Origin of the sequence: Pantoea sp. EKM10T (genome assembly GCF_011800685.1) — a bacterium.
Taxonomy (GTDB): domain Bacteria; phylum Pseudomonadota; class Gammaproteobacteria; order Enterobacterales; family Enterobacteriaceae; genus Pantoea; species Pantoea agglomerans.
This window is the reverse complement of the sequence record NZ_JAALEU010000017.1, coordinates 1-46,574: the sequence shown is the minus strand read 5'-3', so window position 1 is coordinate 46,574 and position 46,574 is coordinate 1. Positions and strand designations below refer to the sequence as shown.

The 46,574-nt window shown below is 57.8% G+C and carries 40 protein-coding genes and 1 other annotated feature; of the genes, 21 read left to right on the top strand and 19 right to left on the bottom strand.

Annotation, left to right across the window (positions count from 1 at the left end):
- Window positions 1-149 precede the first annotated feature (149 nt).
- Window positions 150-800 (bottom strand): YtjB family periplasmic protein, encoded by a 651-nt coding sequence (locus tag HFD95_RS21295; protein ID WP_010253606.1) that lies wholly within the window; start codon window positions 798-800, stop codon window positions 150-152.
- A 107-nt stretch (window positions 801-907) separates the two neighbouring features.
- Here HFD95_RS21295 and serB point away from each other — a divergent pair, with 107 nt between their 5' ends.
- From serB to nadR, 3 genes are all read left to right on the top strand, one after another.
- Complete coding sequence (gene serB / locus HFD95_RS21290) at window positions 908-1,885, top strand: phosphoserine phosphatase (protein WP_033770935.1); 978 nt, start codon at window positions 908-910, stop codon at window positions 1,883-1,885.
- Window positions 1,886-1,898: 13 nt separating this feature from the next.
- Complete coding sequence (radA, locus tag HFD95_RS21285) at window positions 1,899-3,281, top strand: DNA repair protein RadA (protein ID WP_167430696.1); 1,383 nt, start codon at window positions 1,899-1,901, stop codon at window positions 3,279-3,281.
- 75 nt (window positions 3,282-3,356) lie between these two features.
- The gene (gene nadR / locus HFD95_RS21280) at window positions 3,357-4,598 is read left to right on the top strand and encodes a multifunctional transcriptional regulator/nicotinamide-nucleotide adenylyltransferase/ribosylnicotinamide kinase NadR (protein WP_010253612.1); all 1,242 of its coding nucleotides are present in this window, start codon (window positions 3,357-3,359) and stop codon (window positions 4,596-4,598) included.
- Between the two features lie 45 nt (window positions 4,599-4,643).
- Here the strand turns inward: nadR and HFD95_RS21275 are convergent, their stop codons facing one another.
- Complete coding sequence (locus tag HFD95_RS21275) at window positions 4,644-5,645, bottom strand: zinc-binding alcohol dehydrogenase family protein (protein ID WP_033787413.1); 1,002 nt, start codon at window positions 5,643-5,645, stop codon at window positions 4,644-4,646.
- A 204-nt stretch (window positions 5,646-5,849) separates the two neighbouring features.
- Here HFD95_RS21275 and HFD95_RS21270 point away from each other — a divergent pair, with 204 nt between their 5' ends.
- On the top strand, window positions 5,850-6,746 hold the full coding sequence (locus tag HFD95_RS21270) for a LysR family transcriptional regulator (protein WP_167430695.1): 897 nt from the start codon (window positions 5,850-5,852) through the stop codon (window positions 6,744-6,746).
- On the opposite strand, the gene HFD95_RS21265 is transcribed toward HFD95_RS21270, so the two are convergent.
- The 4 genes from HFD95_RS21265 to deoR form a co-directional block, all read right to left on the bottom strand.
- Window positions 6,727-7,329, bottom strand: coding sequence for a putative adenosine monophosphate-protein transferase Fic (locus HFD95_RS21265; protein ID WP_167430694.1), 603 nt, complete (start codon window positions 7,327-7,329; stop codon window positions 6,727-6,729). The genes HFD95_RS21270 and HFD95_RS21265 overlap by 20 nt on opposite strands.
- Before the next feature lie 12 nt (window positions 7,330-7,341).
- The gene (locus tag HFD95_RS21260) at window positions 7,342-7,506 is read right to left on the bottom strand and encodes a YhfG family protein (RefSeq protein WP_109652447.1); all 165 of its coding nucleotides are present in this window, start codon (window positions 7,504-7,506) and stop codon (window positions 7,342-7,344) included.
- 64 nt (window positions 7,507-7,570) lie between these two features.
- Complete coding sequence (gene ettA / locus HFD95_RS21255) at window positions 7,571-9,238, bottom strand: energy-dependent translational throttle protein EttA (protein ID WP_031593292.1); 1,668 nt, start codon at window positions 9,236-9,238, stop codon at window positions 7,571-7,573.
- 191 nt (window positions 9,239-9,429) lie between these two features.
- Window positions 9,430-10,194 (bottom strand): DNA-binding transcriptional repressor DeoR, encoded by a 765-nt coding sequence (gene deoR, locus HFD95_RS21250; RefSeq protein ID WP_010253621.1) that lies wholly within the window; start codon window positions 10,192-10,194, stop codon window positions 9,430-9,432.
- Window positions 10,195-10,586: 392 nt separating this feature from the next.
- Here deoR and rbsK point away from each other — a divergent pair, with 392 nt between their 5' ends.
- The 3 genes from rbsK to HFD95_RS21235 are packed head-to-tail and all read left to right on the top strand — an operon-like array spanning window position 10,587 to window position 13,849.
- Window positions 10,587-11,504, top strand: a complete 918-nt coding sequence (gene rbsK / locus HFD95_RS21245; protein WP_033787409.1) for a ribokinase — start codon at window positions 10,587-10,589, stop codon at window positions 11,502-11,504.
- A gap of 9 nt (window positions 11,505-11,513) precedes the next feature.
- A complete protein-coding gene (fucP, locus tag HFD95_RS21240) occupies window positions 11,514-12,839 on the top strand; it encodes an L-fucose:H+ symporter permease (protein WP_010671707.1) in 1,326 nt (441 codons plus the stop codon).
- Window positions 12,836-13,849, top strand: coding sequence for an aldose 1-epimerase family protein (locus tag HFD95_RS21235; protein WP_033756489.1), 1,014 nt, complete (start codon window positions 12,836-12,838; stop codon window positions 13,847-13,849). Before fucP ends, HFD95_RS21235 begins: the two co-directional genes overlap by 4 nt.
- A 7-nt stretch (window positions 13,850-13,856) precedes the next feature.
- Here HFD95_RS21235 and urtE read toward each other — a convergent pair whose 3' ends face one another.
- The 8 genes from urtE to atzF all read right to left on the bottom strand — a co-directional run bounded on the left by urtE (window position 13,857) and on the right by atzF (window position 25,500).
- Window positions 13,857-14,555 carry an urea ABC transporter ATP-binding subunit UrtE gene (urtE, locus tag HFD95_RS21230; RefSeq protein WP_061703615.1) on the bottom strand — a complete coding sequence of 233 codons (699 nt, stop codon included), beginning with the start codon at window positions 14,553-14,555 and terminating at the stop codon, window positions 13,857-13,859.
- 1 nt (window position 14,556) lies between these two features.
- Complete coding sequence (gene urtD / locus HFD95_RS21225; RefSeq protein WP_010671705.1) at window positions 14,557-15,348, bottom strand: urea ABC transporter ATP-binding protein UrtD; 792 nt, start codon at window positions 15,346-15,348, stop codon at window positions 14,557-14,559.
- Window positions 15,345-16,418, bottom strand: coding sequence for an urea ABC transporter permease subunit UrtC (gene urtC / locus HFD95_RS21220; RefSeq protein WP_010671704.1), 1,074 nt, complete (start codon window positions 16,416-16,418; stop codon window positions 15,345-15,347). Before urtC ends, urtD begins: the two co-directional genes overlap by 4 nt.
- Window positions 16,418-17,983 (bottom strand): urea ABC transporter permease subunit UrtB, encoded by a 1,566-nt coding sequence (gene urtB / locus HFD95_RS21215; protein ID WP_167430693.1) that lies wholly within the window; start codon window positions 17,981-17,983, stop codon window positions 16,418-16,420. Before urtB ends, urtC begins: the two co-directional genes overlap by 1 nt.
- Before the next feature lie 92 nt (window positions 17,984-18,075).
- Complete coding sequence (gene urtA / locus HFD95_RS21210; protein ID WP_033756912.1) at window positions 18,076-19,344, bottom strand: urea ABC transporter substrate-binding protein; 1,269 nt, start codon at window positions 19,342-19,344, stop codon at window positions 18,076-18,078.
- 28 nt (window positions 19,345-19,372) lie between these two features.
- The gene (locus tag HFD95_RS21205) at window positions 19,373-20,074 is read right to left on the bottom strand and encodes a GntR family transcriptional regulator (protein ID WP_167430692.1); all 702 of its coding nucleotides are present in this window, start codon (window positions 20,072-20,074) and stop codon (window positions 19,373-19,375) included.
- Between the two features lie 9 nt (window positions 20,075-20,083).
- Window positions 20,084-23,701: an urea carboxylase gene (uca, locus tag HFD95_RS21200; RefSeq protein ID WP_167430691.1), complete on the bottom strand. Its 3,618-nt coding sequence runs from the start codon at window positions 23,699-23,701 to the stop codon at window positions 20,084-20,086.
- A 2-nt stretch (window positions 23,702-23,703) separates the two neighbouring features.
- Window positions 23,704-25,500 (bottom strand): allophanate hydrolase, encoded by a 1,797-nt coding sequence (atzF, locus tag HFD95_RS21195; RefSeq protein WP_167430690.1) that lies wholly within the window; start codon window positions 25,498-25,500, stop codon window positions 23,704-23,706.
- 269 nt (window positions 25,501-25,769) lie between these two features.
- Between atzF and sltY the strand changes: the two genes are divergently transcribed.
- On the top strand, window positions 25,770-27,689 hold the full coding sequence (sltY, locus tag HFD95_RS21190) for a murein transglycosylase (protein WP_167430689.1): 1,920 nt from the start codon (window positions 25,770-25,772) through the stop codon (window positions 27,687-27,689).
- Between the two features lie 45 nt (window positions 27,690-27,734).
- Window positions 27,735-28,052 carry a trp operon repressor gene (gene trpR / locus HFD95_RS21185; protein WP_010671698.1) on the top strand — a complete coding sequence of 106 codons (318 nt, stop codon included), beginning with the start codon at window positions 27,735-27,737 and terminating at the stop codon, window positions 28,050-28,052.
- Here trpR and yjjX read toward each other — a convergent pair whose 3' ends face one another.
- A complete protein-coding gene (yjjX, locus tag HFD95_RS21180; RefSeq protein WP_010253660.1) occupies window positions 28,053-28,571 on the bottom strand; it encodes an inosine/xanthosine triphosphatase in 519 nt (172 codons plus the stop codon).
- Window positions 28,572-28,777: 206 nt separating this feature from the next.
- Between yjjX and gpmB the strand changes: the two genes are divergently transcribed.
- A complete protein-coding gene (gene gpmB / locus HFD95_RS21175) occupies window positions 28,778-29,425 on the top strand; it encodes a 2,3-diphosphoglycerate-dependent phosphoglycerate mutase GpmB (protein ID WP_010253664.1) in 648 nt (215 codons plus the stop codon).
- Between the two features lie 42 nt (window positions 29,426-29,467).
- Here the strand turns inward: gpmB and robA are convergent, their stop codons facing one another.
- The gene (gene robA, locus HFD95_RS21170) at window positions 29,468-30,349 is read right to left on the bottom strand and encodes an MDR efflux pump AcrAB transcriptional activator RobA (RefSeq protein WP_010253667.1); all 882 of its coding nucleotides are present in this window, start codon (window positions 30,347-30,349) and stop codon (window positions 29,468-29,470) included.
- 194 nt (window positions 30,350-30,543) lie between these two features.
- Between robA and creA the strand changes: the two genes are divergently transcribed.
- Window positions 30,544-31,017, top strand: coding sequence for a protein CreA (gene creA / locus HFD95_RS21165; protein ID WP_010253671.1), 474 nt, complete (start codon window positions 30,544-30,546; stop codon window positions 31,015-31,017).
- A 71-nt stretch (window positions 31,018-31,088) separates the two neighbouring features.
- Here the strand turns inward: creA and arcA are convergent, their stop codons facing one another.
- Entirely contained in the window at window positions 31,089-31,805 is a 717-nt protein-coding gene (gene arcA / locus HFD95_RS21160; protein WP_010253677.1) for a two-component system response regulator ArcA, read from the bottom strand.
- A 609-nt stretch (window positions 31,806-32,414) separates the two neighbouring features.
- On the opposite strand from arcA, the gene HFD95_RS21155 reads away from it, so the two are divergent.
- The 5 genes from HFD95_RS21155 (at window position 32,415) to thrC (ending at window position 38,141) form a co-directional block, all read left to right on the top strand.
- On the top strand, window positions 32,415-33,119 hold the full coding sequence (locus tag HFD95_RS21155; RefSeq protein ID WP_010253680.1) for a tRNA/rRNA methyltransferase: 705 nt from the start codon (window positions 32,415-32,417) through the stop codon (window positions 33,117-33,119).
- Window positions 33,120-33,307: 188 nt separating this feature from the next.
- Window positions 33,308-33,376 carry a thr operon leader peptide gene (gene thrL, locus HFD95_RS21150; RefSeq protein ID WP_071591720.1) on the top strand — a complete coding sequence of 23 codons (69 nt, stop codon included), beginning with the start codon at window positions 33,308-33,310 and terminating at the stop codon, window positions 33,374-33,376.
- Window positions 33,315-33,433, top strand: a sequence feature (Thr leader region). (Overlaps the previous gene by 62 nt.)
- Before the next feature lie 26 nt (window positions 33,434-33,459).
- The gene (gene thrA, locus HFD95_RS21145; protein WP_010671695.1) at window positions 33,460-35,922 is read left to right on the top strand and encodes a bifunctional aspartate kinase/homoserine dehydrogenase I; all 2,463 of its coding nucleotides are present in this window, start codon (window positions 33,460-33,462) and stop codon (window positions 35,920-35,922) included.
- A 2-nt stretch (window positions 35,923-35,924) separates the two neighbouring features.
- A complete protein-coding gene (gene thrB, locus HFD95_RS21140) occupies window positions 35,925-36,854 on the top strand; it encodes a homoserine kinase (protein WP_010671694.1) in 930 nt (309 codons plus the stop codon).
- 3 nt (window positions 36,855-36,857) lie between these two features.
- A complete protein-coding gene (thrC, locus tag HFD95_RS21135; RefSeq protein ID WP_033756508.1) occupies window positions 36,858-38,141 on the top strand; it encodes a threonine synthase in 1,284 nt (427 codons plus the stop codon).
- Between the two features lie 61 nt (window positions 38,142-38,202).
- Here thrC and yaaA read toward each other — a convergent pair whose 3' ends face one another.
- A complete protein-coding gene (gene yaaA / locus HFD95_RS21130; RefSeq protein WP_050680513.1) occupies window positions 38,203-38,976 on the bottom strand; it encodes a peroxide stress protein YaaA in 774 nt (257 codons plus the stop codon).
- Window positions 38,977-39,185: 209 nt separating this feature from the next.
- Here yaaA and tal point away from each other — a divergent pair, with 209 nt between their 5' ends.
- The 3 genes from tal (at window position 39,186) to HFD95_RS21115 (ending at window position 42,267) form a co-directional block, all read left to right on the top strand.
- A complete protein-coding gene (gene tal, locus HFD95_RS21125) occupies window positions 39,186-40,139 on the top strand; it encodes a transaldolase (protein WP_013356716.1) in 954 nt (317 codons plus the stop codon).
- Between the two features lie 126 nt (window positions 40,140-40,265).
- Window positions 40,266-40,853, top strand: coding sequence for a molybdopterin adenylyltransferase (mog, locus tag HFD95_RS21120; RefSeq protein WP_010253692.1), 588 nt, complete (start codon window positions 40,266-40,268; stop codon window positions 40,851-40,853).
- 106 nt (window positions 40,854-40,959) lie between these two features.
- Entirely contained in the window at window positions 40,960-42,267 is a 1,308-nt protein-coding gene (locus HFD95_RS21115) for an MFS transporter (protein WP_010671691.1), read from the top strand.
- A gap of 51 nt (window positions 42,268-42,318) precedes the next feature.
- Here HFD95_RS21115 and satP read toward each other — a convergent pair whose 3' ends face one another.
- A complete protein-coding gene (gene satP / locus HFD95_RS21110; protein ID WP_167430688.1) occupies window positions 42,319-42,888 on the bottom strand; it encodes an acetate uptake transporter in 570 nt (189 codons plus the stop codon).
- Window positions 42,889-43,190: 302 nt separating this feature from the next.
- Here satP and dnaK point away from each other — a divergent pair, with 302 nt between their 5' ends.
- The gene (dnaK, locus tag HFD95_RS21105; protein ID WP_010253698.1) at window positions 43,191-45,101 is read left to right on the top strand and encodes a molecular chaperone DnaK; all 1,911 of its coding nucleotides are present in this window, start codon (window positions 43,191-43,193) and stop codon (window positions 45,099-45,101) included.
- A gap of 104 nt (window positions 45,102-45,205) precedes the next feature.
- Window positions 45,206-46,351, top strand: coding sequence for a molecular chaperone DnaJ (gene dnaJ / locus HFD95_RS21100; protein WP_167430687.1), 1,146 nt, complete (start codon window positions 45,206-45,208; stop codon window positions 46,349-46,351).
- Window positions 46,352-46,574: the final 223 nt, after the last annotated feature.

The window sequence follows — 46,574 nt, the reverse complement described above, 5'->3', positions numbered from 1 at the left end:
GAGGTGCGCTGGCCCGCACTGCGGCTCGCTCGCCCGGAAAAAAAGCTGCCACGTTTGACCGTGACAGCCTTTACAAATCTAATCTTAACTGACCAGCATTACCGCTGTGCGGGCCTTTTTTGTTTTATCTTTACAGCAGCGCCGGAACACTACTCTTTCTTCTCGTCGTCCTCATCCCGATCCTCTTTCACCGGGGTGCTGGCGGTGAGCAGGAACGGCGACTGCTGCCAGCGGGTGCGGCGGTGGCGCAGCAGGGTGCGTGAGAGAATAATGCCAATTGCCAGCGCCAGCAGCATCATCAGACGCAGAATATTGGTGGTGTTATCGACCTGATGTGAGTCGGTGACGAGCACGTGGGTATCCAGCGTCACGCGCAAAAAGCCCAGCGGACCCTCGTTTCCGGCCAGCGGCTGCACAATCTGATGGTTGAAATAGCTACCCGCGCGCTGGCCGTCGAGCGCCAGCCGATCGCGGACATTGATGTTTTCACCGCTGTGCGCCACCAGGCTGCCGTCGCCGTCATAGACCGATGCATCCAGAATACGGCTGTTAGCCGTCATCTGATTAAGAATGGCTTCTATCTGAGTCCGGTTATTTTCACTGTTGTCCATCAACGGCTTAAGGCTGAACGCCACCTGGCTGGTCAGCGTATGCGCCAGCTCCTCGACCTGTTCAGAACGCGCCGCCTGATGGCCGAGGCTGAACCAGGATGCGCCCTGCATCAGCACGACCAGCAGCGCCATCGAGATGAGAACGATCACGGTACGATGTAAGCGAAATTTCAGTGCGGTTTTAGCCATTAATCATCCGGGTCATATCACAACAGAAAGCCTGGAGATTATGTTGCCAGAAGCGGCGCAGACAAGGTAGCCTCTTGCGTGGTTTTGTTGTCCCTACAGGAGCTCTGATGCCAAATCGTTTAACCTGGTGCGATCTTCCCGCCGATGTCTCCCTCTGGCCGGGTTTGCCCCTTTCTCTTAGCGGTGATGAAGTGATGCCGCTGGATTATCGCGCTGGCCGTACCGGCTGGCTGCTGTATGGCCGCGGGCTGGATAAGCAGCGGCTGACCGATTACCAGCACCAGCTGGGTGCCGCCATGGTGATCGTCAGCGCCTGGAACGTCGATGAGTATCAGGTGATTCGCCTGGCGGGATCGCTGACGCCGTTTGCCAGCAAGCTGGCGCACGACGCCGGCCTGGATGTTGCGCCGCTGGGCAAAATCCCGCATCTCAAAACGCCAGGCCTGCTGGTGATGGATATGGACTCCACCGCGATTCAGATCGAGTGCATCGACGAGATTGCAAAACTGGCGGGCTGTGGCGAGCAGGTGGCGGAAGTCACGGAACGTGCGATGCGCGGCGAACTCGACTTCACCGCCAGCCTGCGTCAGCGCGTGGCCACGCTGCAGGGCGCGGACGCCAATATTCTGAAACAGGTGCGTGATGCCCTGCCGCTGATGCCAGGCTTAACCACCCTGACGCAGAAGCTGCAGGCGCTGGGCTGGCAGGTTGCCATCGCGTCTGGCGGCTTTACCTACTACGCCGAATACCTGCGCGACAAGCTGCATCTGTCGGCGGTGGTGGCTAATGAACTCGAAATTCGCGACGGCAAACTGACCGGCAACGTGCTGGGACCGATTGTCGACGCACAATACAAAGCCGATACCCTGAAGAAGCTGGCGCAGCGTTTTGACATCGCGCCGGAACAGACGGTGGCGATCGGCGATGGTGCCAATGACCTGCTGATGATCAAAGCCTCAGCGCTGGGCATTGCGTTCCATGCTAAACCTAAGGTGAATGAGCAGACTGCGGTCACCATTCGCCATGCCGATTTAATGGGGGTGTTCTGCATCCTCACCGGCAGCCTGATCCACGAAGAGCGTTAACTGAGGTATTGATTTGGCCAAAGCGGCAAAACGCGCATTTGTCTGTAACGAATGTGGCGCAGATTACCCACGCTGGCAGGGGCAGTGCAGCGCCTGTCACGCCTGGAACACCATTACCGAGGTGCGCATTGCCGCCTCGCCCGCGGCTGCGCGTAACGAGCGCCTGAGTGGTTATGCCGGCAGCGCCGGAACCAGCCGGGTGCAGAAGCTCTCTGAAATCAGCCTGGAGGCATTACCGCGCTTCTCGACCAGCTTCAAAGAGTTTGACCGGGTGCTGGGCGGCGGGGTGGTGCCGGGCAGCGCCATTCTGATTGGCGGCAGCCCCGGCGCAGGCAAATCCACGCTGCTGCTGCAGGTGATGTGCCGGTTGTCAGAGGGGATGAAAACCCTGTATGTCACCGGTGAAGAGTCACTGCAGCAGGTGGCGATGCGCGCCCATCGTCTGGGATTACCCACCGAAAATGTGAATATGCTGTCGGAAACCAGCATTGAGCAGATCTGCCTGATCGCCGAACAGGAGCACCCGCAACTGATGGTGATCGACTCGATCCAGGTGATGCACATGGCGGAGATCCAGTCATCGCCGGGCAGCGTCGCCCAGGTGCGTGAAACCGCCGCTTACCTGACGCGCTTCGCCAAGACGCGCGGCGTGGCGATCATCATGGTTGGTCACGTTACCAAAGATGGCTCCCTGGCCGGACCGAAAGTGCTGGAACACTGTATCGACTGTTCGGTGCTGCTGGATGGCGATGCCGATTCCCGCTTCCGCACCCTGCGCAGTCATAAAAACCGCTTCGGCGCGGTCAATGAACTGGGTGTGTTTGCTATGACCGAGCAGGGCATGCGTGAAGTCAGCAACCCGTCAGCTATTTTCCTGTCGCGCGGCGAAGAGATCACCTCGGGCAGTTCGGTGATGGTGCTGTGGGAGGGAACGCGACCGCTGCTGGTGGAGATTCAGGCGCTGGTCGATCACTCGATGATGGGCAATCCACGCCGCGTGGCAGTGGGTCTGGAGCAGAACCGTCTGGCGATTCTGCTGGCGGTGCTGCACCGGCACGGCGGATTGCAGATGGCCGATCAGGATGTGTTCGTTAACGTGGTCGGCGGCGTCAAAGTCACTGAAACCAGTGCTGACCTGGCGCTGATGCTGTCGATGGTGTCGAGCCTGCGCGATCGTCCGTTGCCGCAGGATCTGGTGATCTTCGGCGAAGTGGGACTGGCGGGCGAAATCCGTCCGGTGCCCAGCGGTCAGGAGCGCATCGCTGAAGCGGCGAAGCATGGCTTCAAACGCGCCATTGTGCCGGCAGGGAATGCACCGAAAAAACCGATTGCCGGGATGCAGGTTTTCAGCGCGAAGAAGCTGGCCGATGCGCTGGCGATTCTGGACGATCTGTAACGCGCCTGCGGCCGCCAGCGAAAAGCCGCTGGCAGGCCGCTCCCACCTTAACCGCATTGATGCAGGAGGCACGACATGTCGTCGTTTGATTATCTGAAAACGGCCATTCGCCAGCAGGGCCACACGCTGCAACAGGTCGCTGATGCCAGCGGCATGACCAAAGGCTATCTGAGCCAGTTGCTCAATGCCAAAATCAAAAGCCCCAGCGCGCAAAAGCTGGAGGCGCTGCACCGTTTTCTGGGTCTGGAGTTTCCGCGCCGCGATAAAACGGTCGGCGTGGTGTTTGGTAAATTCTATCCGCTGCACACCGGCCATATCTATCTGATTCAGCGCGCCTGTAGCCAGGTCGATGAGCTGCATATCATTATGGGCTACGACGAGCCACGTGACCGCGAACTGTTTGAGAACAGCGCGATGTCACAACAGCCCACGGTCAGCGATCGACTGCGCTGGCTGCTGCAGACCTTTAAGTATCAGAAAAATATCCGCATTCACGCCTTTGATGAGGAGGGGATTGAGCCCTATCCACACGGCTGGGATGTCTGGAGTAAGGGCGTCAGCGCGTTTCTCAGCGAGCACGGTATTGCGCCGGACTGCATCTACACCAGCGAAGCGCCCGATGCGGAGATGTATCAGCAGCATCTGGGCATTCAGACCGTACTGGTCGATCCCAGCCGATCCTTTATGAGCATCAGCGGCGCGCAGATCCGTCAGGATCCGTTCCGCTTCTGGGATTATATCCCGACCGAAGTGAAACCTTTCTTTGTGCGCACCGTGGCCATCCTCGGCGGGGAGTCGAGCGGTAAATCGACGCTGGTGAATAAACTCGCCAACATTTTCAATACCACCAGTGCCTGGGAATATGGCCGCGACTATGTCTTCTCCCACCTGGGCGGTGATGAAATGGCGCTGCAATATTCAGATTACGACAAGATCGCGCTGGGCCAGGCGCAGTACATCGATTTCGCGGTTAAATATGCCAATAAAGTGGCGTTTATCGACACCGACTTTGTGACCACGCAGGCGTTTTGTCTGAAGTATGAGGGGCGTGAACATCCGTTTGTGCAGGCACTGATCGATGAATATCGCTTTGATCTGGTGATTCTGCTGGAGAACAACGTGCCGTGGGTTGCCGATGGCTTGCGCAGCCTGGGCAGTTCCGTGGATCGCCGGGAATTTCAGTCGATGCTGGTGACGATGCTGCGGGAAAACAACATCGAATTCCTGCACGTGCAGGAAGATGATTATGACACCCGTTTCCTGCGCTGCATTGAACTGGTGAAAGCGATGCTGGGCGAGAAAAACGCCCAGCCGTAACGCATGCTGTAACCCGGTCTGCCGCGGGGCAGCCGGGTCAGCGCATTAATACACCATCACTACTTTGCCGCGCATGTGGCCTTCCAGTACGCGCTGATGGGCGGCAGTTAACGTCTCAACGCTTAAGCCGTGCAGCGTCTCGCTCAGTGTGGTTTGCAGCTTACCTTCATCCAGCAACGCCGAAACCGCATCCAGAATCTCACCCTGACGCGCCATATCCGGCGTGTTAAACATGCTGCGGGTGTACATCAGCTCGAAGTGCAGGGCGGCACTCTTCAGCTTCAGCTGATCCATCGACAGCGGATGTTCGTTTTCCACGATGGTGCAGATATGACCCTGCGGGGCAATAAGCTTTGCCATGGTTTCCCAGTGACCGTCGGTATCATTCAGGCAGAAGATATAATCGACCTGTTTAATGCCCTGTTTTTCCAGCTCTCCAATCATATCTTTGTAGTTGATCACCAGATCGGCGCCACGATCGCGGCACCACTGCGCGGAATCTTCACGCGAAGCGGTGGCAATGATCTTCACCTTGCTGCGCAGTTTCGCCAGCGGGATCGCCAGCGATCCGACGCCGCCTGCGCCGCCCACGATCAGCAGCGTCTGATCTTCCGTTGCTGACTCAAGGTTCAGTCGCTCAAACAGTCCTTCCCAGGCGGTCAGGGCCGTCAGCGGGATCGCAGCGGACTGCGCCCAGTCCAGGCTCTCTGGCTTGTGACCGGTAATGCGTGAGTCAACCAGCTGCTCGGTGCTGTTACTGCCAGGACGGGTCAGGTCACCCGCATAAAAAACTTTATCGCCTGGCTTAAAGTTGCTGACTTTGCTGCCCACTTCCAGCACCACACCGCTGGCATCCCAGCCGAGGATGCGTGGCTGCTCTAATCCGTTCTTCTTCGCCCCTTTGTGAACCTTGGTATCGACCGGGTTGACCGACGCGGCTTTGACTTCGACCCGCAGGTCATACTCCCCTGGCGCTGGGGTTTCAGGGAAAATTTCAGTGAAGTTTTCAGGACTTTTCGGATTAATTGCGATAGCGCGAATAGACATACATTTTTCCTGTTTAGTCAGGCTGGAAGCCTGGATCTGGTGGTTGCCATTCTGGCCCTGAAGAGTGCTCACACTCCGCAGGGGCTGTGCCACGCTGTCTGTGGCAGACTGGCTGATGATTCGGAACAGGCTTTAAGTGTAGAACCTGATTTTAGCAGTGATAAGATGGACAATCTTTCATAGAGTGTTCGTCTGAGGTGAACAATGGCATTTCGTCAGTGGCAGGATATGGCACTGTTTGCGCTGGTGGCGGAGTGCGGCAGCTTTACCGGCGCGGCAGAACGCGCAGGGCTGCCAAAATCGAGCGTCAGTCAGCGCATCAGCCAGCTGGAGCAGCGGCTGGGGATTCGTCTGCTGAACCGCACCACCCGCCAGCTCAATCTGACCTTTGCCGGTGAGCGCTATCTGCTGCATTGCCAGGAGATGATGCAGGCCAGTGAACGCGCCGATCAGGCGATCGCCAGCCTGCGTGAAAATCCCAGCGGGCGTCTGCGTATCACCAGCCCGGCGGGGATTGGTGCCACGCTGCTGGCGCGCTGTAACGCGGCGTTTTTACGTCTCTATCCCGATGTGACGCTGGATGTCTCGATCTCCGATGAGATGCGTGATCTGGTGCAGGAGGGCTTTGATGTGGCGCTGCGCACCGGTCAGCCGCAGGAGTCCTCGCTGATTGGCCGCCGGATAGGCAACTGCCCGCGACTGCTGGTCGCTTCACAGCGCTATCTTGATCAGCATCCGCCGCTGGTTCATCCACAGCAGCTGTCTGCCCACCGCTGTATTGCGCATCGTGCCTGGAATGAATGGGTGTTGCAGCGCGATGACGAGTTCTACCGCTGGCTGCTGCCGCCAGGCCATCTCACGGACAATTTACTCTATGCGCGCGAATCTGCGCTGGGCGATGCGGGCATTACGCTGCTGCCGCACTTTCTGACCGACGGGGCGATGGCGGATCCCCGGCTGGTGCCGGTACTGCAGGAATGGGAAATCGAGGGGAATGAGCTCTGGCTGGTCTATCCGGGCCGTAAACTGAATTCACCTGCGCTGGCGCGGTTTATTGAGTTCGCGCTGCAGTCACCGGTGTTCAGGGAGTTTTATCGCTGACCGGTACAATGTGGCGCAGGAAGAGTGCCGCCATTTTTTCCGGGCCACTCTGGTAACCTGCGATATTTGCCGCTAACCAGTCGCTGGGGCTCACGCCTTTCCAGCTCACCTGATAGCCTGCGTGAAGAATGATATGTTCGAACAGAATGCGTAATGCCCGACCGTTTCCTTCCCGAAAGGGATGCAGGATATTGAACTCGCAGTAATACCAGGCAACCTGATGACAAAAAGCTTCATGGTCAGCCTGCTCAAGCCATCTTTCACACGCCAGTTTTGCAAATAATTTCTCCGCTTCACGCAGAATAAAAGCGGGCTGGCAAAAGCGGGTCTCTCCTTTGCTGATAGAGATATCACGTATCTGCCCCGCCCAGCTATAAAGCTCGTTAAACAGGCAGTAATGAATGTGACACAGTGACTGAAGGGTAAAAGGAGGATGAGAGAGCTTAATGGTGTGAATGGTCAGCGCGGTAACAGCACGCTCAGCCTGATCCAGAAGGGTTTGTTCGCGGATATCATAGCGATTGATCAGCACATCGGAATCGGGATAACAGTAGTGATCTCGCCAGACAAGATAACGATTCACGTTGGCTTCCTGTTACTGCTTATAGCGACGTCGAACCTGTTCCAGGGTCGATAACTCAGCATCTGCTGAAATACGTATCCCCTCCAGCAGGGAACTTGCGGCAAAGTTTGCGACTTTAGTGGCTTCATAAATCGCTTCAGCTTTTTTAGCCACTGGCCGCTCAGCTTTTTTCTTCATTGCGTTCAGCCCTTAAAACGTCACTGGTGAAGCAGGAGGAGGCCTGAGCCTCCCCCTGACATCGTTACTTCGTCATACGCTTGTACTTGATGCGCTTCGGCTCCAGCGCTTCGGCGCCGAGGGTACGCTTCTTATACTCTTCATATTCGGTAAAGTTACCTTCGAAGAATTCGATGTTGCCCTCATCCTGATAATCCAGAATGTGTGTGGCGATACGGTCCAGGAACCAGCGGTCATGCGAGATCACCATGGCACAACCCGGGAACTCCAGCAGGGCGTTTTCCAGCGCGCGCAGGGTTTCAATGTCCAGGTCGTTGGTTGGTTCATCGAGCAGCAGCATGTTGCCGCCAACCTGCAGCAGCTTCGCGAGGTGCAGACGACCACGCTCACCACCCGACAGTTCGCCTACGCGTTTGCCCTGATCGACGCCTTTAAAGTTAAAGCGGCCGACATAGGCGCGGCTTGGCATCTCGGTGTTACCGATGCGCATGATGTCCTGACCGCCGGAAACTTCTTCCCACACGGTTTTGGCGTTATCCATGCTGTCGCGGAACTGATCCACAGAGGCCAGTTTCACGGTTTCACCCAGTACAATCTCGCCGGAATCAGGTTGTTCCTGACCAGACATCATGCGGAACAGCGTTGATTTACCCGCGCCGTTCGGACCGATAATCCCGACAATCGCACCTTTCGGTACCGAGAACGAGAGATCGTCAATCAGCACACGGTCGCCATAAGACTTACGCAGATTGCTGACTTCCAGCACTTTGTCACCCAGACGGGCACCTGGCGGAATGAACAGTTCGTTGGTTTCGTTACGTTTCTGGTAGTCGGTGTTGTTCAGCTCTTCAAAGCGTGCCAGACGGGCTTTGCCTTTAGACTGCTGGCCTTTTGGCCCTTTGCGTACCCACTCCAGCTCTTTCTCAATCGACTTGCGACGAGCGGCTTCAGAGGAGGCTTCCTGCGCCAGACGCGCATCTTTCTGCTCCAGCCAGGAGGAGTAGTTACCTTCCCACGGAATCCCTTCACCGCGGTCAAGTTCCAGAATCCAGCCTGCAACGTTATCCAGGAAGTAACGGTCATGCGTAATCGCGACGACGGTGCCTTCGAAGTCGTGCAGGAAGCGCTCCAGCCAGGCGACAGATTCGGCGTCCAGGTGGTTCGTTGGTTCGTCCAGCAGCAGCATGTCTGGTTTTTCCAGCAGCAGGCGGCAGAGGGCGACGCGACGACGTTCACCACCGGAAAGGGTGGCAATTTTCGCGTCCCAGTCAGGCAGGCGCAGCGCATCGGCAGCACGTTCCAGCTGGGTATTCAGGTTGTGACCATCGTGAGCCTGGATGATCTCTTCCAGACGGCCCTGTTCCGCGGCCAGTTTGTCGAAGTCTGCATCTTCTTCAGCATAGAGCGCATAGACTTCGTCGAGACGCTTCAGTGCGCCAACGACTTCTGACAGCGCTTCTTCTACCGACTCACGCACGGTGTGTTCAAGGTTAAGCTGCGGTTCCTGCGGCAGGTAGCCAATCTTGAGGCCTGGCTGCGGACGCGCTTCCCCTTCGATATCTTTATCGATGCCGGCCATGATGCGCAGCAGGGTAGATTTACCCGCGCCGTTCAGGCCGAGTACGCCAATTTTTGCGCCAGGGAAGAAGCTGAGCGAGATGTTTTTCAGGATATGTCGCTTCGGCGGAACCACTTTGCCGACGCGATGCATGCTATAGACGAATTGAGCCACGTTGGTTTGAGCCTCTGGGTCTGTTGGTCGTTTGAATGATGTCGAAGTTTAGCCTTTTTCACCGTTTAATCCCAGCCGGGGGGCGGCGAATATTAGCGTGGCGGAGCCGATGCCGGGCATTGCCAGGCATAACTGACTGATTTCCACACTCAATCGCTGACAGAGTCAGGAGAGGATGTCAGAAAGAGGCGTCAGGGCAGGCGCAGCGGGATCGCCTGCTGGGCCAGCCAGTTTTGCAATGCCTGATCGGGCGCGCTGTCACTCACCAGCAGATCAAAGCGCTGCAGTTCGGCGATGCGGGCAGGCAGCACCTTGCCATATTTACTGCTGTCAGCCACCAGCACCGACTTTCGGGCACGCAGCATGGCGTGATGCTTCATCATCAGCTCATTGGTGTTGTAGCAGGTCGCGCCCTGATCTTTGTCGATGCCCGCCGCAGAGATAAAGGCCAGCGTCGGGCAGAGATCGTCAAGGATGGTATGCACGCCAATCGGCGTAAACAGGGCGTTGTCGGCATGAAATTCACCGCCGCTGAGAATCACGTTACAGGCCGGTTTCTCTTTCAGGGTCAGAAAAGTATTCATGGCGCAGCAGATGGCAGTAAACGACAGGGTGTCGGGAATCGCATCCACGATATAGGGCAGGGTGGTGCCGCAGTCAAAAAAGACCGTATCGTTCTCGTTGATCAGGCTGGCGGCCGCCTGTGCCAGTCGCTGCTTTCTGGCGGCATTCTGGCCATGCTGATCGCTGACAAAATAGTGGCTGGCATGACTTTTCGGATCGCTGACGATATAGCCGCCCAGCAGGACCACGCTGGAGCCCGGCTCGGTTAAATCGCGGCGAACGGTCATCTCTGAGACGCCGAGCAGCTGGGCCGCATCTTTCAGATGCAGTTTGTCGGTGCGTTTCAGCGCCTGCGTCAGCTTGTGAATGCGTTCGTCGCGCCGGGTTTCCATGGTCATCTCTCTGTTCCCTATCCTGCAGTGCGGAAGAAAGACGCCGGGATCGACGTCAATACGCTACAAACCTCACAGATTTGAATGAGTTGCGTCTCATCCGCCAGGCTGGCAGTCAATCTTACCCGCATTCCGTGAGGGCCGCAAACCTCCGCCGTGCTGTCAGCGCGTGGTGATATCGGCACGTCACCACAGGCGGTTGTGGCTTTCATACAGCGCGTTCAGTGATGTTAGCTTGTTATAATAATAACACTGAAAATCCCATTTTATGGCGTAATTTGCCTATTCTCACCGCCTCAGGATGTGGTTTTTGTCACATATTTAACCTTTAAGAATTGTTATTGTTACTTTAATAACATTTTAAGTTTAAAAAACATCCGGGAGAAAAGGTCATGACAATTGCGGTCATCGGCTCAAACATGGTCGATCTGATTACCTATACCAACAGCCTGCCGAAAGCGGGCGAAACCCTTGAAGCGCCCGACTTTGCCATTGGCTGCGGCGGTAAAGGGGCCAACCAGGCGGTCGCGGCGGCAAAAATGGGCGGCAACGTGATGATGGTCAGCAAGGTCGGTGACGATCTCTTTGCTCCGAACACCGTTGCAAATCTTCAGCAGCAGGGCGTGGACACGCGCTTCGTCACCACCGCACCGGGCACCTCCAGCGGCGTGGCACCGATTTTTGTCGATGACCAGTCGCAGAACCGCATTCTGATTATCAAAGGTGCTAACCAGCAGCTGAAACCGGCCGATATCGACGACGCGGCAGAGGCGCTGAAAGCCTGCCAGCTGATCATCCTGCAGCTGGAGATCCCACTGGAGACGGTCTATTACGCCATCGATTTTGCCCGCCAGCATCAGATCACAGTGATCCTTAATCCGGCTCCGGCCGTCGCCACGCTTGATATTGATTACGCCTGCAAATGCGACTTCTTTATGCCCAATGAAACCGAGCTGGAGATCCTCACCGGTCTGCCGGTCAGCAGCGATGAAGAGGTGATCCTCGCCGGACAGTCGCTGCTGAAGCGCGGCCTTAAAAATCTGATCATCACCCTGGGCAGCCGGGGATCGGTCTGGATGAGCGGCGACGAGATCCATCGCGTGGATGCCACACCGGTTCAGGCGGTTGACACCAGCGGCGCGGGCGATGCCTTTATCGGCTGCTTTGCGTATCTGCTGGTGGAAACCGGCGATGTGGCCGCCGCCATGACCCAGGCGTCTGCCTATGCCGCCTGCAGCGTCACCGGGCGCGGCACCCAGCGCGCCTATCCCGACGCAGAGAGTTTCCAGCGCTTTCTCAACCGTAACTGAGGGTCTGCCATGCAACAGAAAATTGTTCAGCAATCTGATGGCTATCTGAATAAAACGCCGCTGTTCCAGTTCATTCTGCTGTCGTGCCTCTTTCCGCTCTGGGGCTGTGCGGCGAGTCTTAACGATATCCTGATCACTCAGTTTAAAAGCGTATTTGCCCTGAGCGACTTTGCCAGTGCGCTGGTGCAGAGTGCCTTTTATGGCGGCTATTTTCTGATTGCGATCCCCGCGTCGCTGGTGATCCGCAAGACCAGTTATAAGATGGCGATTATGATCGGCCTGGCGCTCTACATTGCCGGCTGTATCGCCTTCTATCCCGCCTCGCACATGGCGACCTACACCATGTTCCTGGCGGCGATATTTGCCATCGCCATCGGCCTGAGTTTCCTGGAAACCGCTGCCAACACCTACAGCTCGATGATTGGCCATCGTGATCACGCCACGCTCCGGCTCAACGTCAGCCAGACCTTCTATCCGATCGGTGCACTGATGGGGATCGTGCTGGGTAAATATCTGGTGTTCCAGGACGGCGACAGCCTGGAGAGTCAGATGGCGACCATGACGGCAGAGCAGGCACATGCGTTCCGCCTGACGATGCTGGAACACACGCTGGAGCCCTACAAATATCTGGTGATGGTGCTGGTGGTGGTGATGCTGCTGTTTATGTTCACCCGCTATCCGCGCTGTAAACCCGAAAGCAGCGAGAGGTCGCGCCCCTCGCTGGGCGAGACCTTCCGCTATCTGGCTGGCAACCGACACTTTAAACGCGGAATTGTGACTCAGTTCCTCTATGTCGGCATGCAGGTGGCCGTCTGGTCGTTTACCATTCGTCTGGCGCTGACGCTGGGGGCGACTAATGAACGTCACGCCTCGAACTTTATGATCTACAGCTTCATCTGCTTCTTTATCGGCAAGTTCGTGGCGAACTTCCTGATGACCCGTTTCCGCGCCGAGAAGGTGCTGATTGCCTATTCGGTGCTGGGCGTGCTGACGCTGGCTTATGTGATGCTGGTGCCGAACTTTACCGCCGTCTACGCCGCCGTTTTTGTCAGCGTGCTGTTTGGTCCCTGCTGGGCAACGATCTACGCGGGAACGCTGGCGACGGTCGATAACAAATACACCGAAGTCGCGGGCGCGTTTATCGTGATGGCGATTGTCGGTGCGGCCTTTGTCCCGGCGCTGCAGGGCCTGGTTTCGGACTCACTGGGTTCAATGCAGCTGGCATTTGGCGTCTCGCTGCTCTGTTTCGCCTGGGTCGGATTCTACTTCTATGGCGAACTGCGCCATAAAAAACAGCCGGTTGCGACCGGTCGTCTGGCGGAGGAGTTACCATGAAAACCCGTTTACCCTTAGCGCGTGAACAGTTTCACACCACACCCTGGGTGCTGCTGGAGAGCGATGATTTCCGGGTTGAGCTGTTTCGTTATCCGGCGGGCATTGAGGCGGTGCGCATTCATAACCGGCGTGGCAGCGTGACCGTGCTGCCGTTTCTCGGGCAGATGATCTGGGACGCAGAGTTCGACGATCATAACCTGACCATGGGCCACAGTTTTAAGCAGCCGCTGCCCGCAAATTCGATCATCGACACCTATGGCTGTTTTGCGTTTCATTCGGGACTGCTGGCCAACGGCTGTCCCGCACCAGAGGACGATCATCCGCTGCACGGTGAGATGGCCTGCGCCCGTATGGACAGCGCCTGGCTGGTGCTGGAGGATCAGACGCTGTCGCTGGAAGGGGAGTGTGAATATGTCAAAGGCTTCGGCCATCACTACCTGGCCGCACCCGCCGTCCGCATTCCGGCCAGCCAGCCCCGGCTGACGATTGAGATGACAGTCACTAATCTGGCTGGCGCGCCGATGCCGCTGCAGTATATGTGTCACCTCAACAGCGCGTGGATCGATCAGGGCCGCTTCCGGCAGTCGATCCCCGAACAGGCATTCCAGCTGCGTCGCTCGATCCCGGCGCATCTGCGACCGACGCCCGCCTGGCGGGATTACACCGATCGGCTGGCGCGCGATCCGCAGGCGTTACAGCAGCTCGATCAGCCGCAGCTCTGCGATCCGGAGATCGTCTTCTTCGCGGACGATCTGCCTCAGTATGGCGATGAGGTGCAGTTTGAGCTGCATGCGCCGCAGGGCTATGCGTTGATGACGCGCTTCTCTACCGCACAGTTCCCGCACGCCACTCGCTGGCTGCTGCACAACCACGATCAGCAGGTGGCGGCCTATATTCTGCCCGCCACCTGCCGGCCAGAGGGCTTTCTTGCCGCGCAGCAGGCTGGCACGCTGATCACCCTGGCGCACGGTGAACAGCGCCACTTTTCTGTCGAGACCGGCTTACTCTGAGCCGGGTTTAAATTGCCACCAGGCCGCGCACACCCTCTGCTTCCATGGTGTCGCCGCGGCCACGCTGCACAATTTCTCCGCGCGACATCACCAGATAGCTGTCCGCCAGCTCCGCCGCGAAGTCATAAAACTGCTCCACCAGCAGGATCGCCATATCTCCCCGTTGCGCCAGCTGGCGGATCACCGCGCCGATCTCTTTGATCACCGAAGGCTGGATCCCTTCGGTCGGCTCATCAAGGATCAACAGCTGGGGCCGACAGGCCAGCGCCCGGCCAATCGCCAGCTGCTGCTGCTGACCGCCAGAGAGGTCGCCGCCCCGGCGTGACTTCATCGCCAGCAGCACCGGAAAGAGCTGGTAGATCTCCTCCGGCACTTCACGCGCCTGCGCAGCCGGAAAGCGTGACAGCCCCATCAGCAGATTCTCTTCCACCGTCAGACGCGGAAAGATTTCCCGCCCCTGGGGCACATAGCCGATGCCAGCCTGCACCCGCTGGTGCGGCTTGCGGCCATTCATGCGCTGCTGCTGCCAGTGAATCTCGCCCGACTTCGCCGGGATCAGCCCCATCAGGCATTTCAGCAGCGTGGTCTTCCCAACACCATTGCGCCCCAGCAGACAGGTGATTTCGCCAATCTTTACCTCAAACGACAGGCCGCGCAGAATATGACTGCCGCCATAATATTGATTCAGTTCAGTAACCTGTAACATTTCAGCGCCCCAGATAAACGTCGATAACCTGCTCGTTGGCCTGCACGTCGCGCAGCGAACCCTCGGCCAGTACCTGACCCTGATGCAGCACCGTCACGTGGTCGGCAATGGTTTCGACAAAGCCCATGTCATGCTCCACCACCATCAGCGAATGCTTGCCCGCCAGGCTGCGGAACAGCTCGGCGGTGTAGTCCGTTTCGGCATCGGTCATGCCCGCGGCCGGTTCATCCAGCAGCAGCAGATGCGGCTCCTGCACCAGCAGCATGCCGATCTCCAGAAACTGCTTCTGGCCATGCGACAGCAGGCCCGCGCGACGCTGGCGTTCGCCGCCCAGCCGCAGCAGTTTCAGCACCTCATCAATGCGGTCACGCTGTTCGCCGCTGAGGCGGGCGCGCAGGCTGGCCCAGACCGATTTATCGGCTTTAAGCGCGATCTCCAGATTTTCGAACACGGTTAACGCCTCAAACACCGTGGGCTTCTGGAACTTGCGGCCGATCCCGGCGCGGGCGATCTCAACCGGTGAGAGACGGGTCAGATCGCTGTCCTGGTCGTAGATCACCCGGCCGGCGTCGGGCCGGGTTTTGCCGGTGATCACATCCATCAGCGTGGTTTTGCCCGCACCGTTGGGGCCGATCACGCAGCGCAGTTCCCCGACGCCGATCTGCAGCGAAAGATCGGTCAGCGCCCGGAAGCCTTCAAACGACACGCTGATCTTCTCCAGTTGCAGCACCGGATCGCGCTGCACCCGATGGCGATCCGCCAGTTGAGTTTGGGTAAACAGGGCATCACTCATTTTTTCCTCCGGCGCAGCAGGCCAATCACGCCGTGCGGCAGAAACAGCGTGACCAGGATAAACATCAGCCCCAGGAAAAAGAGCCAGTATTCGGGGAAGGCGACGGTGAAGAAGCTGCGTGCGCCGTTAACAATCGCGGCACCCAGCAGCGGGCCTATCAGCGTGCCGCGTCCGCCCAGCGCCACCCAGATCGCCGCTTCAATCGAATTGGCCGGTGACATCTCACCCGGATTGATAATGCCGACCTGCGGCACATAGAGCGCCCCGGCCAGGCCGCACAGCACGGCGGAGAGCGTCCAGACAAAAAGCTTGAAACCGCGCGGGTCGTAACCACAGAACATCAGACGGTTCTCCGCATCCCGCACCGCAGTCAGCACCCGGCCAAATTTGCTGCGCGCCAGGGCGAAGCCGATCGCCAGGCTCAGCAGCAGCAGCAGCACCGTGGCGATAAACAGCCCGATACGGGTGGGGGTTGCCGTTACCGAAAAGCCGAGCAGGGTGGTAAAGCCGGTAAAGCCATTGTTGCCGCCAAAACCGGTTTCGTTGCGGAAGAACAGCAGCATCCCGGCGTAGGTCAGCGCCTGGGTCATGATGGAGAAGTAGACGCCTTTAATCTTCGAGCGAAAGGCGAAGAAGCCAAAAATCAGCGCCAGCAGGCCCGGCACCAGCATGCTCAGGCAGAGCGCCCAGGCGAAATAGTCGGTGCCGGTCCAGAACCAGGGCAGTTCCCGCCAGGAGAGAAAGGACATAAAGGCGGGTAAACCCTCGCCTGCGGCCTGGCGCATCAGGTACATGCCCATGGCATATCCACCCAGGGCGAAAAAGAGGCCGTGGCCCAGCGACAGCAGTCCGGCGTAGCCCCACACCAGATCCAGCGCCACCGCGACCACCGCGTAGCAGAGGATTTTGCCGACCAGCGTCAGGGTATAGGTGGAGATCGCCAGCGGATGCGTGGCGGGCAGCAGCGCCAGAAACGGCATCACCAGGAGCGCTACGGTAATCGCCAGGCCAATGCTGATGGTCAGGCGCGGCGCGGTGCGCGCCACGCGAAGCGTGATGGGTTGCGTCATCAGTCAGTCACCCTTCCTTTTACCGCAAACAGCCCCTGCGGACGTTTCTGAATAAACAGCACGATAATCACCAGAATCAGGATCTTGCCCAGCACGGCGCCAATCTGCGGCTCCAGCACTTTGTTGAGAATGCCCAGGCTGAACGCGGCAACCACGGTGCCCGCCAGCTGACCGACGCCACCCAGCACCACCACCAGGAACGAGTCGATAATGTAGCCCTGGCCCAGCTCCGGTCCGACGTTACCGAGCTGCGACAGCGCCACGCCACCCAGCCCGGCAATGCCCGAGCCGAGTCCAAACGCCAGCATATCGACGCGACCGGTCGGCACGCCGCAGCAATCCGCCATGGCGCGGTTCTGGGTCACGGCGCGCACGTTCATGCCAAGGCGGGTCCGGTTAAGCAGCAGCCAGGTGAGCGCCAGCACAAACACCACAAACAGGATCACCGCGATGCGGTTCCACGGCAGCACCAGATTGGGCAGCAGCTGTAAGCCGCCGGAGAGCCACGCCGGATTCGCCACCTCCAGGTTTTGCGCCCCGAACAGCACCCGCACCAGCTGGATCAGCATCAGGCTGATCCCCCAGGTGGCGAGCAGCGTCTCCAGCGGACGGCCATAGAGATGGCGGATCACCGTGCGTTCCAGCGCCATGCCGATGGCGGCGGTGACCAGAAAGGCGACCGGCAGCGCCAGCAGCGGATACCAGGCTAAATAGTGCGGCGCAAACTGCTGAAACAGGCTCTGTACCCACCAGGTGGCGTAAGCGCCGAGCATCAGCATTTCACCGTGCGCCATGTTGATCACCCCGAGCAGGCCATAGGTGATCGCCAGACCCAGCGCGGCCAGCAGCAGTATGGAACCCAGCGACAGGCCGCTAAAAGCCTGCCCCAGCAGATCGCCCCACATCAGCCGTTTCTGAATCTGTTGCAGACTTTCCGCCGCGGCGGCCCGCACCGTGGCATCCGGCTCATTCGCGGGCTGGGTCAGGCGTTGCAGGCTGGCCTGCGTATTGGGATCGCTGGACTCACCCAGCAGTTTCACCGCCCGCAGGCGCACCATCGGCTCGCCATCCGCCAGTTGCAGGTTCGCCAGCGCCAGCGCCAGTGCGGCATGAACCCGGCTGTCCTGCTCGGCGGCAAAACGCTGCTCCAGCAGCGGCAACTGGTCGGCAACGCCCTCACTTTGCAGCTGCTGCGCTGCGCGCAGACGCAGGGCCGTATCGCTGCTCACCAGCTGGTGGGCGGCCAGCGCGTTGTTAACCAGCACGCGCAGGCGATTGTTCATAAACAGCTTTTTCAGGTTTCCCGTGGGCTGCGCCACCGCATCCAGCGGCTGCAGCGTGGTTCCCTGCTGGCTGAACGGCTGTTTATTCTGGTCGATGACCACCGTTTCGGCATGCAGCGCTTCCAGCAGCGGCAGGCGAGGACTATCCGGTGCGGCGGCCCACTGCTGCAGCAGCGTGGCCTGCTGACTGCGGCTGGCGGCGGCAAAGTCAGCCGCCGGTCCGGCACTGGCCAACAGCGGCATCAGCAGCAGCAGGCTGAAAAAGCAGCGACATAGATTCATAAAAGGAGCCTCGTCAGGGGAGGGCAGCACGGCGGGGTGCCGTGCTGCCGCTTCACAGCGGGTGACGCTGCGTATCAATCAGCAACGCGCGATTACTGCGCGGTCTTCACCGGGTGGTCGGGCTTTTTGTCGTTACCGGCAATGTACGGGCTCCACGGCTGCGCACGTACCGGCTGATCGGTCTGCCACACCACGCTGAACTGGCCGTTCTCTTCCACTTCACCAATCATGACCGGTTTATGCAGATGATGGTTGGTCTGATCCATGGTCAGGGTAAAGCCATCCGGCGCTTTAAAGGTCTGACCGGCCATCGCCGCCCGCACTTTGTCCACATCCGTGGTGCCCGCTTTTTCCACCGCCTGCGCCCACATATGAATGCCAACATAGGTCGCTTCCATCGGGTCGTTGGTGACGACGGTGGCGGCGTTCGGCAGGTTATGTGCTTTGGCATATGCGCGGTAGTCGGCGACAAACTTCGCGTTGGTCGGATTATCGATAGACTCGAAATAGTTCCAGGCGGCTAACTGACCCACCAGCGGTTTGGTGTCGATGCCGCGCAGCTCCTCTTCGCCCACCGAGAAGGCGACCACCGGAATGTCAGTGGCTTTAATCCCCTGGTTCGCCAGCTCTTTGTAGAACGGCACGTTGGAGTCGCCGTTGATCGTGGAAACCACTGCCGTTTTGCCGCCAGCCGCAAACTTTTTGATGTTGGAGACAATGGTCTGGTAGTCGCTGTAACCAAACGGCGTGTAGACCTCTTCGATATCTTTATCCGCCACACCTTTGCTGTGCAGGAAGGCGCGCAGGATCTTGTTGGTAGTACGCGGATAGACATAGTCGGTGCCAAGCAGGAAGAAGCGTTTCGCGCTGCCGCCATCTTCGCTCATCAGATACTCCACGGCCGGAATCGCCTGCTGGTTAGGCGCAGCGCCGGTGTAGAAGACGTTGGGTGACATCTCTTCCCCTTCATACTGCACCGGATAGAACAGCAGGCCGTTCAGCTCTTCAAACACCGGTAGCACCGATTTGCGCGACACCGAGGTCCAGCAGCCAAACACCACCGCCGCCTTATCCTGAGTCAGCAGCTGCCGCGCCTTCTCGGCAAACAGCGGCCAGTTAGAGGCGGGATCGACCACCACCGGCTCCAGCTTTTTCCCCAGCACGCCCCCTTTGGCGTTGATCTCATCGATGGTCATCAGCGCCACATCCTTCAGCGGCGTTTCTGAAATCGCCATGGTGCCGGAGAGCGAATGCATGATCCCCACTTTGATGGTGTCAGCCGCCTGCACACTCCAGGCGAACCCCATGCTGACAACGGTGGCGGAGAGGGCGAAAGCCTTGATCAACGAACGTCTTTTCATCATCTGAAACCCCTGAGTAGTTGTTGTGTTATTCGGTGAGCTGGAGCCGGGCCTGCTGAAGGCGGTGCAGCGTGATCTTTCTGACCTCCGCCTTACTCACGGCGATGTGATCGGTCAGGATGCGTTGCGCCCCGGCGGTCTGCTGCTGAAAAATCGCCTGTAAAATCTGTGCATGTTCCTGATAAGTGGCACAGATGCGATCGTCACGAGTGAAGTCGAGCCGGCGGATAATGCGGATCTTCTCGGTGAGTTCGGCGTGAATGCGTGCCATCTCCGGGTTACCCGCTGCCGCCACCAGCGTCATGTGAAACGCTTCGTCATGCTGCGACACCACCAGGCCCTCTGTAAGCGCCTCCGCCTCGCACCAGAACTGGTTCAGTTCGTTTAACAGCTCGGCACACTGCGGCGCGGGCAGGGCGCAGAGGCGTTTGACCGCCTCGCACTCCAGCACGGTGCGCAGGTCATACAGCGATTCGAACCAGGCGAAATCGAAGTTCTTAATCTGCCAGCCGCTGCGAAACCAGACGTCGACAAAGCCTTCGCGTTCCAGCCGGAACAGCGCCTGACGGACCGGGGTGCGGCTGACCGCCATCCGTCCGGCGATTTCGCTTTCGCTGAAGCGATCGCCGGGCATCAGGCGAAAGGCGAAGATATCGGCCTTCAGCGCCAGATAAACCCGTTCCGCCAGCGCTTCCGGGCGGGCTTTAGGGGAGTGGGGTTGCGTTGTCATTACCGCTCCTTATTCCAGCCACAGCAGGTTATCGCCAGGACTGACCGGACGGCCCGCCTGGCAGGCAATCCGCGTCACACGACCGGCCTGCGGGGCGACAATCGCCAGCTCCATCTTCATCGCCTCCACGATAATCAGCGTCTGCCCGGCGCTGACCTCGTCGCCCGGCTGCACCAGCACTTTCCAGATGTTGCCATTGAGATCCGCCTGCACCGGTAGCCCGTTTTCCTCCTCTTCGCTGACGCTGGCGCGCGTTTCATCCTCCGGCGGCGCGTTCTGCTCTTCCTGCGCCCATAGCTGCACTTCCTGTTCAAAGGCGGCGGCCTGGCGCTGGCGGAACGCTGCAATTTCAGCGGCGTGGTCGGCGAGGAACTGCTGGTGGGCGGCAAAATCAAACTGCGTCTCTTCAATACGAAGGCTGGCGCGGCCTTCGCGGAAATCTTCGCGCAGCTGGGTCAGTTCGGTTTCACTCACCGGATAGAAGCGCACCTGATCGAAGAAGCGCAGCAGCCACGGCGCATCGGTAGCGAACTGCGGATTTTTCAGGAAGGTATTCCAGATGGGCAGCGTGCGGCCCACCAGCTGATAGCCGCCGGGCGAATCCATGCCGTAGATGCACATGTACATGCCGCCGATCCCTACGGTGCCTTCGGCGGTGAAAGTGCGCGCCGGACTGTATTTGGAACTCAGCAGGCGATGGCGTGGATCGATCGGAACGGCACAGGGCGCGCCAAGGTAGACGTCGCCCAGCCCCAGCACCAGATAGCTGGCGTTGAACAGGGTATCGCGCACCTCATCGCGGCTGCTTAAGCCATTAATCCGCTGGATAAAGTCCACGTTGTTGGGCAGCCAGGGGGCGCTGGCGCGCACCGTCTCCTGATAGCGGCTGACGGCACCCAGCGTGGCGCTGTCTTCAAATGCCATCGGCATCCACACCACGCGGGAGGGCACTTTCAGCGTGCTGACGTCGCCCAGCGTCGCTTCCAGCGCCAGCAGCAGCGACATCAGCCGGGACTGGTTAATGATGCGGCTGTCGTAGCGCACCTGCAGCGAACGCACGCCAGGCGACAGCTCCTCTACTCCGGGCTCCGCCTGCGCCGTCAGCGCATTCATCAGCAGATGGACACGCAGACGCAGCGCCAGATCCAGCACATTGTCGCCATACTCAATCAGCACATATTTGTCGCCCGCCTGGCGATAGACCACTTTCGGCGTGCTGGTCGTGGCCTCCAGAGCGGCCAGAATCGTGGCGGAACCGTGGGCGGTTTCGGCCAGTGACGGCACGGCAAACGTGGGCGGATGCTCAGGCCGCAATGTCTCAATCAGATGCATCTGCGCTTTTTCCCGCGCCAGCGCATCGTCTGCGGTGATGGGGTGGAAGCGGATGGTGTCGCCAGGTTTAACCTGGCCTACTTTCCACAGCTCGGCTTTGGCAATGGTCACCGGACAGACAAAGCCGCCGAGACTCGGGCCGTCGTGCGTCAGGATCACCGGGAAGTCGCCGGTGAAATTGACCGCGCCAATGGCATATTCACAGTCGTGAACGTTGGAGGGATGCAGGCCCGCTTCGCCGCCGTTGGCGCGGGTCCAGGTCGGTTTCGGGCCGACCAGCCGCACGCCGAGGCGGTTGGAGTTGTAGTGCACCTGCCAGTCACTGGCGAAGAACGCATCGATGGCGGCCTGGGTGAAGAAATCCGGTGCGCCGTGCGGGCCGTAAAGCACGCCGATGCGCCACTCGCTGCCGTAGTGCGGAATCAGCGCCGCATCGAGCGGCTGCGGATCGCTGACCGGGGCAGGCGTGGTGCAGGCTGCCCGATCAGGCTGGGAGATCGCCAGCATATCGGCAACCCGCAGAGTGCGTCCGGCGTGACCGCCAAACTGGCCCAGCGAAAAGGTGCTGCGGCTGCCCAGATACGCCGGCACGTCGAAGCCGTTACGTACGGCCAGATAGCTGCGGCAGCCCGTCCGGGCGCGTCCCAGCGCCAGAGTCTCTCCCGCTTTCACCGCCAGCGGCTGCCAGGTGCTGACCGGTTCGCCCTCCAGCGTGGCGTCGCAGTCAGCACCGGTCAGCGCCACGATGGCATCACAGTGGAAACGCAGCGTCGGCCCCTGCAGGGTAAATTCCAGCCCCGCCGCCGCGTCATGATTACCGACGATGCGGTTAGCCAGCCGGAAAGCGAAGTCATCCATCGGGCCGGAAGGCGGCACGCCGATATCCCAGTAGCCGAGGCGGCCTGGATAGTCCTGAACCGAACTGAAGGTGCCGGGTTGCAGCACTTCCACCACGGAGGAGGCAGGCACCACGCTGTCGAGGTAGCGCGTCCAGACGTTGCCGCTGCGAAACGCGTCGCTGGCGGTAATCTGGCGCAGATAGTCGAGGTTGGTGGCGATGCCGTGCAGCTGAGTGGCATCCAGCGCATGGCGAAGTTTTTCCAGCGCCGCATCGCGGGTGTCGGCATGCACGATCAGTTTGGCGATCATCGGATCGTAGAAGCTGGAGACCTCGCTGCCGGTTTCAATGCCGCTGTCGACCCGCACGCCGTCAGGGAAAGTTACGCCGGTTAGCAGGCCGGGGCTGGGCTGAAAGTTCTTCAGTGGATCTTCCGCATAGAGCCGCACTTCAATGGCGGCGCCCTGCGGCGCCTGCTGCAGACGTGACCAGTCAACCGCATCGCCCGCCGCCACCTGCAACATGCACTCCACCAGATCGAGTCCGGTGACGCACTCAGTGACCGGATGCTCCACCTGCAGGCGGGTGTTTACTTCCAGAAAGTAAAAGGCCTGCTGGTCGACGTCGTAGATATACTCCACGGTGCCTGCGCTGCGGTAGTTTACCCGCTCGCCGAGCCGCACCGCCGAGGCGAGCAGGGCATCACGCGTCGCCGGAGAAAGACCGGGCGCGGGCGTCTCTTCCACCACCTTTTGATTGCGGCGCTGCAGTGAGCAGTCGCGTTCACCCAGTGCGACCACAGTGCCGTTACCGTCACCAAAAATCTGCACTTCTACGTGGCGGGCGCGATCGATGCAGCGCTCCAGAAACACGCCCGCATCACTGAAGAACTGCTCGCCAAGACGGCGTACGCTCTCCCAGGCGCTGGCGAGCGCACCGGCGTCGGCGCAGCGCGTCAGGCCAATGCCGCCGCCGCCCGCCGTGCTTTTCAGCATCACCGGATAGCCGATCTTATCGGCCGCCTGTATCGCCTCCTCCAGCGACGCAAGCAGCGGTGTGCCGGGCGTCATTGGTACACCCGCACTGGCTGCCAGCTCACGGGCACGGTGCTTAAGGCCGAACTCACCAATCTGCTGCGCGGTGGGGCCGACAAAGGCGATCCCCGCCGCTTCACAGGCTTCGGCAAACGGCTGGCTTTCTGAAAGAAAACCGTAGCCTGGCCAGATAGCCTGGGCGCCGCTCTGCTGAGCCGCCGCCAGAATTTTGTCGATGCGCAGATAGCTGTCGCTGGCTTTATCGCCGCCCAGCGCGATAGCGATATCCGCCTGCTTAACGTGCTGCGCGTTGCGGTCAGCATCTGAATAGACCGCGACACTTTTGACGCCCAGGCGCTTCAGCGTCCGAATGGCGCGGCAGGCGATTTCGCCGCGGTTGGCAATCAGTACGGTGGTGAACATGATCAGTGACTCCCCTGTGATGCCAGCCAGTTGCGCCAGCCGCCCGTCTCAGTAATCTCCAGCGCGTTGTTCAGCGCCGCGCCTTCGCAGATAAAGCCTTTCACCACCCGCCCATCCGCCAGCGCCAGGCTGCCGATGCCCAGCGGTGCGGGAATCTCGGCCACAAACTCACCAAAGCGCGCCAGCGGGATATCCCACAGCTCCACGGTGATAGCGGCGCCCTGTTCGTCACGCATCAGGCCGGGTTTTTTGATCGCGCCCTCCAGCAGGGCAAACAGGCGATAGTGTGGCGCGGTCTTCGTCTCTTCCACCCAGACGGCATGGCGATCGGTGAGCTGGAAATTAAGCGGCATTCCGGTGAGATGCGCGCCCACTACCGCCAGCCGGACATGGTCGGCGGAGGCGGGCAGGCTGGTGCGCCAGGCAGGGCAGGGCTGGCCGGTCGCGCCCAGCGGCAGAGCAAGCTGCTGCTGCCAGCGAATGCCAAACTCAGCCAGCGCCCGATCGTGCCAGGCGGGCGCAATCAGCGTGATGCCTGCCGGGAGATCGTCATTGCGAAACGGTGCGGGCAGCGCCAGCGCGGCGAGGTCGGCAAGGTTGGTAAAGTTGGTATAGGTGCCAAACTGCGAGTTGTAGTGAATCGGCTCCTGCTTCATCTCCTCCAGGGTATGAATCGTGGGCGAGGTCGGCACCACCAGCGCGTCAAACTGTGCCAGCGTCTGCTGAATCTGGCGCGTCAGTTCGGCCCGCAGATACTCCGCCTTATAGGCATCGACTGCGCTGTATTTCAGGCCGCTGGCGATAATCTCGTGTACCACCGGATCCATCTCCGCCGGGCGATCGAGCATTCCGCCCACCGCCGCCGTGCGTTCGGCGACCCAGGCACCGTAGTAAAGCTGTTCAGCCAGCTTCCTGAACGGGGTGAAGTCGATGGGGTGTAGCGTCACGCCACCCGCCTGCAACGCCTCCAGCGCCTGGTCCCAGGCGGCTTCGGCGGCGGCATCATCAAAAAACTCCGGGTTCAAAGGTACCGCAAAATGGGGATGAACCGGCAGGCTGGCCGGGGCGGTGCGCGGATTAATGCGCGAATAGGCGTCACCGGCATCATAGCCACCCATGACGCTGGCGACGCTAAAGGCATCTTCTGCCGTCAGCGCAAACACGGAAATCGTGTCGTTGAGGCGGCAGGCGGGCACCACGCCGCGTGCAGAGAACCAGCCCTTGGTCGGCTTCAGTCCGACAATATTGTTAAAGCCCGCCGGAACGCGGCCCGATCCCGCGGTATCGGTGCCCAGTGAAAAGGCGACCAGCCCGCGCGCCAGCACCGACGCAGAGCCGGAGCTGGAGCCGCCACTGACGTAATCGGCATCAAAAGTGTTACTGACCGCGCCAAACGGGGAGCGGGTGCCCACCAGGCCGGTAGCGAATTGATCGAGGTTGGTTTTGCCGATGACTATCGCGCCGGCGGCTTTCAGCCGGGTGACCGCTACCGCGTCTTCGCTGGCGGTATAGGTAAAGGCGGGGCAGGCGGCGCTGGTCGGCCAGCCCGCCACATCAATGTTGTCTTTGACGGCGAAGGGAACACCAAACAGCGGCAGCGATCCGGGATCGCGCTGATAGTGCGCCAGCAGTGGCTCAATCTGAGCCGCTAACTGATCCGGTGTCGCCAGATAGATCCAGGCATTATCGTGTGTGTCGAGAGCCGCCAGGTGTGCGCTCAGCAGCGAAGTAATCTGTTGCGGCGCCTGCTGATAGCGCTGCTGCCAGGCGTGAAGCGTCAGGCCAAAGGTTGAAGTCATACGAAGAATTCCAGCTGGTATACAAGATGGAATTCAACAGAGCAAAGGCTGTGCCACTTTTTTAACGCAATGATTCAACAGTTTAATGCGTGTAGTGATAAGATTTTCTGATGATAATTTGCACAATTACGGCGCGCGCGCTGAACGATGACGGTGCGTTTACCTTTCGTGTGCGTAAATTTTGTGAAGAACATGGCAAGAGTCCGGTGGCCTGGTTAGCATGAAGACTGTCTGGCAACTCGCCGGCCCCAGCAACAGAGGAGATTTACGTGGTGAAGTGGCGTAACTGGATAATAGGGATCTGCATGGCCGGCACGGCCAGCAGCGCATGGGCCGATTCGCTTGATCAACAACGGCAACGTTATCAACAAATTAAACAGGCCTGGGACAGCAATCAGATGGCCACCGTGGATCAGCTGTTGCCCACGCTACAGGATTATCCGCTCTATCCTTATCTGCAATATCGCCTGCTGGCACAGGATCTCGATCAGGAGACCACTCTGGCGGTACAGAACTTTATTCGCCAGTATCCAACGTTGCCACCCGCGCGTTCGCTCAGCACCCGCTTTATTAATGTGCTGGCTTACCGACAGGACTGGCAGGGTGTGCTGAACTTCAGTCCGACCGAACCTAAGCCGGTGCAGGCACGCTGTAACTGGTATTACGCCAAATGGGCCACCGGTCAGCAGCAGGCCGCGTTTGACGGCGCGAAGCAGATCTGGCTGCGTGGCACGGCGCTGCCCGCGGACTGCGATAAGCTCTTTTCGGTCTGGCAGGCGTCCGGTCAGATTTCGCCAATTACGATCCTGGAGCGTATCCGGCTGGCGATGAAAGCAGGCAACGACAGCCTGGTGAGCTATCTGGCGAAAACGTTGCCAACTGACTATCAGACCATGTCTGACGCGATACAGGCCCTGCAGCAGGACCCGTTAACGGTCAGCACCTTCGCCAGCGCCGTCGGGCCAACCGACTTTACCCGCCAGGCGACGATTTACGCCTTTACGCGTGTGGCGCGGCAGGACATGGAAAATGCCCGCAGCCTGATTCCGATCCTGGTCCGGGCGCAGAAGATGGGACCGGAGGATGAGCAGGCGCTGAAGGAGATTGTGGTCTGGCGCATGATGGGCAGCGATCTCACCTCTGAGCAGGCACGCTGGCGCGATGCGGTGGTGATGAACAGCGAGTCTACCGCGCTGGTAGAACGCCGGGTACGACTGGCACTCTCTCAGCATGACCGACGCGGCCTTAACACCTGGATCGCCCGTCTGCCGCTGGAAGCCAAAGAGAAAGATGAATGGCAGTACTGGCAGGCCGATCTGCTGTTTGAGAAAGATCGCAAAGAGGAAGCGGAAGATATCCTGCGCAAACTGATGCAGGCGCGTGGCTTCTATCCAATGGTGGCCGCACAGCGGCTGGGCGTTGACTACCCGTTGCAGGTGGATGAAGCGCCGAAGCCTGACAGTGCCACGGTGCAGGGACCGGAGCTGGCCCGCGTTCGCGAGCTGATGTACTGGGGTCTGGATAACCTGGCGCGCAGCGAGTGGAGCAATCTCATCGGCAGCCGCACGCACACGCAGCAGCAGATGCTGGCGCGCTACGCCAATGAGCAGGACTGGTGGGATCTCAGCGTGCAGGCGACCATCACTGCCAAAATGTGGGACAGCCTGAAAGAGCGTTTCCCGCTGGCGTGGCAGAGCGTCTATGAGCGCAACACCGCGGTGAAGCAGATCCCACCGAGCTATGCGATGGCGATTTCGCGTCAGGAGAGCGCCTGGAATCCGAAAGCGCGTTCACCGGTTGGTGCCAGCGGTCTGATGCAGATTATGCCTGCCACGGCGGCGCATACTGTGAAGATGTACAACATCCCTGGCTACAGCAACACCAGCCAGCTGCTCGATCCGGAAACCAATATTCAGATCGGCACCCAGTATCTGGAATATGTCTATCAGCAGTTCAATCAGAACCGGATCTTCGCCTCGGCGGCCTACAATGCCGGGCCGGGCCGGGTGCGAAGCTGGCAGAAAACCAGTGCAGGCAATCTTGATGCCGTCGCGTTTATCGAGACCATCCCGTTCTCTGAAACGCGTGGCTATGTGAAGAATGTGCTGGCGTACGACGCTTACTATCGTCACTTCATGGGCAAGCCTGACAAGATCCTGTCAGATGCTGAGTGGAATCGCCGTTACTAGCTGTGCTAAGCTTCCGTACTCTTTAGCGAGTACGGAAGCCTCTTCATGACCCATTCTGATTCCCCCACCGATGCGCATCCGGCACAAGATAGCTGGCAACGCTTTGTCGTGCTGATGCAGCAGGCCTTTGCTGATGGTCATGCGCTGCCACTGATGCAACTGATGATGACGCCCGACGAGCGGGAAGCGTTCGGCACCCGTCTGCGGATTATCGAAGAGTTAATGAACGGCGAGATGAGCCAGCGCGAACTGAAAAATGAGCTCGGCGTTGGCATTGCGACCATTACACGTGGCTCGAACAGCCTGAAAGAGGCGCCGCCGGAGCTGAAACGCTGGCTGGAGGCGCGTCTGGGACGCGCCTGATCACTGCTGGTAAAGCGGATGGATGAACGGGCAGAGCGCCAGAATCAGTGCCTGATGATAGACACTGGAGCGGCTGAGCAGGCCGTTTGTGAACGCCCCGATAGCGCCACCCTGGTGTTTAATATTTTCGATGCCGGTTAACCGCGCCATCTCTTCGCCCAGCTCCCGCCCTTCACGCAGACCCGCCAGCACCACCGGCGGCAGGGTGAAACTGGCCGAGCGCGATTCGCCGCGCTGCTTCTGATTTTCTACCACCATCCAGGCAAACGCGCTGTCATCTTCAATGCCCGCCTCAATCGCTACCCAGAACGCCGCTTCTGGCCGGACCTGCCGGGCATTCATCACGCGCTGACGTGCGCCAGTTCGCGTTTCGAGATGGGTTAACGGTTGTGCTGCTACGCCGCTATCGACCTCGACCCCTTCAATATGGCAGGATCCCTCGCCGAAAACGTCGTTGAATGCCTGAGCAATCGCATGAATTTTCGCTGGATTGGTGGTGGCTGCGACAACATGGTACATAATTGGTTGAACCCTCAGGTGATTAAGCGCCTGGCCTATCGGGCTGTTTGATTTGTCATTCTGAACCCGGGCAGTGCTCACAATCCTCACGTACTTTCCGTACGCGCCGGTTGTTTCGCGCTCTCCGTGTGCAGACTGACTGCAACAATGACGCCTGATGGGGTAAGCTCTAAAGCGATTTTTGTCGCAGTATAACGGAAACTAACATGCTACAGGTCTATCTTGTTCGTCACGGTGAAACGGTATGGAATGCGGAGCGTCGCATTCAGGGTCAGTCCGACAGTCCGCTGACGGAAAAAGGTGAGCAGCAAGCCTGGCAGGTGGGTGAGCGCGTGAAACATCTGGGCATTACGCACATTATTGCCAGCGATCTGGGGCGTACGCGCCGCACCGCGGAGATTATTGCGGATGCCTGCGGTTGCTCAGTCACGCTTGATCCGCGGTTGCGTGAGCTGAATATGGGGGTGCTGGAGAAGCGTCCGCTGGATGGCTTAACCGCGGAAGAAGAGCAGTGGCGCGCCACGCTGGTCAACGGTACCGAAGGGGGCCGTATTCCTGAAGGGGAGTCGATGACTGAGATGGCGACGCGTATGCACGCCGCGCTGAATGCCTGTCTTGATCTTCCAGCCGGAAGCCGTCCACTGCTCGTCAGTCACGGTATGGCGCTGGGGGCGCTGGTCAGCACGATCCTCGGTCTGCCCGCCTATGCGGAACGTCGTCTGCGTCTGCGTAACTGCTCACTCTCACGTGTTGATTATCAGCAGAGCGCCTGGCTGGCAGAAGGCTGGATTGTCGAGACGGCGGGGGATATTTCCCATCTGGATGCGCCTGCACTCGACGAGCTTCAACGCTGATTTACTTAAAAGGCTGCCGTCGCGATGACGGCAGCCTTAACGTCAGCTGGCTACGGTCTGGCGGCGAATAGGAATCAGATATTCGCAACGGATCTCGGTCGGTGGCTCAGCGCGTTTTTTACCGCCATCGGTGTAAAAGCGTTCGATGTCCTGTCCCTGACGGCGGGTCAGCCCCAGCGTCGGCATGCAGGTGCCATAGAGCAGCAGAATAAACTCCTGCAGATTGACGCGCGGGCCGGTATAGGTGAACTGCACGTAGTCGCCCGCTTCCAGAATCACGTTCTGCCCGGAGTGCAGGTTGACCGCGCTGTCAGCAGGCACCGCCGTGGTGTAGAGAATCTCCTGCTCATCATCTTTGTCCTGGCTGGCGCGCACCTGATGCAGGCCATACAGTACCGGCGGCACCGTATCGGTTTCCAGCAGGAACTGCTTCCAGAAGTGCATACGCATCTCGTCGCGGTAGCTGGAAATCTGCTCCAGAATACAGGTGTAGTTCTGGGTTTGTCCCACCAGCACCGTCTCCGGCAGGGTGACGTATGCCGGTTCCGGCTGCGTCTCATCGTCCAGCCGAATAGGGGGACGAATACCGAATGAGTTCCAGTCGGAAGAGCGGCGATACCACGCTGGTGTCTGAGCAAACTGTTTTTTGAATGCGCGAGTAAAAGTCTGTTGTGAATCAAAACGATACTGCAGTGCGATGTCCAGAATCGGGCGGCTGGTCAGGCGCAGCGCCACGGCGGCTTTAGACAGACGACGCGCACGAATATAGGCACCTATTGCGTGTCCGGTTACGTCTTTAAACATCCTCTGTAAATGCCATTTAGAGTAACCGGCTTTCTGGGCAACATTGTCCAGTGAAAGGGGTTGATCCAGATGGCTCTCCAGCCAGACAAGCAAATCGCGAATGATACCGGCTTGGTCCATAAAACATCCTCATACTCTGGTGGTGCAGCTAAACGCATTCGAAGAATATTAGCACTCATTGCTCAAAAGACGTGGGCCGTTTTCCGGGGAAGGTTGTGCTAAATCAGTACGGGCTTCAACCCGTTTTGGTTTGGTCATTAACTCGATTAACAGTACATTACATTCTCATCTATTCCATTTGCAATGGTAACTCCATGACAATATTCCGACTTATGATCGCTGCGCTGACCACGCTGACCTTTTCCAGCCCGCTGTTTGCCGAACAGATTGGCTCTGTTGATACGGTATTCAAGATATTCGGGCCTGACCACAAGATTGTCGTTGAGGCTTTCGATGATCCGGACGTTAAAAATGTAACCTGTTATATCAGCCGGGCGAAAACCGGGGGTATTAAAGGCGGACTGGGTCTGGCAGAAGATACCTCTGATGCCGCGATTTCCTGTCAGCAGGTGGGTCCGGTCGAGCTGAGTGATAAAATCGCGCAGGGCAAAGCAGAGGGTGAAGTGGTATTCCGCCAGCGCACCTCATTGATCTTCAAGAAGCTGCAGGTTGTACGCTTCTTCGACAAAAAGCGCAACGCCCTGGTCTATCTGACCTATTCCGATAAAGTGGTTGATGGCTCACCGAAAAATGCGATTAGCGCTGTGCCAATTATGCCGTGGCACTGATTATGCCGTCACACTAAGGACAAAAAAAACGCCCGCAGGGGCGTTTTTTATTTGCCGCGTCTGACAGGGGCTTAATCCTGCAGGTCACCGCAGAAGCGATAACCTTCACCATGAATGGTGGCGATGATCTCTGGCGTGTCCGGCGTTGATTCGAAATGCTTACGAATACGACGAATGGTGACATCAACGGTGCGATCGTGTGGCTTGAGGTCGCGGCCGGTCATTTTTTTCAGCAGATCGGCACGGGTCTGAATTTTGCCCGGGTTTTCGCAGAAGTGCAGCATGGCGCGGAACTCACTGCGTGGCAGTTTATAGTGCTCGCCGTTCGGGTTGATCAGTGAGCGGCTGTTGATATCCAGCTCCCAACCGTTGAACTTGTAGCTCTCTACCTGACGACGCTCTTCGCCTGGCATGGCCAGATTCATGGTGCGCGACAGCAGGTTGCGGGCACGAATAGTCAGCTCACGCGGATTAAACGGTTTGGTGATGTAGTCGTCAGCGCCAATTTCCAGACCAAGAATTTTATCGACTTCGTTGTCACGACCGGTCAGGAACATCAGGGCGACATTGGCCTGCTCACGCAGTTCACGGGCCAGCAACAGGCCGTTTTTACCGGGCAGGTTGATGTCCATGATGACCAGGTTAACGTCATTGTCGGTCAGCACCTGATGCATTTCAGCACCATCAGTCGCCTCATACACCACATAACCTTCCGCCTCAAAAATACTCTTGAGGGTATTACGCGTGACCAGTTCGTCTTCAACGATAAGAATGTGCGGGGTCTGCATGTTTAGCTACCTAAAATTTGCCAACAAATTGAAAACAGGGCGTACAGCGGTATGGCGTTCTCCATCATCGAGAGCGGCGGGCCGCGCTGAACCGTTGTACGAAATCATATTTTGATAAGCCATCTATCAACGTCAACAACAGTATTAGCTCAGCCAGTCAGGATGAAAATTGCATGCCCCGGGCGTTAATGATAATGGCGCATATCCTAACTGTATTAACAGCAACCTAACAGCACCAACTACAACCGATAAGCATAAAAACAACGCTTCGTTGACTTATATCAAATGCAATTGTAGCACGTTAACACTTTTGTGAAAAACTTCTCGCAGATTGCCTGTTTAGCTCACAAAAAGCATCATTTTCGTTACATTTTTTACGCAGTCGGGCCAAAATAAAACCCGCCGGAAATCACATTCTATCTCGTTGAAGTTAAATGGTTTAATAATGATTTCTTTAATAAAGCTCGTTTCAGGGATAAAAAGATTCAGGCCATCACTTTTAACCAGTTTTAACATGGTTAACACACGATTTTCTTATTACCTTCTGGCGACTGAATCATTAACAGCCATGTTAATATGGCGTTATGTTAATGGACCAATGGAATAAATATGCTTTTTCCCCTGATTCTCGTCTCGCCCGCGCGGCCAGAAAATATCGGCGCTGCGGCGCGTGCCATGAAAACCATGGGATTCAGCCAGCTGCGCATCGTTGCCAGTGACGCCTGGCAGGATCCCGCCGCACGCCGGGTAGCACATGGTGCTGGCGAAATTCTCGACAACGTTCAGACCTTTGCAACCCTGGCCGACGCGTTAGCGGACATCGATTTTTCGGTCGCGACCACCGCGCGCAGCCGGGCAAAGTTTCGTTATTACGCCACACCGGAGCAGGTTGAAACGCAACTGCTGGAGAAACGCCAGTGGGTAAACAGTATGGCGCTGGTGTTTGGCCGCGAAGATAGCGGGCTGACCAACGAGGAGCTGGAGCTTGTAGACCTGCTGACCGGCATCCCGATGGCGAATGACTATCCTTCACTCAATCTCGGACAGGCGGTGATGGTCTACTGCTATCAGCTGTCGAAGCTGAATCAGGTTGAGGCATCAAAAGCCTCTGCGGCGGATGGGCAGCAGTTGCAGGCGCTGCGTCAGCGTTTCCATCAGCTGCTGGCGCAACTGGAGGTCAGTGATGATGAGAAGCTGTCAGACTGGATTGATCAGCGGGTGGGGCTGCTGGAACAGCGCGACAGTGCGATGCTGCATCGTCTGCTGCACGATATTGAAAAAAAACTCACAGATAAATCCTCGGCAAAAAGCTGATTTTACAGCAACAGATCGCAGGGAATTTCTGCATAGCAACCGATCGAACAGCGTTTTACGCTTTCACCGGTGGCTGTGCGCAGTGGTGGAAATCTGTCCGCCGGACAAATCGGGTTGACTTAATGTGCGCTTTGCTTTACTTCTGGAAGCAAGACGGACAGACAAAAACAGACAGAAAATAAATCTAAATGCGTAAAATCAGCCTGAACACCACAATTATTACCACCACCATTACCACAGGTAACGGTGCGGGCTGACGCATACAGGAAAAACAGAAAATAAGCCCGCACCTAAACAGTGCGGGCTTTTTTTTCGGCTTAAATTCAGGAGAGTTTATATTATGCGAGTGCTGAAATTCGGCGGGACCTCGGTAGCGAATGCGGAGCGGTTTCTTCGCGTCGCTGACATTCTGGAAAGTAATGCGCAACAAGGACAGGTTGCAACCGTGCTCTCTGCGCCAGCAAAGATCACTAACCATCTGGTGGCGATGATTGAAAAAACCATCAGTGGTCAGGATGCTTTGCCGAATATCAGCGACGCCGAACGCATCTTCAGCGAGCTGTTGCAGGGACTGGCTGACGCGCAGCCGGGCTTTGAGTACGATCGACTGAAAACCCGCGTTGACCTGGAGTTTGCGCAGCTGAAGCAGGTTCTGCACGGTATCAGCCTGCTGGGACAGTGCCCGGACAGCGTCAACGCGGCGATTATCTGCCGCGGTGAAAAACTCTCGATTGCGATCATGGAAGCGCTGCTGCAGGCGCGTGGCCATGAGGTCAGCGTGATCGATCCGGTGGAGAAATTGCTGGCGGTCGGCCACTACCTTGAATCCACTGTCGATATCGCCGAATCAACCCGCCGCATTGAAGCGAGTCAGATTCCGCCGCAGAACATGATCCTGATGGCAGGCTTCACGGCTGGTAACGAGCGAGGCGAGCTGGTCGTACTGGGCCGTAACGGTTCAGACTATTCAGCCGCTGTGCTGGCCGCCTGTCTGCGCGCCGACTGCTGTGAAATCTGGACTGATGTGGATGGCGTCTATACCTGCGATCCGCGTCAGGTGCCGGATGCGCGCCTGCTGAAGTCGATGTCCTATCAGGAGGCGATGGAGCTCTCCTATTTCGGCGCCAAAGTACTGCATCCCCGCACCATCGCGCCCATTGCTCAGTTCCAGATCCCCTGCCTGATCAAAAACACGGCCAATCCGCAGGCACCCGGCACCCTGATTGGAGCAGAAGGCGAACAGGATGAGAACCCGGTAAAAGGCATCACCAACCTGAATAATATGGCGATGGTCAACGTCTCCGGTCCTGGCATGAAAGGGATGGTCGGGATGGCGGCCAGAGTCTTTGCGGCGATGTCGCGCACCGGCATCTCTGTAGTGCTGATCACCCAATCCTCTTCCGAATACAGCATCAGTTTCTGCGTGCCGCAGAGCGAGCTGGCGCGGGCGCGTCAGGTGCTGGAGGAGGAGTTCTACCTGGAGCTGAAAGATGGCCTGCTGGATCCGCTGGATATCATTGAAAACCTGGCGGTGATTTCGGTGGTGGGCGATGGCATGCGCACGCTGCGCGGCATTTCAGCCAAATTCTTCTCGGCGCTGGCGCGCGCCAATATCAATATCGTGGCGATTGCTCAGGGCTCCTCCGAGCGTTCAATCTCGGTGGTGGTGAACAATGATGAAGTGATCACCGGGGTTCGCGTGGTGCATCAGATGCTGTTCGCCACCGATCAGGTAATCGAAGTGTTTGTGGTCGGCGTCGGCGGCGTCGGCGGCGCGCTGCTGGATCAGTTACATCGCCAGCAGGCGTGGCTGAAGAAAAAGCATATCGACCTGCGCGTCTGCGGCATCGCTAACTCCCGTGCGCTGTTAACCCACGTCCACGGCATTGATTTAAGCAACTGGCAGGCGGCATTAGGCGAAGCGAAAGAGCCGTTCAATCTCGGTCGTCTTACCCGTCTGGTGAAAGAGTATCACCTGCTCAATCCGGTGATTGTGGATTGTACTTCCAGCCAGGCGGTCGCCGATCAGTATGCTGACTTTCTCAGCGAAGGTTTCCATGTGGTGACGCCAAACAAAAAGGCCAACACCTCATCCTGGAATTACTATCAGCAGATGCGCGCCGCCGCTGCCAAATCGCGGCGTAAATTCCTTTATGATACCAACGTCGGCGCCGGACTGCCGGTGATCGAAAACCTGCAGAACCTGATGAACGCCGGTGATGAGCTGCTGCGCTTCTCCGGTATCCTCTCTGGCTCGCTGTCCTACATTTTCGGCCAGCTGGATGACGGAATGTCACTGTCGCAGGCGACAACGATGGCGCGTGAGATGGGCTTTACCGAGCCCGATCCGCGTGACGACCTCTCCGGCACCGATGTGGCGCGTAAGCTGCTGATCCTTGCCCGTGAAGCGGGTCATCAGCTGGAGCTGAGCGACATTGAGATTGAGCCGCTGCTGCCCGCCAGCCTGACCGAAATCCAGGACATTGAGCAGTTTATGCAGCGTCTGCCTGAGCTGGATAACGCCTTTGCCGCCCGGGTTGCGCAGGCGCAGGATGAGGGCAAAGTATTGCGCTATGTTGGCGTGATTGAAGAGGGCGGCATCTGCAAAGTGAAGATCGACGCCGTTGACGGCAACGATCCACTCTATAAGGTGAAAAACGGCGAGAATGCGCTGGCGTTTTACAGCCGCTACTATCAACCGATTCCGCTGGTGCTGCGCGGATACGGTGCAGGAAATGATGTCACAGCGGCCGGTGTCTTTGCCGACCTGCTGCGGACACTGTCATGGAAGTTGGGAGTTTAATCATGGTAAAAATTTACGCACCGGCCTCGATTGGTAACGTCAGCGTCGGCTTCGATGTGCTGGGCGCGGCGGTTTCGCCGGTAGATGGCTCCCTGTTGGGTGACTGCGTCTCCGTGGAAGCGGCAGAGCAGTTTTCACTGACCAACGCCGGACGTTTTGTCAGTAAGCTGCCCGCCGATCCGAAAGAGAATATTGTTTACCAGTGCTGGCAGCGTTTCTGCCAGGAAATCGGCAAAGCGATCCCGGTGGCGATGACGCTGGAGAAGAACATGCCCATCGGCTCCGGGCTGGGTTCCAGCGCCTGCTCGGTGGTGGCCGGTTTAATGGCGATGAACGAGTTTTGCGGCAAGCCTCTCAGCGACAGCACGTTACTGACCCTGATGGGTGAGCTGGAAGGGCGAATCTCCGGCAGCGTGCACTATGATAATGTTGCCCCTTGCTTCCTCGGCGGCATTCAGCTGATGCTGCAGGAGAATGACATTATCAGCCAGGCGGTGCCGGGCTTTGATGACTGGCTGTGGGTGATGGCCTATCCGGGCATTAAAGTCTCAACCGCAGAAGCGCGCGCCATTTTACCGGCGCAGTACCGCAAAGAGGACTGCATCAGGCATGGCCGCTTGCTGGCTGGCTTCATTCACGCCTGCCATACGCGTCAGCCGCAGCTGGCAGCTAAACTTATGCAGGATGTGATTGCCGAACCTTACCGGACCCGGCTGCTGCCAGGCTTCACCGAGGCGCGGCAGGCCGCGAAAGATATTGGCGCACTGGCGTGCGGTATCTCAGGCTCTGGTCCGACACTTTTCGCCGTTTGCAATCAGATGGAAACGGCACAGCGGATGGCTGACTGGCTGAGCCAGCACTATCTGCAGAATGATGAAGGCTTCGTCCATATCTGCCGTCTCGACACGGCTGGCGCACGACAATTGGGATAACGCATGAAACTCTACAATCTTAAGGATCACAACGAGCAGGTCAGCTTCGCCCAGGCGGTGAAACAGGGTCTGGGTTCGCAGCAGGGTCTGTTCTTTCCGCTGGAACTGCCGGAGTTTGAACTGACCGACATCGACGCGATGCTGGAGATGGATTTTGTCAGCCGCAGCAGCAAAATTCTCTCGGCTTTCATTGGTGACGAGATTCCGGCCCAGCAGCTGCATGAGCGTGTTAAAGCCGCTTTTGCTTTTCCGGCCCCGGTGAAAGCCGTCAGCGAAGATATCGCCTGTCTGGAGCTGTTCCACGGCCCGACGCTGGCGTTTAAAGATTTCGGCGGCCGTTTTATGGCGCAGATGCTGTCGTATTTTTCAGGCTCAGATGAGCAGATCACCATTCTCACCGCCACCTCCGGTGATACCGGCGCGGCCGTGGCGCACGCCTTTTACGGCATGAAGAACGTGCGCGTGGTGATCCTCTATCCGCAGGGCAAAATCAGTCCGCTGCAGGAGAAACTCTTCTGTACCCTGGGCGGCAACATCGAAACCATCTCTATCGACGGCGATTTTGATGCCTGCCAGTCGCTGGTGAAACAGGCGTTTGATGATGAAGAGCTGAAGCGCGCGATTGGCCTGAACTCGGCTAACTCCATCAACATCAGCCGCCTGCTGGCGCAGATCTGCTACTACTTTGAAGCGGTCGCGCAGCTGCCACAGGAAAAACGTAATCAGCTGGTGGTGTCAGTGCCGAGCGGCAACTTTGGTGATTTGACCGCCGGTCTGCTGGCGAAATCGCTGGGCCTGCCGATCAAACGCTTTATCGCCGCCACCAACGCCAACGACACGGTGCCGCGCTTCCTGGGCAACGGCGAGTGGCAGCCAAACCAGACGGTCTCTACGCTGTCGAATGCCATGGATGTCAGCCAGCCTAATAACTGGCCGCGTGTGGAAGAGCTGTTCCGCCGTAAAACCTGGCGCTTAACCGATCTGGCCTGTGGTGCGGTCTCGGATGAGACCACGCGCGCCGCCATGCGTGAACTGGCTGAGATGGGCTACATTTCCGAGCCGCATGCCGCCATCGCCTGGCGTCTGTTGCGCGATCAGCTGCAGGAGGGGGAGTATGGTGTGTTCCTGGGAACCGCGCATCCGGCGAAATTCCGCGAAAGTGTGGAAGCGATCCTTGAACAGACCCTGACGCTGCCGCCGGAGTTAGCGGAGCGCGCCGACCTGCCGCTGCTGTCGCATCAGATGAAGGGTGATTTCGCCTCGCTGCGGGCGTTTCTGCTGAAGTAAACCTGTGAAAGGCTTCCCGGTTGCGGGAAGCCTGTTTGTGGAAAGCAGAGGGCGCGGGGTGTTACTGCTCTGCGCGCTTAAAGACCAGCTCGCTCTCGCTGCTGCTGGCTGCATCAAAACGATAGCCATCCAGATCAAACGCCTTAAGCTGTTCCGGCTTTGTCAGACGCTGCTGAATCACATAGCGACTCATTAATCCACGCGCCTTTTTGGCATAGAAGCTAATCACTTTGTAACTGCCATTCTTCTCATCGAGGAACACCGGCTTAATCATCTTTGCCTGCAGCGTCTTCGGCTTAACGGCCCGGAAATATTCGTCCGAGGCGAGGTTGATCAGCACCTCATCACCCTGTTCCGCCAGCGCAGCATTCAGCGTTTCAGTGATGAGATCGCCCCAGAAGGTGTAGAGATCTTTGCCCGCCGGATTCGCCAGGCGAATGCCCATCTCCAGACGGTAAGGCTGCATTAAATCGAGTGGACGCAGCACGCCATACAGGCCTGATAACATACGCAGGTGCTGCTGAGCAAAATCGAAATCCTGATCGCTGAAGGTCTCTGCCTGTAAACCGGTGTAGACATCACCTTTGAATGCCAGGATCGCCTGACGGGCATTCTTAGGGGAAAAATCGGGCTGCCAGCTGTTGAAGCGCTCGGCATTGAGGTGCGCCAGTTTATCGCTGATGCCCATTAACGAGGCGATGCTGGCGGGTGACAGCTCGCGCGCAATTTCAATCAGCTGTTGTGACTTTTCTAACAGCGCAGGCTGGGTGAAACGCGTTGTCGCCAGCGGGCTTTCATAATCCAGCGTCTTGGCGGGAGAGATCACCATCAACATAGTTGCTTCCTCGGTTAATGCCTGGTTTAACAGGGCATTGGCTGCTTATCAGGCTTCGCAGTGTACCAAAAAAGCCGCAAAGAATGACGAATCACACCTATTTGTTCGCGCTATCGTAAACGGCATTCCCTGACCTTGCGCCACCGTTGCCGCGTGATATTATCGCAACAGCCTTTTTTCACACTGACAGTTAACTAAGAGAAAAGAACATGACGGACAAACTTACCTCCCTGCGTCAGCTCACCACCGTCGTCGCCGACACCGGTGATATTGCAGCCATGAAGCTGTATCAGCCACAAGACGCCACCACCAACCCTTCTCTGATTCTCAACGCCGCGCAAATTCCTGAATACCGTAAACTGATCGATGAAGCGATCGGCTGGGCGCGTGAGCAGAGCAGCAACAAAGAAGAGCAGCTGCAGCTGGTTTCTGACAAGCTGGCCGTGAACATTGGTCTGGAAATTCTCAAACTGATCCCAGGCCGCATCTCGACGGAAGTGGATGCGCGTCTCTCTTACGACACTGAAGGCAGCATCGCCAAAGCCCGCAGCCTGATCAAACTCTACAATGATGCCGGTATCAGCAACGACCGCATCCTGATCAAACTGGCCTCTACCTGGCAGGGCATCCGTGCTGCAGAGCAGCTGGAAAAAGAGGGTATCAACTGTAACCTGACGCTGCTGTTCTCCTTTGCTCAGGCGCGTGCCTGTGCCGAAGCGGGCGTGTTCCTGATCTCTCCGTTTGTTGGCCGTATCCTCGACTGGTACAAAGCCAATACTGACAAGAAAGAGTATGCCGCGCACGAAGATCCAGGCGTGGTTTCAGTTTCTGAAATCTACAACTACTACAAGCAGCACGGCTATGAAACCGTGGTAATGGGCGCCAGCTTCCGTAACGTCGGCGAAATCATCGAGCTGGCTGGCTGTGACCGTCTGACCATTTCTCCTGCGCTGCTGAAAGAGCTGGCGGAGAGCGAAGGCACCCTGGAGCGTAAACTGAGCTACAGCGGCGAAGTGAAAGCGCGTCCGGCGCGCATGACCGAGTCTGAGTTCCTGTGGCAGCACAACCAGGATCCGATGGCGGTTGCGAAGCTGGCAGAAGGTATCCGCAATTTTGCCGTTGATCAGGGCAAACTTGAGAAGATGCTGGCAGAACTGCTGTAATCTGTTGACCGTGGCGGCGCAGGCTGCCACGGTTTTCCCTTTTCCGACCCTTTCACTTTATATTATCCTCTCGGCTATTCCCCTTTTACTCCAACCGCACCGCGGTAAATCACAGCGAAGCTAATCATGAATACATTACGCATTGGCCTGATCTCGGTCTCCGATCGCGCCGCGAACGGCATTTATCAGGATCAGGGTATTCCCGCGCTGGAGAGCTGGCTCGGCAGCGCAATCAGCAGCCCGTTTGAGATTGAGTCCCGACTGGTGCCCGACGAGCAGCCGATGATTGAGCAGGCGATTTGCGAACTGGTCGATGAACGTTTTTGCCATCTGGTGTTAACCACCGGCGGCACCGGTCCGGCCCGACGCGATGTCACGCCCGATGCCACCTTAGCCGTTGCCGATCGTGAAATGCCTGGTTTTGGTGAGCAGATGCGCCAGATCAGCCTGCAGTTCGTACCGACCGCGATTCTGTCGCGTCAGGTCGGGGTGATCCGCAAGCAGTCGCTGATCCTCAATCTGCCTGGTCAGCCGAAGTCGATCAAAGAGACGCTGGAAGGGCTGAAGGATGAGCAGGGCAACGTAAAAGTTCACGGCATCTTTGCATCTGTACCTTATTGTTTACAGTTGCTGGAAGGGCCTTACGTCGAAACGCATTCCAGCGTAGTAGCAGCATTTCGGCCTAAAAGCGCTATACGTGAGATAAATAACTAAATATTCCCCATTTCAGGCATAAGCTATAGCCTTGCTGGTGTGGCAAAAGATTGACGGTATAGTAATAAGATCTTTACAACCTTATCTCTTTTGCCTCTGGAATATTATGAATCCGACTCACACTCAGCGTCTGACCGGTAAGGATTACAAGACCCTGGCGCTGGCCGCGCTGGGCGGCGCGCTGGAATTCTACGACTTCATTATCTTCGTCTTCTTCGCCACCGTGATTGGCGAACTCTTTTTCCCCTCGGATATCCCGGAATGGCTGCGTCAGCTGCAGACGTTTGCCATTTTTGCCGCAGGCTATCTGGCTCGTCCGCTGGGCGGCATCGTGATGGCGCATTTTGGCGATAAGCTCGGGCGCAAAAAGATGTTCAGCCTGAGCATTCTGCTGATGGCGCTGCCGACCCTGATGATGGGCGCTTTACCCACCTGGCAGACGATTGGCATTGCTGCGCCACTGCTGATGCTGCTGATGCGGATGTTACAGGGCGCGGCGATTGGCGGTGAAGTGCCGGGCGCCTGGGTGTTTGTCGCGGAACACGTGCCCTATAAACGTATCGGCATCGCCTGCGGCACGCTGACGGCCGGGCTGACTATCGGCATTTTACTGGGGTCGCTGGTAGCCACGCTGATCAATACCTCAATGTCGCAGCAGGCGATCCATGATGGCGGCTGGCGCATCCCGTTCTTCCTCGGCGGCGTGTTCGGGCTGGTCGCGATGTACCTGCGTCGCTGGTTGCATGAGACGCCAGTGTTTATTGAGATGCAGCAGCGTAAAGCGCTGGCGGAAACCCTGCCGCTGAAGACCGTGCTGGCAGAGCATAAAAAGTCGATTGTCATCTCTATGCTGCTGACCTGGCTGCTCTCCGCCTGCATCGTGGTGGTGATCCTGATGTCGCCGGTCTGGCTGCAAAAACAGCAGGGCATCGCGCCCGCGCTGACCCTGCAGGCCAACAGCATCGCCACCGTAATGCTCTGCATTGGCTGCATTATTGCCGGACTCGCGGCCGATCGCTTTGGTGCCAGTCGTACGCTGTGTGTCGGCAGCCTGCTGCTGGCGATCTGTAGCTGGCAGTTTTATCACCTGACCGCCCTCTATCCACAGCAGCTCTTCCTGCTTTATGGCGTGGCGGGTCTCAGCGTCGGTATCGTTGGCGTAGTGCCCTTTGTGATGGTGCGCGCCTTTCCGGCAGAAGTGCGTTTTACCGGACTCTCATTTTCCTACAACCTCTCCTATGCGATCTTCGGCGGGCTGACACCGATCTTTGTGTCGCTGCTGATGAACGTCTCAGAGATGGCACCCTGCTGGTATGTGATGGCGCTGGCGCTGGTGGGATTGCTGACGGGGATCTGGCTGCGGCGTGATGTCAGCCACGAGCCTGGCCTGCAGCAGGGGATTAACTCTTTGTGATACAGGGACGCGGAGCCTGGCTCCGCGTCTTTTTTATGTGTAAAAGCAGGCTTAAAGCGATTTCGCGCCAATCGGCAGAATAGTGCGGCCAAAGGTTTCGTTCAGCACTTCACCCATCGCCAGATAGCAGGCGCTGACTCCACAGAGTATCCCGACCCAGCCCGCGGAGACCACCAGCGCCGGCAGGTACATAAGATGAGCCACGGCCAGCAGCAGAAACAGCAGCGTGAGCGAGCCGAAAACAAACTGCAGCATCCGCGCACCTTTCAGCGTACCGACGAACATAAACAGCGTGAAAATGCCCCACAGTGCCAGCCAGGCCCCCAGGAAACGTTCGTCAGGCGCTTTTGCCAGACCCATTTCAGGTAACAGCAGGATCGCCACAAAGCTTAACCAGAACATGCCGTAAGAGGTAAAGGCGGTCAGCCCGAAAGTGTTGTTCTTTTTAAACTCCAGCAGACCGGCCAGCACCTGCGCAATCCCGCCATAAAAAATGCCCATGGCTAAAATCGCCACGTCCATGGCAAACAGGCCCGTGTTGTGCAGGTTCAGCAAAATGGTCGTCATGCCAAATCCCATTAATCCCAGCGGGGCAGGGTTAGCCAGCGTTGAATTTGCCATAGTTCCTCGGCAGTAAGATGATCGTTGATGTAATAAACGGATTCCGTCCTGCTCCCTGAGGGGAACAAGGCGACGCATCATATTCAGCGTTGTGGCAGCGTTCTTTGATCCCGACAGGGCCAAAGGTAAAAATTTTTTTTTGGTTTAGCCCTTGATGCGCATCGAAGCGGCCCCATTTACTTGTCATCGAGCGTTGTGAACGTTGGAAAAAAAGCATGTGCTGGCAGTTGAATGCAAACAACCCGCCCACATAAAAGGTTCACAACCCAAATTGGCAACGAATTTAAGTGGGAGATGTTTAGATGGGTAAGATTATTGGTATTGACCTGGGTACAACCAACTCTTGTGTTGCGATCATGGATGGCACTAAAGCACGCGTGCTGGAAAATGCCGAGGGCGATCGCACCACGCCTTCAATTATTGCGTATACACAGGATGGCGAAATTCTGGTCGGTCAACCGGCTAAACGTCAGGCAGTGACCAACCCGCAGAATACCCTGTTCGCAATTAAGCGTCTGATCGGTCGTCGCTTCCAGGACGAAGAAGTACAGCGTGATATTAAAATCATGCCGTACAAAATCACCGGCGCTGACAACGGCGACGCATGGCTGGAAGTGAAAGGTCAGAGAATGGCACCGCCGCAGATCTCTGCTGAAGTGCTGAAGAAAATGAAAAAGACCGCCGAAGATTACCTCGGTGAGCCAGTGACTGAAGCGGTTATTACCGTACCTGCTTACTTCAACGATGCGCAGCGTCAGGCAACCAAAGACGCCGGCCGTATCGCAGGTCTGGAAGTCAAACGTATCATTAACGAACCGACTGCTGCTGCACTGGCATACGGTCTGGATAAAGGCCAGGGTAACCGCACCATCGCGGTTTATGACCTGGGTGGCGGTACCTTCGATATCTCAATCATTGAGATTGACGAAGTTGACGGCGAAAAAACCTTTGAAGTTCTGGCGACCAACGGTGATACCCACCTGGGTGGTGAAGACTTCGATAGCCGCCTGATTAACTATCTGGTTGCTGAATTCAAGAAAGACCAGGGCATCGATCTGCACAACGATCCACTGGCGATGCAGCGTCTGAAAGAAGCGGCAGAGAAAGCGAAAATCGAACTTTCTTCTGCACAGCAGACCGACGTTAACCTGCCATATATCACGGCAGATGCGACCGGTCCTAAGCACCTGAACATCAAAGTGACCCGCTCTAAACTGGAGTCACTGGTTGAAGATCTGGTTGCTCGCTCAATCGCGCCACTGAAAGTTGCGCTGCAGGATGCGGGTCTGTCTGTTTCAGACATCAACGACGTTATCCTGGTGGGTGGTCAGACTCGTATGCCACTGGTTCAGGCCAAAGTGACTGAGTTCTTCGGTAAAGAGCCACGTAAAGACGTGAACCCGGACGAAGCGGTTGCGGTCGGTGCTGCGGTTCAGGGTGGTGTACTGGGTGGCGACGTGAAAGACGTGCTGCTGCTGGACGTTACCCCGCTGTCACTGGGTATCGAAACCATGGGTGGCGTGATGACTTCGCTGATCAGCAAGAACACCACCATCCCAACCAAGCACAGCCAGGTCTTCTCGACTGCTGAAGATAACCAGTCAGCCGTGACCATTCACGTGCTGCAGGGTGAGCGTAAGCGCGCCAATGACAACAAGTCACTGGGCCAGTTCAACCTCGACGGTATCCAGAACGCGCCACGCGGTCTGCCGCAGATCGAAGTGACCTTCGACATCGATGCGGATGGTATCCTGCACGTGTCGGCGAAAGATAAGAACAGCGGTAAAGAGCAGAAAATCACCATCAAAGCCTCTTCAGGTCTGAGCGATGAAGAGATCCAGAAAATGGTGCGTGATGCGGAAGCGAACGCTGAATCTGACCGCAAGTTCGAAGAGCTGGTACAGACGCGTAACCAGGGCGATCAGATTGCCCACAGCACGCGTAAGCAGCTGGAAGAAGCAGGCGACAAACTGTCAGCTGATGACAAAGCGCCAATCGAAGCCGCTCTGGCCGCGCTGGAAACTGCGCTGAGAGGCGAAGACAAAGCGGAAATCGATGCCAAAATGCAGGCGCTGATGGAAGTGTCCGGCAAACTGATGGAAGCAGCACAGCAGTCTCAGGCGGGTGCAGCGGATGCCGGTGACGCGTCAGCGAAGAAAGATGACGACGTTGTCGATGCTGAATTCGAAGAAGTGAAAGACAACAAGAAATAATTGCCCCTGACCGGGCGCGACGGTTGGCCTGACAGCCGTTGAAACCAGCACGGGCGTAGGAGATCTCTCCACGCCCGTGCGATCATGTTAAGGGCTAAATAAACATGGCGAAGAGTGATTACTACGAGATTTTAGGCGTCGCCAAATCCGCGGACGAGCGTGAAATCAAAAAGGCTTACAAACGCCTGGCAATGAAATTTCACCCGGACCGTAATCCCGGTGACAAAGAAGCCGAAGCCAAATTCAAAGAGGTCAAGGAAGCGTACGAAATCCTGACCGATGCGCAGAAGCGTGCGGCCTACGATCAATATGGTCATGCAGCCTTTGAACAGGGCGGTATGGGTGGCGGTGGATACGGCGGCGGCGGCTTTGGCGGCGGCGGCGCAGACTTCAGCGATATCTTTGGCGACGTGTTCGGTGACATCTTTGGTGGTGGACGCCGTCAGCGCGCATCCCGTGGCGCCGATTTACGCTACAACATGGAGCTGTCGCTGGAAGAAGCGGTACGCGGCGTGACCAAAGAGATCCGCATTCCAACGCTGGAAGAGTGTGACGTCTGCCACGGCAGCGGCGCGAAAGCGGGAACGCAGCCACAAACCTGTTCAACCTGTCACGGTGCAGGCCAGGTGCAGATGCGCCAGGGCTTCTTCACCGTTCAGCAGGCCTGTCCGACCTGTCATGGTCGCGGCTCGGTGATTAAAGATCCGTGCAACGCCTGTCATGGTCATGGCCGCGTTGAGAAGTCGAAAACGCTGTCAGTGAAAATCCCGGCAGGGGTCGACACCGGCGATCGCATTCGTCTGAGCGGCGAAGGCGAAGCGGGCGAGCAGGGCGCACCAGCAGGCGATCTCTACGTTCAGGTCTCGGTGAAGAAACACCCGATCTTCGAGCGTGAAGAGAACAATCTTTACTGTGAAGTGCCGATCAACTTTGCGATGGCAGCGCTGGGCGGTGAGATTGAAGTACCGACCCTGGATGGTCGCGTGAAGCTGAAAGTGCCGTCAGAAACTCAGACCGGCAAGCTGTTCCGCATGCGCGGACGTGGCGTAAAATCTGTGCGTGGCGGCGCGATCGGCGATCTGCTGTGTCGTGTCGTGGTGGAAACACCGGTCAGCCTGAATGAGAAACAGAAAGCGCTGTTGCGTGAACTGGAAGAGAGTTTTGGCGGCCCGAGCGGCGAGCATAACAGCCCACGATCCAAGAGCTTTTTCGACGGCGTGAAAAAATTCTTTGATGATCTGACTCGTTAAGTCTGCCTGATAAAAAGTGGAGCCCCGGCTCTGATGCCAGTCAGTTAAGCGACAGGTGATAACGCAGTCTGGTGCCGCGCAGGGGCTGGCGGTCCTCGCGCCGCTGCGCGGTTCCTTCACTTCATTCCTCTGCCTGACGGACCGGCGGGATGGCACATCCTGTGCCGCCCCGCCTTTCGCCCGCGTCCTGCGGGCTCTCCTGGCAGACTCATTCTGTTCAGCG

Coding starts and splice junctions, on each gene's coding strand:
- nadR (WP_010253612.1), top strand. CDS start 3,357: ATGTCGTCGTTTGATTATCTGAAAACGGCCATTCGCCAGCAGGGCCAC.
- mog (WP_010253692.1), top strand. CDS start 40,266: ATGAATACATTACGCATTGGCCTGATCTCGGTCTCCGATCGCGCCGCG.
- HFD95_RS21295 (WP_010253606.1), bottom strand. CDS start 800: ATGGCTAAAACCGCACTGAAATTTCGCTTACATCGTACCGTGATCGTT.
- HFD95_RS21115 (WP_010671691.1), top strand. CDS start 40,960: ATGAATCCGACTCACACTCAGCGTCTGACCGGTAAGGATTACAAGACC.
- HFD95_RS21235 (WP_033756489.1), top strand. CDS start 12,836: ATGAAAACCCGTTTACCCTTAGCGCGTGAACAGTTTCACACCACACCC.
- yaaA (WP_050680513.1), bottom strand. CDS start 38,976: ATGTTGATGGTGATCTCTCCCGCCAAGACGCTGGATTATGAAAGCCCG.
- creA (WP_010253671.1), top strand. CDS start 30,544: ATGACAATATTCCGACTTATGATCGCTGCGCTGACCACGCTGACCTTT.
- HFD95_RS21155 (WP_010253680.1), top strand. CDS start 32,415: ATGCTTTTTCCCCTGATTCTCGTCTCGCCCGCGCGGCCAGAAAATATC.
- dnaK (WP_010253698.1), top strand. CDS start 43,191: ATGGGTAAGATTATTGGTATTGACCTGGGTACAACCAACTCTTGTGTT.
- HFD95_RS21275 (WP_033787413.1), bottom strand. CDS start 5,645: ATGTCTATTCGCGCTATCGCAATTAATCCGAAAAGTCCTGAAAACTTC.
- thrC (WP_033756508.1), top strand. CDS start 36,858: ATGAAACTCTACAATCTTAAGGATCACAACGAGCAGGTCAGCTTCGCC.
- serB (WP_033770935.1), top strand. CDS start 908: ATGCCAAATCGTTTAACCTGGTGCGATCTTCCCGCCGATGTCTCCCTC.
- trpR (WP_010671698.1), top strand. CDS start 27,735: ATGACCCATTCTGATTCCCCCACCGATGCGCATCCGGCACAAGATAGC.
- HFD95_RS21260 (WP_109652447.1), bottom strand. CDS start 7,506: ATGAAGAAAAAAGCTGAGCGGCCAGTGGCTAAAAAAGCTGAAGCGATT.
- yjjX (WP_010253660.1), bottom strand. CDS start 28,571: ATGTACCATGTTGTCGCAGCCACCACCAATCCAGCGAAAATTCATGCG.
- urtE (WP_061703615.1), bottom strand. CDS start 14,555: ATGTTACAGGTTACTGAACTGAATCAATATTATGGCGGCAGTCATATT.
- dnaJ (WP_167430687.1), top strand. CDS start 45,206: ATGGCGAAGAGTGATTACTACGAGATTTTAGGCGTCGCCAAATCCGCG.
- tal (WP_013356716.1), top strand. CDS start 39,186: ATGACGGACAAACTTACCTCCCTGCGTCAGCTCACCACCGTCGTCGCC.
- HFD95_RS21270 (WP_167430695.1), top strand. CDS start 5,850: ATGGCATTTCGTCAGTGGCAGGATATGGCACTGTTTGCGCTGGTGGCG.
- deoR (WP_010253621.1), bottom strand. CDS start 10,194: ATGGAAACCCGGCGCGACGAACGCATTCACAAGCTGACGCAGGCGCTG.
- thrB (WP_010671694.1), top strand. CDS start 35,925: ATGGTAAAAATTTACGCACCGGCCTCGATTGGTAACGTCAGCGTCGGC.
- gpmB (WP_010253664.1), top strand. CDS start 28,778: ATGCTACAGGTCTATCTTGTTCGTCACGGTGAAACGGTATGGAATGCG.
- urtC (WP_010671704.1), bottom strand. CDS start 16,418: ATGACGCAACCCATCACGCTTCGCGTGGCGCGCACCGCGCCGCGCCTG.
- satP (WP_167430688.1), bottom strand. CDS start 42,888: ATGGCAAATTCAACGCTGGCTAACCCTGCCCCGCTGGGATTAATGGGA.
- uca (WP_167430691.1), bottom strand. CDS start 23,701: ATGTTCACCACCGTACTGATTGCCAACCGCGGCGAAATCGCCTGCCGC.
- arcA (WP_010253677.1), bottom strand. CDS start 31,805: ATGCAGACCCCGCACATTCTTATCGTTGAAGACGAACTGGTCACGCGT.
- urtB (WP_167430693.1), bottom strand. CDS start 17,983: ATGAATCTATGTCGCTGCTTTTTCAGCCTGCTGCTGCTGATGCCGCTG.
- fucP (WP_010671707.1), top strand. CDS start 11,514: ATGCAACAGAAAATTGTTCAGCAATCTGATGGCTATCTGAATAAAACG.
- HFD95_RS21205 (WP_167430692.1), bottom strand. CDS start 20,074: ATGACAACGCAACCCCACTCCCCTAAAGCCCGCCCGGAAGCGCTGGCG.
- thrA (WP_010671695.1), top strand. CDS start 33,460: ATGCGAGTGCTGAAATTCGGCGGGACCTCGGTAGCGAATGCGGAGCGG.
- robA (WP_010253667.1), bottom strand. CDS start 30,349: ATGGACCAAGCCGGTATCATTCGCGATTTGCTTGTCTGGCTGGAGAGC.
- urtA (WP_033756912.1), bottom strand. CDS start 19,344: ATGAAAAGACGTTCGTTGATCAAGGCTTTCGCCCTCTCCGCCACCGTT.
- atzF (WP_167430690.1), bottom strand. CDS start 25,500: ATGACTTCAACCTTTGGCCTGACGCTTCACGCCTGGCAGCAGCGCTAT.
- urtD (WP_010671705.1), bottom strand. CDS start 15,348: ATGAGTGATGCCCTGTTTACCCAAACTCAACTGGCGGATCGCCATCGG.
- rbsK (WP_033787409.1), top strand. CDS start 10,587: ATGACAATTGCGGTCATCGGCTCAAACATGGTCGATCTGATTACCTAT.